This is a genomic window from Barnesiella sp., assembly GCF_022723415.1.
Lineage (GTDB): Bacteria > Bacteroidota > Bacteroidia > Bacteroidales > Barnesiellaceae > Barnesiella > Barnesiella intestinihominis.
In genome coordinates this window covers 1-54031 of record NZ_JAIJHU010000015.1, presented here as the reverse complement: position 1 = coordinate 54031, position 54031 = coordinate 1, and the positions used below count along the sequence as shown (strand labels likewise).

General features: G+C 41.9%; 36 protein-coding genes and 2 pseudogenes. 27 read left to right on the top strand and 11 right to left on the bottom strand.

The genetic code is table 11. The annotated features are described in order from the left end of the window. Nucleotides 1-73: 73 nt before the first annotated feature. The 9 genes from QVD32_RS04920 to QVD32_RS04880 all read left to right on the top strand — a co-directional run bounded on the left by QVD32_RS04920 (nucleotide 74) and on the right by QVD32_RS04880 (nucleotide 16634). Nucleotides 74-3733: a T9SS-dependent choice-of-anchor J family protein gene (locus QVD32_RS04920; protein WP_287710157.1), complete on the top strand. Its 3660-nt coding sequence runs from the start codon at nucleotides 74-76 to the stop codon at nucleotides 3731-3733. Nucleotides 3734-3741: 8 nt separating this feature from the next. Beyond that, entirely contained in the window at nucleotides 3742-6333 is a 2592-nt protein-coding gene (locus QVD32_RS04915) for a T9SS-dependent choice-of-anchor J family protein (RefSeq protein ID WP_195342482.1), read from the top strand. 139 nt (nucleotides 6334-6472) lie between these two features. Next, the gene (locus QVD32_RS04910; RefSeq protein ID WP_021892090.1) at nucleotides 6473-9037 is read left to right on the top strand and encodes a T9SS-dependent choice-of-anchor J family protein; all 2565 of its coding nucleotides are present in this window, start codon (nucleotides 6473-6475) and stop codon (nucleotides 9035-9037) included. A gap of 213 nt (nucleotides 9038-9250) precedes the next feature. After that, nucleotides 9251-10072, top strand: coding sequence for a peptidylprolyl isomerase (locus tag QVD32_RS04905; RefSeq protein ID WP_021892091.1), 822 nt, complete (start codon nucleotides 9251-9253; stop codon nucleotides 10070-10072). A 2-nt stretch (nucleotides 10073-10074) separates the two neighbouring features. Next, the gene (locus QVD32_RS04900) at nucleotides 10075-11343 is read left to right on the top strand and encodes a M16 family metallopeptidase (RefSeq protein WP_118687458.1); all 1269 of its coding nucleotides are present in this window, start codon (nucleotides 10075-10077) and stop codon (nucleotides 11341-11343) included. Nucleotides 11344-11364: 21 nt separating this feature from the next. Further along, the gene (gene cas6, locus QVD32_RS04895; RefSeq protein WP_021892092.1) at nucleotides 11365-12207 is read left to right on the top strand and encodes a CRISPR-associated endoribonuclease Cas6; all 843 of its coding nucleotides are present in this window, start codon (nucleotides 11365-11367) and stop codon (nucleotides 12205-12207) included. Between the two features lie 82 nt (nucleotides 12208-12289). Then, on the top strand, nucleotides 12290-14092 hold the full coding sequence (locus QVD32_RS04890) for a DUF349 domain-containing protein (RefSeq protein ID WP_118687437.1): 1803 nt from the start codon (nucleotides 12290-12292) through the stop codon (nucleotides 14090-14092). Nucleotides 14093-14222: 130 nt separating this feature from the next. After that, a complete protein-coding gene (locus QVD32_RS04885; protein ID WP_008860914.1) occupies nucleotides 14223-15605 on the top strand; it encodes an undecaprenyl-phosphate glucose phosphotransferase in 1383 nt (460 codons plus the stop codon). 90 nt (nucleotides 15606-15695) lie between these two features. Next, entirely contained in the window at nucleotides 15696-16634 is a 939-nt protein-coding gene (locus QVD32_RS04880) for an EamA family transporter (protein WP_118687438.1), read from the top strand. An 8-nt stretch (nucleotides 16635-16642) separates the two neighbouring features. Here QVD32_RS04880 and fmt read toward each other — a convergent pair whose 3' ends face one another. From fmt to QVD32_RS04860, 4 genes are all read right to left on the bottom strand, one after another. Then, complete coding sequence (fmt, locus tag QVD32_RS04875) at nucleotides 16643-17611, bottom strand: methionyl-tRNA formyltransferase (protein WP_008860912.1); 969 nt, start codon at nucleotides 17609-17611, stop codon at nucleotides 16643-16645. 5 nt (nucleotides 17612-17616) lie between these two features. Next, the gene (locus tag QVD32_RS04870; RefSeq protein WP_040295909.1) at nucleotides 17617-19380 is read right to left on the bottom strand and encodes a chloride channel protein; all 1764 of its coding nucleotides are present in this window, start codon (nucleotides 19378-19380) and stop codon (nucleotides 17617-17619) included. A 70-nt stretch (nucleotides 19381-19450) separates the two neighbouring features. Further along, nucleotides 19451-20863, bottom strand: a complete 1413-nt coding sequence (locus tag QVD32_RS04865) for a sugar transferase (RefSeq protein WP_021892095.1) — start codon at nucleotides 20861-20863, stop codon at nucleotides 19451-19453. Next, entirely contained in the window at nucleotides 20860-21423 is a 564-nt protein-coding gene (locus tag QVD32_RS04860; RefSeq protein ID WP_195241998.1) for an L-threonylcarbamoyladenylate synthase, read from the bottom strand. Before QVD32_RS04860 ends, QVD32_RS04865 begins: the two co-directional genes overlap by 4 nt. Nucleotides 21424-21747: 324 nt before the next feature. Here QVD32_RS04860 and QVD32_RS04855 point away from each other — a divergent pair, with 324 nt between their 5' ends. From QVD32_RS04855 to QVD32_RS04845, 3 genes are all read left to right on the top strand, one after another. Continuing rightward, the gene (locus QVD32_RS04855; protein ID WP_021892098.1) at nucleotides 21748-22563 is read left to right on the top strand and encodes a patatin-like phospholipase family protein; all 816 of its coding nucleotides are present in this window, start codon (nucleotides 21748-21750) and stop codon (nucleotides 22561-22563) included. 12 nt (nucleotides 22564-22575) lie between these two features. Continuing rightward, nucleotides 22576-24294, top strand: a complete 1719-nt coding sequence (locus QVD32_RS04850) for an alpha-amylase family glycosyl hydrolase (RefSeq protein WP_021892099.1) — start codon at nucleotides 22576-22578, stop codon at nucleotides 24292-24294. Between the two features lie 78 nt (nucleotides 24295-24372). Then, nucleotides 24373-25311, top strand: a complete 939-nt coding sequence (locus tag QVD32_RS04845) for a ribose-phosphate pyrophosphokinase (RefSeq protein ID WP_008860906.1) — start codon at nucleotides 24373-24375, stop codon at nucleotides 25309-25311. Nucleotides 25312-25669: 358 nt separating this feature from the next. Here QVD32_RS04845 and dnaK read toward each other — a convergent pair whose 3' ends face one another. Continuing rightward, nucleotides 25670-27580, bottom strand: coding sequence for a molecular chaperone DnaK (dnaK, locus tag QVD32_RS04840; RefSeq protein ID WP_008860904.1), 1911 nt, complete (start codon nucleotides 27578-27580; stop codon nucleotides 25670-25672). Between the two features lie 346 nt (nucleotides 27581-27926). On the opposite strand from dnaK, the gene mce reads away from it, so the two are divergent. The 6 genes from mce (at nucleotide 27927) to QVD32_RS04810 (ending at nucleotide 33426) form a co-directional block, all read left to right on the top strand. After that, on the top strand, nucleotides 27927-28340 hold the full coding sequence (gene mce, locus QVD32_RS04835; protein WP_008860903.1) for a methylmalonyl-CoA epimerase: 414 nt from the start codon (nucleotides 27927-27929) through the stop codon (nucleotides 28338-28340). 4 nt (nucleotides 28341-28344) lie between these two features. Then, nucleotides 28345-29898, top strand: coding sequence for an acyl-CoA carboxylase subunit beta (locus QVD32_RS04830; RefSeq protein ID WP_021892100.1), 1554 nt, complete (start codon nucleotides 28345-28347; stop codon nucleotides 29896-29898). Nucleotides 29899-29918: 20 nt separating this feature from the next. Then, the gene (locus tag QVD32_RS04825) at nucleotides 29919-30833 is read left to right on the top strand and encodes an OadG family transporter subunit (RefSeq protein ID WP_118687440.1); all 915 of its coding nucleotides are present in this window, start codon (nucleotides 29919-29921) and stop codon (nucleotides 30831-30833) included. A gap of 25 nt (nucleotides 30834-30858) precedes the next feature. Beyond that, complete coding sequence (locus tag QVD32_RS04820; RefSeq protein ID WP_021892102.1) at nucleotides 30859-31290, top strand: acetyl-CoA carboxylase biotin carboxyl carrier protein; 432 nt, start codon at nucleotides 30859-30861, stop codon at nucleotides 31288-31290. 4 nt (nucleotides 31291-31294) lie between these two features. After that, nucleotides 31295-32452: a sodium ion-translocating decarboxylase subunit beta gene (locus tag QVD32_RS04815; RefSeq protein WP_021892103.1), complete on the top strand. Its 1158-nt coding sequence runs from the start codon at nucleotides 31295-31297 to the stop codon at nucleotides 32450-32452. 248 nt (nucleotides 32453-32700) lie between these two features. Next, entirely contained in the window at nucleotides 32701-33426 is a 726-nt protein-coding gene (locus QVD32_RS04810) for a DUF5131 family protein (protein WP_021892105.1), read from the top strand. 47 nt (nucleotides 33427-33473) lie between these two features. Here the strand turns inward: QVD32_RS04810 and QVD32_RS04805 are convergent, their stop codons facing one another. Then, nucleotides 33474-34370: a helix-turn-helix domain-containing protein gene (locus QVD32_RS04805; protein WP_008860896.1), complete on the bottom strand. Its 897-nt coding sequence runs from the start codon at nucleotides 34368-34370 to the stop codon at nucleotides 33474-33476. 156 nt (nucleotides 34371-34526) lie between these two features. Between QVD32_RS04805 and QVD32_RS04800 the strand changes: the two genes are divergently transcribed. The 3 genes and pseudogenes from QVD32_RS04800 to QVD32_RS04790 all read left to right on the top strand — a co-directional run bounded on the left by QVD32_RS04800 (nucleotide 34527) and on the right by QVD32_RS04790 (nucleotide 39953). Beyond that, a complete protein-coding gene (locus QVD32_RS04800; protein ID WP_021892106.1) occupies nucleotides 34527-35561 on the top strand; it encodes an efflux RND transporter periplasmic adaptor subunit in 1035 nt (344 codons plus the stop codon). Next, nucleotides 35558-38646: pseudogene (locus QVD32_RS04795) on the top strand (efflux RND transporter permease subunit). Before QVD32_RS04800 ends, QVD32_RS04795 begins: the two are co-directional and overlap by 4 nt. Nucleotides 38647-38660: 14 nt before the next feature. Continuing rightward, nucleotides 38661-39953 (top strand): TolC family protein, encoded by a 1293-nt coding sequence (locus QVD32_RS04790; protein WP_118687442.1) that lies wholly within the window; start codon nucleotides 38661-38663, stop codon nucleotides 39951-39953. A 102-nt stretch (nucleotides 39954-40055) separates the two neighbouring features. Here QVD32_RS04790 and QVD32_RS04785 read toward each other — a convergent pair whose 3' ends face one another. Then, nucleotides 40056-41465, bottom strand: coding sequence for a prolyl oligopeptidase family serine peptidase (locus QVD32_RS04785; RefSeq protein ID WP_118687443.1), 1410 nt, complete (start codon nucleotides 41463-41465; stop codon nucleotides 40056-40058). A gap of 352 nt (nucleotides 41466-41817) precedes the next feature. Here QVD32_RS04785 and QVD32_RS04780 point away from each other — a divergent pair, with 352 nt between their 5' ends. The 4 genes from QVD32_RS04780 to QVD32_RS04765 all read left to right on the top strand — a co-directional run bounded on the left by QVD32_RS04780 (nucleotide 41818) and on the right by QVD32_RS04765 (nucleotide 47996). Continuing rightward, on the top strand, nucleotides 41818-43380 hold the full coding sequence (locus QVD32_RS04780) for a M23 family metallopeptidase (RefSeq protein ID WP_195241978.1): 1563 nt from the start codon (nucleotides 41818-41820) through the stop codon (nucleotides 43378-43380). Between the two features lie 16 nt (nucleotides 43381-43396). Further along, the gene (locus QVD32_RS04775; protein WP_118687445.1) at nucleotides 43397-45040 is read left to right on the top strand and encodes a dipeptidase; all 1644 of its coding nucleotides are present in this window, start codon (nucleotides 43397-43399) and stop codon (nucleotides 45038-45040) included. 150 nt (nucleotides 45041-45190) lie between these two features. Continuing rightward, the gene (locus QVD32_RS04770) at nucleotides 45191-46942 is read left to right on the top strand and encodes a phospho-sugar mutase (protein WP_118687446.1); all 1752 of its coding nucleotides are present in this window, start codon (nucleotides 45191-45193) and stop codon (nucleotides 46940-46942) included. Between the two features lie 613 nt (nucleotides 46943-47555). Further along, nucleotides 47556-47996 (top strand): hypothetical protein, encoded by a 441-nt coding sequence (locus QVD32_RS04765; RefSeq protein WP_118687447.1) that lies wholly within the window; start codon nucleotides 47556-47558, stop codon nucleotides 47994-47996. Between the two features lie 212 nt (nucleotides 47997-48208). On the opposite strand, the gene QVD32_RS04760 is transcribed toward QVD32_RS04765, so the two are convergent. The 4 genes from QVD32_RS04760 to QVD32_RS04745 form a co-directional block, all read right to left on the bottom strand. Further along, on the bottom strand, nucleotides 48209-49789 hold the full coding sequence (locus QVD32_RS04760; RefSeq protein ID WP_118687448.1) for a peptide chain release factor 3: 1581 nt from the start codon (nucleotides 49787-49789) through the stop codon (nucleotides 48209-48211). A gap of 4 nt (nucleotides 49790-49793) precedes the next feature. Beyond that, on the bottom strand, nucleotides 49794-50663 hold the full coding sequence (rfbD, locus tag QVD32_RS04755) for a dTDP-4-dehydrorhamnose reductase (RefSeq protein WP_118687449.1): 870 nt from the start codon (nucleotides 50661-50663) through the stop codon (nucleotides 49794-49796). 13 nt (nucleotides 50664-50676) lie between these two features. Beyond that, entirely contained in the window at nucleotides 50677-51222 is a 546-nt protein-coding gene (locus tag QVD32_RS04750; RefSeq protein ID WP_021892116.1) for a DUF4924 family protein, read from the bottom strand. A gap of 270 nt (nucleotides 51223-51492) precedes the next feature. Beyond that, a complete protein-coding gene (locus QVD32_RS04745; RefSeq protein ID WP_046414391.1) occupies nucleotides 51493-51984 on the bottom strand; it encodes a redoxin domain-containing protein in 492 nt (163 codons plus the stop codon). Nucleotides 51985-52555: 571 nt separating this feature from the next. Between QVD32_RS04745 and QVD32_RS04740 the strand changes: the two genes are divergently transcribed. Further along, nucleotides 52556-53410, top strand: a complete 855-nt coding sequence (locus QVD32_RS04740; protein WP_229033591.1) for a DUF3575 domain-containing protein — start codon at nucleotides 52556-52558, stop codon at nucleotides 53408-53410. 4 nt (nucleotides 53411-53414) lie between these two features. After that, a pseudogene (locus QVD32_RS04735) lies at nucleotides 53415-54031 on the top strand (DUF3868 domain-containing protein); the annotation flags it as partial.

The window sequence follows — 54031 nt, the reverse complement described above, 5'->3', positions numbered from 1 at the left end:
AATTAATAGTTATAACATTTCTGTCTGTTGCATGTAATGTAAATTTTATAATGAACCTAATAAATTATTTACAATGACAAAGAAAATTACGCTTGTTTTTGTACTCTTCTTATTTGTGTTTGGATTGCGTGCCGAATCTCTGTTGAATGAGGGATTTGAAGGTTGGTCGACGACAAACTTTCCGACCGGAGGTTGGACTGTAATTAACGACACCCAAGAAGGGGCTATTAATCATTGGACTGTCGATAATAGCAAATCGGTATGTGCCGGTTCAGTGAGTCTTTATTGTAACGGTGGTGAGTGGGATCCTATTGAACCTGTGAAAGAAGAGTGGATAGTATCTCCATCTCTGACTTTGAGTGAGACGAATTATAATTTGAGTTTTCTGTGGAAAGGAGCTTCGGCATCTGCATTTAAAAACGAATATGATTTTCAAGTGCGTATCACGGAAGACGATGGTAAAAGTTGGAAAACTGTTTTCTCTTTCCTTGATCAAAGCATGGTAGAAAATAGCGGGGTTGCCTTTCCCTGGACTGGATGGGTTACAAACACTTCCAAGATAAGTTTAGGCGCTTATTCCGGTAAGACAGTAAAAATAGCTTTTGTACATTGTCTATTGGTCAGCGGCGCTGGTAAAGGTAATAGTATATGGGTTGATAATGTTGTCGTAGAAACGGGCGAAGCGATCGATGCTCCTATTGCAGATGTTAATCCCACTTCTTATATATTCGATGGAACCTACATCGGAGTAGGGAAATGGTCGGAGAAATTTGTATTGCGGAATAAGGGCGTGGGCAATTTGACGGTAAGTGGAATTTCTGGATTAGAAGGTTCCGACTTTTCAACCAATATGATTCCCTCGGAAGTTTCGTTGAGACCGAGTGTAGAGTATGAGTTTTATGTGAAATATACTCCCTCGTCTGAGTTGAGTAGTAAATCTGCTACGATGACTATCCATACGAACGGAGGTGACGTCTCTATCGTATTAGAAGGAACAAAGATAATTTTACCCGATGAATACAATCTGGAAAGTTTTGAGAGTGGAACGTTCCCGCCCGTAGGTTGGACTGCCGATAAAGGTTGGACCACAAGCAGAACTTATGCTACGTCGGGAGACTATTCGGCTTCTTGTAGTTTTGCAGAGAATAACCCGACTTTGGTTTCTCCTCGTCTCGATTGTTCGACGGGTACTCACGAGTTGCAGTTCGACTATGCGAATGTTTGGGAGCCGACGGCAGATGATGCTCCTGCTCCTGAAAGCGAATTTGAAGTCTATTTTTCAAAAAATGGCAAGGAAACGTGGGAGAAAGTTGCTACGTGCGATTCTATCAACCAATGGTGGCACATGAAGCTCGATTTGGGAAGCCCGGCATCCGATAATTGCTATATCATGTTTAAATATGTACTCGATGTCGATTTGTCGGGTGGTTGGGACGATGTGCCCGAGTATGCATCTACTTTCTTGGACGATGTAGTTTTACCTCCGTTCTATGGTAGAACTTCTGTTCCGGGAGCTGCAACTACCCCTTCTCCTGAAAATGGAGCAACCGATGTATTTAACGAAGATATTGTATTGTCATGGAACGGAGTACAGTTTGCTAAGGGCTATAAGGTATATGTTGGAACTTCTACCACAGATTTTTCGGTCGTGCCGGGTACAGAGGTAGAAGGTTGCTCTTATACGATTCCTGTGTTGGACTATGCTACTACTTACTATTGGAAAGTAGTTGCTTATAACGATATGGGAGAGACGCAAAATCCTTCGGTGTGGAGTTTTACGACGCTTGCCGACCAAACCGTGAACACATTCCCGTGGTCTGAGGGATTTGAAGGTGACGTATTTCCTCCGTTAGGTTGGAAGAGCGAGAAAGAGGGATATACAGCATGGGATAGATCTAATTATAATGCATACGATGGTAAAAATGCAGCTTATATTTCTGCTGGGGGCTCCAACGAGCAAGGCATTCTTCAAACACCGATGTTCGTGCTTCCTGCCGATAAAGATATGCAGGTTAGCTTCTACTGGGGAAATGCCGTTCCGTCTGGATTGACGAAATCGGTAAAAGAGACGATGACGATTAACAAAGATACGCTTTACTTCGAAATAAAATCCGATGGAACATGGCAGGAACTCGCCCATATTTCTTCCGCTCAGGCCGAAGGTCAAAAATGGGTTCGTCAGCGAATCGTTTTGTCCGATTATAGAGGTAAGAATGTGAATTTCCGTTGGCGTTATAGTGCAGTAGATTTTACCGGATCAGGAGGTGCTTTGGATAATATTTTGGTTGAAGAAGCTCCCGTTGGAGGAAAAGCTGTTATTAATGTGACTTCTTGGAATGCGGGTGATGTGAATTATAATAAAGCCGTTACCTCAAAGACATTGAATCTTTTGAACGATGGCGAGCAAACAATGAAAATCACCGATGTGTCATTTAAGAATAAGAATTTCTCTACTTCGTTGCACAAGGATTTAGTGTTAGACAGTCGTGAGAGCGTAGATTTCAATATCACGTTCGCTGCCGGTGAAACAGATGCCCTTGTAGAGGACGAGATGACTGTTACATTCGACAATGCTCCTGCTGTGACGTTGCCTGTTTCGGGTAATGCGTTGGGCATGTACACTCGTTATTTTAGTTTTGAAGATGATGAATTTGGTTCTGTGGCTCCCAAAGGCTTTACAACGGTAGATGCCGATCATAAAGCGACAGTTCAACCTCTTATGATAAACTATCCGAATATTGGGAATGCTTATGCCTATATTGTCATTAATCAACAACCGGAACCAGAAGGAGCCGATTGGAGGAATATCTATCCTCGTTCGGGAGACCAACTGTTAGCGACGATGGCGACTGCCGATGGGACAGAAGCCGTAGACTGGATTATCAGCGACCAAATGACGGCTCGAAATGATGCCAAGTTCCGGTTTTATGCTAAGTCGTATGATGGAGATAACACTTATCATCCGTGGGCTTATTTGACAGTATTGGTTAGTACGACAGATAACGCTGTGTCTAGCTTTACTCCATTGTCTGGATTTACATCGGTTCAAGTTCCTCACAAGAATAATAACGATAGTCAGACATCGTGGACAGAGTTTGATGTGGATTTAAGTGCATATGCTGGACAGAAAATCTATATAGCTGTTCGTAATAATACTCCGTCGAATGGTTTTGTGACTTTCTTCGATGATTTCTATTTCGAAAATTTTGAATATGTCAATAGTGACAATAGTGCTCCTTACTTTACTACGGTTCCTGAGACAACAGCAACGGTAGGGAAGAAATGGACTTATAACTATTCTGTGGCCGATCCCGATGGAGATCCGTTGACGGTGACCTTGCAGGGCAAACCCTTCTGGCTGAATCATACTCCGGGTACTAACGGCGGTACGATTACCGGCATTCCGGGGGCAGAACAAGAAGTGATTATGAAACTATCTGTTTCAGATGGTTCAAAGACAACTGTACAAGAAATTATTCTTGTTGTGACTGATGGTTCGGGAATCGAAGGCGTAAATGGTGATCGATTGACGGTTTATCCTAATCCTGTCGTTTCCACGCTCTATTTGAATGAACTGTGTGACAAAGTAGTGGTTACCGATATTTCTGGTAAACAGCTGCTTTTTGCCGAGCAAGTAGAAAGTGTAGACGTTTCGATGTTATCGTCGGGTATTTACTTTGTAACCATGCAATTGGGAGATCAAGTCAATACCACCCAAGTTATTAAAAGATAATTAATTCTATGGAAACTATGAAAAGTATGTTTTTCGCCTGTGCATTGTTGTTAGGCAGTGCAGAAACCTTTTCCGCTGAAAATCTTGTACTCAGCGAAGATTTTGAGAGCCAAACATTCCCTCCTTCGGGGTGGGTTGTAAAAGGTACTGAATTATCGGAAGATCTTGAATCGGGTTATGCGCATTGGAGCCTTAATTGGAATGAAGTGACGGGTTGCAGTATCGCTGGTTCGGGGTGTGCCGAAGTGATGAGTGACTTTAAAGAAGGACAGGCCGGTATTTCGAAGGAGGAGTGGCTTATTACTCCTGCCGTGCAGGTTGCTGATAATGCGTCGCTGTCTTTTACTTTTTGGTGTAACGCTTCATCGTTTATGACCAATAAATACGGAAGTTTTTTGGTGAAAGTTTCTACCGATGATGGAGATACATGGAGCGATTTGTGGAATGCAGCTTCTCAGGAAGATATTGAAAACTCTGGACTGACATGGCCGTGGAATAAAGATGCTATGGGGATAGAAAATGACTGGCAAAAGTTAACCCCTAATGTGAGCCTTGAAGCGTATGTCGGGAAGACGGTAAAGATTGCATTCTATTTTCGATCTATTCTTGTAAATAATTATACACAAGCGACATTGGCCGTTGACAATGTAAAAGTGGGAAATCAAGAGATTGAAAATTTGCCGGTTATAGAGGGCTCGACTTCTTACGAGTTTTCCAATTCTTATATTGGTTATTTGGCTCAATCCGAACCGATGACTATTCGTAATGTGGGTTATGGCACGTTGACGATAACCAGCATTGAGGGTATTGAAGGTACAGATTTTTCTACGACACTCGATCCCGCTTCCGTTTCTTTGAAGAGGGGAGAAGAGCTTTCATACCGCGTCAATTATACTCCTACGATTACGGGAGCCAAAAGCACGGTCATGAAAATAAATACGAATGGCGGAACTTTGTCGGTCGATTTGTCGGGAACCAAAGTTATGTTGGAAGAAGGATATACTTTGGAAAGTTTCGAAGGTGATATTTTCCCACCGGCCGGTTGGTCTCGTAATGAAGGCTGGAAGACGATGGAAGGTATGGCTACATCGGGTGTGAAGTCGGTTACAGTAGGCGGTATGATGACGTGTGATATCGTTTCTCCCCGTTTGGATTTATCGGCTGGAAACGGTAAAGTGAAATTCGATTATATCGAAACTACCGGTGAAGAATACATCGATGATTCGTTCTTACCGTCAACATATTTCATTCTTTATTATAAGAAAAATACCGATACCGATTGGACGGAGTTGTGGTGTTCTCTTGATGATAGTAAGTATAATGAATGGGTACAAAAAGAAATCGAGATTAAAGACGCAAATGGAAATTTCGTAGTGGACGATAATGTATACCTACGTTGGACCTATGAGTTTGAAATGGGCGACGGTGGTCTCGATAATATGGTGGTGACCGATATCTATTTCGATAATGTAGTGTTGCCTAAGCTATATGGAGAAGGAGAGCTCCCGTTGGCAATTACGACACCCAATCCGGTGAATGGCGTTTCTAACGTTGATTATAGCAGGTTGACTCTTTCTTGGGAGCCCGCTTTGTTTGCCGATGGATATGAATTGTCGGTAGGAACGGATAAATCCAACCCCACTTCTTTGTTGGAAAATGAGAAATTAGAAGGAAATACATCGGTGTCTTATACGATTCCCGAGCTTGAACCTGCTACTACCTATTATTGGAAAGTTGTACCTTACAATGCAGTAGGTAAAAATGAAAATGCTTCGGTTTGGTCGTTTACTACGATGGAAGATCAGTCTGTACGTGATTTCCCCTATACTATGGGATTTGAAGGAAATAACGGAGAAATTCCTCCTATGGGCTGGAAAAACGATCATGAAGGCAAAGGTATTCAGATGTGGAAATCTAATGAGATAGAGCCGTTTGCTGGAAAATATTCTGCTTCGGTATGGCATAATAATGCGGGCGAGGTTTCTGTCCTGACTTCTCCTGTGTTCGCAATCCCTGAAACCGGTGATATAGTTGCTTCTTTTGCTTGGGGTGGTGCTCTTTGCAATCGCCTTGAAAAAGGGTATGAAAATGAGGCGATCACCGAAGGGCCTATTTCCGAAGTTAATGATGCCGATGGAACTCTCTATTTCGAGATTCGAGCTGTCGATGCAGCCGATTGGACTCCTTTGGCTTATACTCAGGACCGCACGAAATGGCGTCATAAATATGTTTCACTCGCCGATTATGCTGGTAAGAGTGTGAATATGCGTTGGCGTTTTGTCGCTACTGAAAATGCCGGAGTTTCTTCGGGCGGGGCTTCTCTCGATGAGATATTTGTTGGAGATATAAAAGATATGCCTACCTTAGCCGTTTCGGAAATTAAGAAAGAAAATCTGACTGTATATCCTAATCCTACTTCCGATTATGTCTATTGGGCAGGAGGAAAAGCCGATGTGAAGGTATATGATTTAGCCGGAAATTGTATAAAAGATTTGACCGAAGTCGAGTCTGTGTCTTTGGAAGGTTTGGCTTCTGGTATGTATATCGTATCCGTATCGTGTGGCGATTCGGTTTCTACGGCCCGAGTAATGAAACGATAAAAGAGCCCGTTTAATCGGGAAATGTATACCAAAGAGGACTCCGTACTGAGGAGTCCTCTTTGTGCCTTTCGAGAAAGATTTGTAAGAATTTGTTTCAAAATTGTATTGAAACTATAAACCCAAACTTTTTGTAGAAAAAATGAAGAGAAAAATTTTGTGTTTTGTAACAGCTCTGTTAAGTTTTTTTATTGTTGAGGCTCAGCAACCTTGTACATTGACTTTGGAGGTTTCGGCTGTTACAGGAGAGGATATGGCTGGGACTCCGTTTCATTTGGAACGGGTAGAATCGGGATTGATTTATGACCGAGTACTAGGTGAGAATGGAACTTATACAATAAATAATATATATTCCGGTATACACCATTTGGTGATTGAAAAAGAGGGATTAAAGACTTATGATAATTCTGCTTTGGATATAAAAGGCGATACCGTGTTAAAGATTAAGTTGGAAGAACCGGTACGTACACCTTATAATTTGCAATCGGTTTTAGCCCATGATCCTAAAACGGGAGTTAATGATGCTTCGTTGGTTTGGAATGAGGAGACCGATTATTTCTTCGATGATTTCGAGAATTATACCTCTTTTACGCTCGATTTCGCTCCGTGGACCGGAATCGATAAGGATCAGGCAGAAGCTGCTATGTTAATGCAAGGAGGTTATCCGAATAGTAGCTTGAAACAATATGCGACTATTATTGCTCCCGACGAAGCTTATGTCTCTACTACGGGAGGTGACGTTTCATGGTGGTTTTATGCCCCTCAATTGAGAGCTTATAGTGGAAAGAAATATATGGGATTTATTCGTACGGCAAGCGGAACTACGAATAATGACTGGGCGATAACCCCTCAGGTACATGTCGGTGTAAATAACGTCGTTCGATTTAAAGCCAAAGCAGCGGATGCTCCTATTGAAAAATTCAAGGTATGGATATCGACCACCGGAACAGAGGAAAGTGATTTCAAACCTTTGACACAGGGTAATTATGAGTCAGTTAAATGGGAACAATGGCTTACGATGGAGTATGATCTTTCGAAGTACGAAGGACAAGATGTTTATATTGCCATTCAATATATTACACAAGCTGGTTGGATGTTGATGGTTGATGATTTTTATGTAGGGCCGGCAAAGTTAAATCCTTCGTCTATAAAAGCTCGTCTTCCGAAAACACGTCGTGTTCGCAAAGCAGCGGAGAGTGATGCCCCTCAAAGTTATACGGTTTATTTAGATGAACAAGAGATCGGGTCGGTTAAAACGAACTCGTTTATCTTTGAGAATCTTTCGGCTGGAATACATACGCTGGGTGTTAAGTCGGTTTATAAAGTTTCCGAGTCGGATATAGCGACAACGACGTTAGAAGTTCCGGCGACTTCGGATTATGCCGATGTAAAAGTAAAAGTTTCTACGAACGGAGGTTCTTCCGAGGGAGTGGCTGTGAACTATCTTTCCGGTTCTTATCAGGTGACCGATACAATCAAATCGGGAATATCTCATTTTGCTTCTTTGAAAAAAGGGGAATATATGATTAGTATTAACGATGATCGCTTTTTGGCGGTAGATACGCTCATTGATATAGACAAGGATATGGAGATAAATTTGTCGTTGGTGGAAAAAATTACTGCTCCATATAATCTATCTGTTGATTTTTCTTATCGTGACACGGATAAGAAGACCGATGTCTTGTTTAGGTGGAATCAAGATTTGGGTTGGAGCGATAGTTTCGAAGAGTATGATGATTTTGCGACCCAATTCGGTGGCTGGGCCACTTTCGATAAAGATCGTCTGCGTCCTTACGGTATAACCATAAATAATACGCATATATCTATTCCCGGACTTGAACAAGGCGAATCCCCGGTAATGGTATTCAATCCTGAAAAAACGACCCCCCGGTGTGATAGCGATGCATTTTTAAATACGGTTTTCGGGAAAAAATACATCATGTTTTTTGGAGTCCAAAGCAACCTGTCGGACGACTGGCTCGTTTCTCCGAAACAGAAAATCAACAAGGGGTATGTGGCTCATTTTTACGTGCATGTTTATCCGAGTATGGCTACGGTTTATCCCGAAACCATTAAGGTGTTGGCTTCCACAGGAGTCCAGACCGATCTTTCTTCGTTTGTCGAACTATATAATTATACTTTTACCGAGAGCGGTTGGTATGAAGTAACAGTCGATTTGAAAGATTATGTGGATCAGGAGGTTTATTTAGCGGTTAATTATGTTTCTAATGACGGGTGGATGCTTAAAGTGGACAATTTTTATGTCGGTCCTTCGGACGATGCTCCGGCTCCCGAAGTTGGAAATGCTACCTATGATATATATTTGAATGGAGAGAAAAAAGCATCTGCGATAACTGATAATTCCTATACATTCGAAGCATTAGATGATGGTACATATACAGCTGGTGTAAAAGCAATATATGAATCCGGGGAGTCTGAGGTCGAAGAGTATGTGTTTACAACTCAGTATAGCGGGATTGAAAATGTAGTTGTTCCGACCGTAAAGGTATATAGCCGAGACCATGCTATTTGTCTGGAATCGATAGAAGGCGAAAACGTGTTGGCGGAGGTTTATGGCGTTTCTGGACAGCTTGTGGAATTAGTAGAATTTGAAAACAGTGCCCAGATTTCTGTTTCTGAGGGGCTTTACTTGGTACGGTTGACAACACCACAAGGGACAAGTACAGTTAAGGTATTGGTGAAATAATTACTGTCTATTCATAAAAAACGTCATGAGAATTATTCTCATGACGTTTTTTTATCTACAAGTTTAAATTTCTTTTTCCCTTTGTTAATAATTTATTTAATTTTGTACCTTTGTATATATGATATATCAACGTTAAAAAGTAAATTTATTCGCTTGATTAGGCTTTGAGCCGATATTGATTTTATGAATGGGAATTGCTAAAACTGCAATTGTATGGATAAGACGATTTATTTTATTTTGTTATTAACTATAATAATCAGTATGAGTTGTGAGTCGAGAAGTCATAAGGAAACGGTAGTCCTTATGGAAACGTCTTTGGGGAATATAAAAGTGAAACTTTATGATGATACACCTGCTCACCGTGATAATTTTATAAAGTTGGTCGAGGAAGGATATTATGACGGGACTTTGTTTCATCGAGTGATTAATGAGTTTATGATTCAAGGAGGCGATGGCACGTCCAAAAATGCTCCGGTAGGAAAAATGTTAGGTACGGGTGATCCGGGATATACTATTCCCGCAGAGTTCGTTTATCCGAAATATTTTCATAAACGGGGTGCTTTGGCCGCGGCTCGGCAAGGAGACCAGGTAAATCCAGAGAAGGCCTCTTCGGGTTCCCAGTTTTATATTGTCACGGGTAAAGTTTTTAATCCGGGACAGATTGACCAGCTGGAACGTCAAATGCAGATGCAGCAAGAGCAATCGGTTTTTCAGTCGTTGGCGGCAAATCATAGGGAGGAAATCATGAATATGCGTAGAAATCGTGATATGCAGGGACTGCAAGCGTTGCAAGATACATTGATCGCTCAAACTCATGAACAAATTAAGAAGGAAGGAAAGCGGACGCTCACGCAGGCGCAACGTGAAGCTTATACGACTGTTGGCGGAACGCCTCATTTAGACGGTGAATATACTGTTTTCGGTGAAGTGGTAGACGGAATGGAGGTTGTAGACAAGATACAACAAGTCGAAACAGGCTCTGCCGACAGGCCTAAAACCGATGTCAAAATCTTGAAAATGAAAGTGGTCAAATAGTGATATCGTTTCGTCGTCACATATTGCCTAATGGATTGCGCATCATTCATCATTACGATGGCTCTACGAAAATGACTGCGTTGAATCTGCTTTATGATGTCGGTTCGAAGGACGAATCGCCGGAGCGGACAGGATTTGCACATTTGTTCGAGCATCTCATGTTTGGTGGGTCTGTGAATATTCCCGATTTCGATACCCCTCTACAAAAAGCAGGAGGAGAGAATAATGCGTGGACAAGTAACGATGTGACCAATTACTATACGGTAGTACCTACGCATAATGCCGAGACGGCATTTTGGTTGGAGTCGGATAGAATGTTAAGCCTTGCTTTTTCTTCCGAGTCTTTGTCTGTACAGAAACAAGTCGTTATAGAAGAGTTCAAGCAACGTAATTTGAACCAACCCTATGGAGATTCGTTCTTGCTATTGCGACCGATGGCTTATCGGGTACACCCATATCGGTGGCCTGTTATCGGGAAAAATACTTCGCATATTGGTAATGCATCATTGGAAGAAGTAAAAGAATTCTTTTTTGCCCATTATGCGCCCAACAATGCGATATTGAGTATTTCGGGAAGCCTACCATTCGATGAAGCCATATTGCTTTGTGAGAAATGGTTTGCTCCTATTTCTCGAAGAGAAGTCGCTTGCCGCGATTTACCTCAGGAGCCGGTTCAGACAAAACCTCATAAAAAGATAGTGGAAAGAGAGGTTCCCTTAGATGCGATTTTTAAGGCCTATCATATGGTAGACCGTAAGCATCCCGATTATCAGGGGTATGATGCTCTTTCCGATGTATTGGCTTCCGGTCGATCCTCTCGGTTGTATAGACGGTTGGTGATGGAAAAGAAACTATTTACAGAAATAGATTCTTCTATTACCGGTGATATAGAGCCCGGTTTGTTTTTACTGAAAGGGAAACTATCACCGGGAATTTCGTTGGAGCAGGGAGAAGAAGCCATTGAAATGGAATTGCGACGAATGAGGGAAGAACTGTTGGAGCAAAGGGAATTGGATAAGGTGATAAATCGTTTTGAATCAAACGATTTGTTTTCCAATTTGCACTATCTGAATAAAGCCACCAATTTAGCTTATTATGAATTGTTGGGTGGAGCGGAAAATATTGATACAGAAGTTGAAAAATATAAAAAACTTACCCCTTTCGATTTGCGGCGTATTGCGGAAAAATTGTTTGTCCCGGAAAATAGTTCTACATTATGGTACAAATCGGTACATGCAAAACGAGAAATAATAACAGATGTCTCTGATTGATAAAAGATATAGAATAGTACTATGCGTTTTAAGTTAGTGTTGTCGGTTAAATCGGAAAGTTTTGGTAGTGTTTTGCCTGTAAGCTACCAATACGAATTGTCGGCAGCTGTATATCGTCGTATTCGGGAAAATTTCGAGCTATATTTACACTGGCTTTCGAGCAACGGTTTCGCACCGATCGATGATTGCCGTAATCGCTTGTTTTCGTTTTCAAATTTATATATCCCCCGCATTCGGGTAGAGTATGACAGATTACATATTTTGGTGAAGAGGGTTCAAATGTGGATTTCTTTTTTGCCTGTTCGGGGAACTCACGAGTTTGTAAAGCAACTTTTTTCGGGAGAAACTTTTGTACTTGGGGATAGGCGTAGTCGGGTGGAGTTAGAGGTCGAAGATATCGTTGAATGTCCGGCTCCTGGGTTTGGAGAGGAAGCAGAGTATTTGGCTTTATCTCCAATCGTGTTTATGGTGGCTCGCCCCAATCGGAGCATGGAATATGTCGGGCCCGATTATCCCGGGTATGCCGATTGTTTTTATCGCTCGGTGCTGGGAAAATATGAAAAGATTTTCGGTCGGCCTTTTGATGGTGATACAGGATTTTCATGGAGTTTGCTTTCCGAACCGAAAAGAAAAGGAATTTTTATGATGCGGTTTACTCCCGAAGAGTCGAAAGTTATAGGATATATGTATAAATTCAAATTATCGATGAGTCCTATTCTCCATCAGATAATGTATGAAACGGGAATAGGGGAGAAAGTAAATCTTGGTTTTGGTTGTGTAGAGATTCTTCGTCAAGATACGACTCCTAATGACCAAAATTTCCTTTCTGATGAAAAAGACGATACTTCTGTGAAAATAATATGATTTTTTGTATGAAATGACAAAATATTTTTTTTAATTTGTATAGATAATAGAGAGTTTATTCCTCATAAAAATAGATTATACTATGACAACAGCGCTTGAAAAACCTGACATGAATACAGAAGAACTTCTTGCAGGTCAAACTATTACTCCCGCCGAGGAGGAACAAAATTCGGTACAATCGACTTCACGGCTTTCGAGAGAAGAAATTATAGACTCGTTGAGAAAACTGGTAGAAGGTTCGGTTGAAGAAGTCAAAGATGAAGTTGACGAACTGAAACAGGCTTATTATAAACAGAAAAAAATTGAAATAGAAGAGGCTCGTAACGCCTTTATAGCCGCGGGTAACCCAGAGGCTGAATTTGTGCCAATGCCCGATGAACAGGAGGAAACATTAAAGTCTTTGTTATCTGTTTTTCGAGAGAAAAAAGCCGAATATACGGCCTTGCTCGAAAAGCAAAGAGAAGAAAATTTGGAGTGTAAGCAACAAATTTTGGAAGAGATGAAATCTATTACCGAAGATTCGGATAATATAAACAAACAATATACCCGTTTTCAAGAGTTGCAGCAATCGTTCAAAGAGCCTTGCGAATTACCCTCGGCGGCGGTGTCTGGTCTTTGGAAAAAGTTCCAGTCTTACGTCGAGAATTTTTATGACTTGTTGAAAATAAATAAAGAGTTACGGGATTATGATTTCAAGAAAAATCTGGAACAGAAGACCGCTCTTTGTGATGCAGCAGAAGCATTATTGGCAAATGACGATGTTGTAGCAGCATTTAAGCAATTACAATTATTGCATGACGAATGGCGCGGAATAGGTCCCGTCGCCAAGGAGCTGAGAGAAGATTTGTGGAATAGGTTTAAAGATGCTTCAACAGAAGTAAATAAACGCTATCAAAGTTTTTTTGAGGCGCGTAAAGAAGTGGAACGTAAAAATGAAGAAGCCAAGATTGCTTTATGTGAGGAAATCGAGTCGATGGATTTAAGTTTATTGACTTCTTTTGCTCAATGGGACGATGCTACGAAGCAAGTTCTCGATTTACAGGGTAAATGGAAAACGTTGGGGTTTGCCTCACGGAAGATGAATAATCAGTTATTCGAGAGATTCCGTAAAAGTTGCGATGAATTTTTTGCAAAAAAAGCCGAGTACTTCAAAGCTGTCAAGGAAAGAATGGCAGAGAATCTCGAAAAGAAAAAAGCGTTGTGTGAAAAAGCAGAGGCATTAAAAGACAGTACTGATTGGAAAGCTACTGCCGATATTCTTGTCGCTTTGCAAAAAGAATGGAAAACAATAGGCCCTGTGGCTAAAAAACATTCCGATGCTATTTGGAAACGTTTTGTTACGGCATGTGATTATTTCTTTGCGCAAAAGAATGAACAATTGGTTTCCACTCGACAAGTAGAACAAGAAAACTTGGAAAACAAACGGGGTATTATCGCTAAATTGAAAGAGATAGATGAATCTATGGATAGTACAGAAGCCGTCAAAATAGTTCGTGACTTGATGGCTCAGTGGAATTCGATCGGTCATGTACCTTTTAAAGAGAAAGATAAAATATATAAAGAATATCAGTCTTTGCTCGATACTCTTTTCTCCCGTTTGAATATGAATGAGAATCGCAATCGGTTAAGTAACTTCTCGGCTACGGTACAGCAAATGGCCGATACGAACCACGATAAACTCTATCGGGAGAGAGAAAGACTTTTGCGCATGTATGAACAGAAAAAAGGCGAGTTGAAAACCTATGAGAATAATATAGGATTTTTGAATATATCTTCGAAGAAATCCGGTGGCTTGTTAAAAGAGATGGAACGGAAAATGCAAAAAATTCGAGAGGATATGCAGCTTATCGAACAAAAAGTGCAACTTATAGATAAGAACTTGTAATTAAGAACAACGTATTTTATAAACAGGGCGGCTCAATAAATTGGAGTTGCCCTGTTATTTCCGGGAGAAAAGTAAAGCTCTCTGAAAAATATTTATGTAGTTAGTCGTGTAAAAAAGTAAGAAAGAGAGAATGGCACGTGGGCGGTATGGACATATGATAAAGTCACTGATTGTCATCGGCGACTTCTTTTGCTTGAATATTGCCTATGCCGTAGTTTGTTATTGGGGTGGCGGATTCGACGGCGGATTTGGTGTGAAAATAATATGGCTGTTACTTAATCTTTCTTATTTCCCGGTATTTTCACTTTTTGCAAAAATACATGAATTGCGTATTTTACATGTCGATAGAGTCTTGATAAAAGTTACACAGGCCGTGTTGTGCCACTTAGCGGTTTTTCTATTATTGATATTCTTTTTGCAAATCGATAATATTGGAGCGCGAGTATTGTTGAGGTTCTATTTGCTTCTATCGGTCTTGTTGGCCGTGTGGTGGATCGGATCGAGAAAACTTTTGAAATATTTTCGACGGAAAGGCTATAACTTCAAGAAAGTAGTTATTGTAGGAGCCGGGGCTATGGGTATAAAATTATTAGACGAGTTACGTTCCGATGCCGGATATGGCTATAAATTTATGGGCTTTTTCGATGATAATCTGTCGTTAAAGAAATCTTTGCCGAATTTTCAAGGGGACTGTTCTTCTGTCGAGGATTTCGTGATAGAAAATAAAGTCGATGAGATTTATTGTGCGTTACCGATGAGGCAAGAAGAAAAGATAACTCGGTTATTGAAGTTTTCCGAAGCCAGTAATATCTCGTTTTATATGGTTCCCGATGTCGGTCGATATATTCATCGTCAGCTCGAATTTCAGTTAGTGGGTAATGTCCCGGTTCTTTCGTTGCATCCAGAACCTTTACAAAATATCTTTTCGCGTTTCTTGAAGAGGGTGTTCGATTTATTGTTTTCATCAATTGTACTGGTTTGTTCTCCCATTATTTTCACTCCTATTGCTATTGCCGTTAAATTGTCGTCTCCGGGTCCAGTATTTTTTAAGCAGAAACGGACAGGATTTAAGGGGAAAGAATTTAATTGCTATAAGTTTCGGACGATGAAAGTCAATGCTAATAGCGATCAGTTGCAGGCTTCTCGTCATGATCCTAGAAAAACAAGAGTCGGAGAATTTTTACGGAAGACGAGTTTGGACGAATTACCTCAATTTATCAATGTTTTTGTGGGGGATATGTCGGTCGTTGGTCCGCGTCCTCACATGGTGAAACATACGCAGGATTATTCGAAGATTATAGATAAATACATGCTTCGTCATCTTATTAAACCGGGCATTACCGGTTGGGCACAAGTAAACGGGTATAGAGGGGAGACTCGGGAGTTGTGGCAGATGGAACGTCGGGTAGAATATGACGTTTGGTATATCGAACATTGGAATTTTTGGCTCGACATCAAGATTATATTCCTCACTGTCGTGAATGCTTTTCGTGGAGAAAAAAATGCATTCTAAGAGGGTTTTATAACAAGCAGAAAAAGTCCTACAAAAATAATTCTTTCTTTTGGAGATTTGCTATCTTTGCACCCCGAAAAATAAAGTAAGATGAATCTGAAAGTCAAGGGTACAATATTAGGAATTGTTTCTGCGGTCAGTTATGGAACAAACCCGTTGGGGGCATTATTCTTATATCAAGAAGGATTAAATTCGAATTCGGTTTTGTTTTATCGTTTTTCATTGGCAGCAGTTGTTTTGGCATGTATTCTGTTTATTCAGAAACAGTCATTTAGATTGTCTCGCAAAGAGGTGAAAACATTGTGTTTGTTAGGAATCTTGTTTGCTGTGTCTTCTCTGACTTTTTATACGAGTTTTCACCACATGGATGCCGGTATAGCTTCGACTTTGTTGTTTGTGTATCCTATAATGGTAGCTGTCATTATGTCTCTATTCTTTAAGGAGCGTATATCGCCGGTGACTATGTTTTCTATTATTCTCGCTCTATCGGGGATAGCCTTGCTTTACCGGGGAGGAACAGGAGCCGGATTAAATGGTTTGGGCGTATCGTTGGTTATGATTGCATCGTTAACTTATGCCCTTTATATTGTCGTAATCAATCAGTCATCGATAAAACTTTCATCTATAAAGCTGACTTTTTATGTCTTGCTGTTTTGTATGGTAGCCATAGTCTTTCATTCGTTTTTCGACGGAGGTAATTATTTGCAACCGCTTACTACTCCACGTATGTGGCTGTTTGCTATCATGTTAGCTTTGGTCCCTACGGTTATTTCTTTGGTGACGATGACTATGGCCGTTCATGCTATCGGTTCTACACCTACGGCTGTTATGGGTGCATTGGAGCCTCTCACTGCCGTGATTATCGGTGTGACTGTGTTTGGTGAGATTTTTACGTTGCGGTTGGGAATCGGTATATTTATGATCCTTGTTGCCGTAATTCTCATTGTTGCGGCGAAATCATTTTCTCCCCGTAAAATTGTTTCTTTTATCGGACATGTTGTGCATACCGTTCCGGTACGTAGGAAGTAGTCGGCTTTTTATTCGCAACGAAATTCGTCGTTGAGATGAAAACCCCGTAATAAATCGGGTGCAGCCATTCTCTTTTTTCCGGCGAGTTGTAACTCTTCTATCCGTATAAATCCGTCGGTACAAGCTATGTCAATATGATTTTTTCCATCTGTGTGTATAGACCCCGGTGCATAGTTATGTTTGGAGGGTAGGGGGGTTGTACGGTATATTTTTACTCCGAAACGATTATTATCCGGCGATATCCATTCGCACCATGCGGCCGGATAGGGAGACAGTCCCCTCACGAGGTTATGGATTTGCTCGCTTGTCTTTTTCCAGTCGATATGGCATGTTTCCTTAAATATTTTGGGCGCAGGCCGTAAGGGTTCGTTAGTTTGGATAGAGGCTTGATCGATAGGGGTGATATTCCCGGAGATAATGGCGTCGACAGTTTCGACTACCATATCGGCGCCCAATGTCATTAGTTTGTCGTGTATTGTCCCTACATTATCTTCGGGAAGTATAGGGATTCTTCGTTGCTGTATGATTTCGCCCGTATCGATTTCGTGTTTGAGGAAGAATGTCGTGATTCCTGTTTCTGTGTCGCCGTTGATAATAGCCCAGTTGAGAGGAGCGGCTCCTCTGTATTGAGGTAAAAGCGAAGCATGTAAATTGAAAGTACCCAGACGGGGCATGTTCCATACGATTTCGGGAAGCATGCGAAAAGCTACGACAATTTGCAGGTCGGCGTGTAACTCTCTCAACTGTTCGATAAAGCACTCGTCTTTCAGTTTCTCCGGTTGTAGAATCGGTAAACCTCGGCTCAGAGCGTATTCTTTGACCGGAGAGTATTGTATTTTGTGGCCTCTGCCGGCCGGTTTGTCAGGCATGGTAATAACAGCCACGACATTGTATCCTCCTTCGACAAGGCGTTTCAGACTCTCGACAGCGAAGTCGGGAGTACCCATATAGATGATGCGTAAATCTTGTTTTTCCATTGTTTTTAATCTTGAGAAAAGTGAACGAGTACCCGCCGGTACGAATTGAAAATTTTTGATTTGGAAACAAACCCGATATATTTCCCGTTTTCTACGACAGGTAGATTCCATGCGTTGGTTTGGTCAAATAATTTCATGACATTATCCATGTTGCTCCCTATTTCTATTTTGGCTGGGGGCATGGTCATGAATTTTCTGACATAGAAACGGTTATACAGTTCTGGCCTAAACATGATATTGCGTATGTCGTCGAGTATGACGATGCCTAATAATGTATTGTCATTGTCGGTTACCGGGAATATGTTACGATGGGATTGCGAAATAACCTTTACCATGTCTCCGAGACTCATATTCGGGTGTACTTCGATAAAATCTTTTTCGATGACACTGTCCATCTTCAAAAGAGTAAGTACGGCTTTATCCTTGTGATGGGTGAGTAGTTCTCCTTTTTTTGCCAGACGCATGGTATATATGCTATGTGGTTCGAACACTTTTATCGTTGCATAAGCTACGGTCGAGGTAATCATTAACGGTAGGAATAAATCATACCCACCGGTAAGTTCTGTTGTCAAGAAAATAGCCATGAGCGGGGCGTGCATAACGGCGGCCATGACTCCTGCCATACCCATCAATGCGAAATTTTTGTCAGAAAGCTCCATGGGTAATAGTCCTGTATGATTAAGAACATAGGCAAAGAAGAAACCTGCGAAACACCCTACGTACAAACTGGGTGCGAAGGTTCCTCCTACACCACCTCCGCCATTGGTCGCACTGGTCGCTAATACCTTTACGAGTATGATGAGTCCCAAGAAGAGCATCATGACCCACATATTTCCATTCTCAGTATAAAATAAACTCCCTTCGGCCAGTTGTTTGAGATTGTCGTTCAGCAAGCTGGTAATGGCTCCATAACCTTCGCCGTACAGTGGCGGTAATAGAAAAATAGAACAACTTAGAATGAGCGAACCGAGAATGAATTTTTTCCATGGAGTCCCTATCCGGCGGAATATATCTTCCATACGGTTCATAATGCGGGTAAAATAAAGAGAAACAAATCCGCAAAAGAAACCGAGAAAAATAACGTATGGTATGCGGGCGGCGACGAACGGTTCGGTTTGGACGAAACTAAATTCGGCATTGTATCCGGTAAAGATATAAGAAACAGTGACTGCGGTAATCGACGAGATGAGTAAAGGTAAAACCGAAGTTGCAGTCATATCGATCATCAGTACTTCGAGTGTAAACAAGATTCCGGCGATGGGGGCCTTGAATATTCCCGCAATGGCGGCGGCAGCTCCGCAACCCACCAAAAGCATTAGTAATCGTTGGTCGAGGCGAAACAACCTTCCTATATTCGAACCGATCGCAGCCCCGGTATAAACGATGGGAGCTTCCGCTCCGACCGATCCTCCGAATCCGATTGTGATAGAACTCGCGATGACCGATGTGTACATATTATGTGGTTTAAGCCGGCTTTTCTTTTGCGATATGGCATAAAGTATGCGGGTGACACCATGACTGATATCGTCTTTTACAATGTAACGTACGTACAAGCCGGCCAATAAAATACCTATTATCGGGTATATGAGATAAAGATAGTTGGCGCTGTCGGCATTGAAATGCGATGTTAGCAACTGTTGTATAAAATGTATGAGAAATTTAAGAATGAGAGCAGCGGCGGCAGTACAAATTCCGATAATAAAACTGAGAATTAAAACGAAATTGTGTTCATTGATGTGTTTTTCCCTCCACATCAACAGCCGCATCATCAAATCGTGCCTATCTTCCCTTTGGGTATCTTCTATTTCTATATCTTCGTCTTCAATCATATATGTTTATTTATACTCCTTTTCCTGTAATAACAGTTCTGATGGTGTAGATGATAATTTTGAGGTCTACCAGCAAAGACATATTTTCCAAGTAAAGAATATCGTATTTCAACCGAGCTATCATTTCATCGACGTTTCGAGCATATCCGTATTTTACCATTCCCCAAGATGTGATTCCGGGGCGTATCTGATGCAATAATACGTAATAAGGAGCTCGTTCGACGATTTGACGGATAAAGTATTCCCGTTCAGGTCTCGGCCCTACGAGAGACATGTCTCCTTTCAATACATTCCAAAACTGTGGTAATTCGTCCAATCTGTATTTCCGTAATACTTTCCCTATTTTAGTAACCCGCTTGTCGTTTTCTTCCGATAACAAAGGGATTCCGGTTTCTGCATGGGCTTTCATCGTTCGGAATTTGTAAATTTTGAACGGTCTGTGCCTGTAACCTATGCGCTCTTGTTTGTAAAATATGGGACCGTTCGAGTCTTTTTTAATTAGTATGGCTAAGAGTAGAAACAAAGGAGAAAGTAAGATCAATGCGATAAAAGAAACAAATATATCGATTACTCGTTTCATATTCTTTTCTCCCTCGGAGATAGCGCAATTACTCATGTCGATGAGCGGAGCCCCATAGATGTTGGTTAGTCTTACTCTCGAAGAGATAATGTTAAACTCGTCTGTCCCCAATTTTATGGGTAAGTTGAGTGGATATAGTGTATTGATAAGTTTATGAAGCTCTGCTAAATCGTTTTCTTCCGGGGCAACGACAAGCTCTTGAATGTTCATTTGTTTACACAGCGAGGATAATTGTTTTATCGGGTATGTCCTTCCTTCGGCTTCCGGGGCAGGCGTTTCGTGGTTGACTCGAATGAATCCGACGATATGATAACCGAGCGATTGTCTGGGTTCTTCGAGTTCTCTCATTTGCTTGATTGCTTTGGGGCCACAACCGATGATAAGCGTGTTGAATTGCCATTTTCGGCGGTGAATCATAGATGTGGCATTTCCTGTGACAATGGCCCGCCCTGTATATACACAGACAAATTGTAAAGCGTATAAAGCAAGTAGCAATTCGTAATTGTCTATTCTTATTCGTAGAACATCGTTGATGAGGGCAATAAAAAATATAAACAGTGTATTGACCAATACAGATCCTAATGTCTGTATTAATTCTTGAATGCGAGATTTGAAAAAAGGCTGATTGTAATATCCCGACAAATAATAGACGCACATCATTAACAGCGGGAAAAGTATTTGTCCTTCTATGACACGAGGCGAAAGCAAATACATTTTCAATGATTCGCCCGCTGCAATTCCCGGAAAATGGAAACGGACAATATTGAAAAGGAACCACGATACATTCGATGTAAGGTAATCCACCAGTACGTATCTCCGTATTTGTCGTTTACTGTTGATCACTCTCGTATAATCTTGATAGTTCCGTCGGCTTCGAGTTTGATGATACTCGACGGGAGGGACTCTTTTATTTCGTCTCTGCGTGCCGTTACGATATAATCGACGGCATTTTTTATTTCGTCCGATATTTCGGAAAAGTTATGGGGAGCCGCATTCCCGCTGATATTGGCCGAGGTTGATACGATAGCTTTTCTGAACTGTCGGCACAATTGTTGTGAGAACGGTTCTTTTGTGATGCGTATGGCTATGCTTCCGTCATCGGCGAGCAAATTCGTTGCAAGGTTGCGTGCTCCGGGATAGATGAGGGTAAGAGGCTTTACGGCCACATCGAGTAGTTGCCACGCCGTTTCGGGTACTTCCGAAACATAATATTCCACTTTCGCTTCACTGTCCGTAAGTACAATAAGGGCTTTGCTGTCGGCTCTCTGTTTGATTTTATAAACTCGTTGTACCGCTTCTGCATTGGTAGCATCGCAACCGATACCCCATATTGTGTCGGTGGGATATAAAATGATTCCCCCCCGCTGCATGACCTCGCAAGCCTGTTTTATATCGTCGTTGATTGTCATGGGCATATCCTCTTATTTCTGTTCAAAAAACAAAGATAATACAAACGAAAGCATAATGGTGAACAAATCTTCGTTTTTTAGAAGCTGTTTTGAAAAAAACTCCCGGGTAGTATTTCTTTTTTTTATTTGCCGGTATGCGCGCTTTGGGGGAACTTTTCATTAATGAGACGATAGGCGGTGTATTGGTGATAGTTCGTCGTACACTTTGATTTAAGTTCCCCGACATATTTTTAAAGCATTATTTATAAATGGTTTGCTACATAATATATTGTGGCTTTATTGAAAAATGCTATCTTCGCACAGTAAACGAAAATGAAAATGGCAAGAGAAAGAGAGAATCTGCCGGTAGAAGTTCGCCCCTATCGTGTAGGCTTGACGTTGAGCGGGGGAGGAGCCAAAGGTTTTGCCCATGTAGGGGCATTGAAAGCAATGGAAGAATTGGGGATTCGGCCGGATATAATATCCGGTACGAGCGCAGGAGCTGTTATCGCGGTACTTTATGCCGACGGCTATTCACCCGATGAAATCTTAGACCTTTTTTCAGGTTTGTCTTTCAATGATTTGGCCGAAATAACTTTGCCCCGTTCCTGCTTTTTTAAAATAGATCGGTTTAAACATTTCTTGCAAAAGTCGTTGCGAGCAGTCAATATCGAGGATTTGTCTATCCCGGTTGTCGTTACGGCTACCGACCTTGATCATGGAAAGTATGTAGCATGGCGATCGGGAGAGATTGCCGAGCGGGTAACGGCTTCGTGTAGTATTCCCATTATATTTCCTCCGGTTCTTATCGATGGTACGCATTATGTCGATGGAGGTGTCTTGCGTAATTTGCCGGTTTACCCCATTCGTCCCGAGTGCGATGTCGTTATAGGTATCAATGTGAGCCCGTTAGTTAATAAGCAATATAAGCAATCGATATTGGATATAGCGGTTCGTTCATATAGCTTCATGTCTAAAAGCAATGTGATCGAAGATATGAAATTGTGCGATCTTTTTATTCCTATGAAAGAGGCTGCACGATATGCCGTATTTGATATTCATGCTTTGCGTGATATCGCTAATGTCGGCTATCAGCAGACATTGAAACTTTTTACAGGAAAACATGCTTCCAAAATAAATGAATTGAATAAATAAAAAACGTGCGATATGTCCGATGAGAAAATAGTCATCTATCAGGTTCTCCCCCGATTGTTCTCTAATATGTGCGATACATGTGTCCCTAATGGTGCTTATGTGCAGAATGGAGCCGGTAAGTTAAACCATTTTACCTCGAAAGTCTTACGAGAGATAAAAAAGTTGGGTGCGAACTATATTTGGTATACGGGGGTTATAGAGCACGCTACCAAGACAGACTATTCGAAATATGGGATTCGAAAGGATAATAGATATGTGGTTAAGGGTGAAGCCGGGTCGCCTTATGCTATCAAAGACTATTATGATATAGATCCCGATTTGGCCGAAGAACCATCGACACGTATGCAAGAATTCGAGGCGTTGGTAACCCGTACACATGAAGTCGGATTGAAAGTAGTACTTGATTTCGTGCCGAATCATGTGGCTCGTCAATACCATTCTGATACTGCGCCAGAAGGTGTCGATGATTTGGGTGCTCATGACAACAAGGAGATGCATTTTTCTCCTTCCAATAATTTTTATTACATACCTCGGCAGGCATTTACACCGCAATTTTACATAGGTGAAGGAGAGGAGCGCTATTTCGAATATCCTGCGAAGGCAACCGGAAACGATTGTTTCGGGGCTTTCCCGGGAGAATATGACTGGTATGAAACGGTGAAGCTGAATTATGGAGTGGATTATACAGGAGGTGGCCGTTGTCACTTCGACCCTATACCCGATACATGGTACAAAATGCTCGATATTCTCCTATTCTGGTGTGGGAAAGGTGCTGATGCTTTTCGTTGCGATATGGCCCACATGGTTCCTGTCGAATTTTGGAATTGGGCTATTTCGAAAGTGAAAGAAAATTACCCCTCGGTTATATTCATTGCAGAGATTTATGATCAGGCGTTGTATCGGGTTTATATCGAGAAAGGTAAATTCGATTACCTATATGATAAAGTAGGATTGTACGATAAATTGAGAGGGGTATTGTGTCATCAGGTATCGGCTGCCCAGCTCACTTATTGTTGGCAGTCTGTCGATGGAATAGGAGGAAAAATGTTGAATTTTCTCGAAAATCATGACGAACAGCGCTTCGCTTCCGACCAGTTTGCCGGTGATGCCGATAAAGTCCTCCCTGCATTGGTCGTTTCGTCGATGATGAATACGGGGCCTATGATGATATACTTCGGACAGGAATTGGGTGAGCGTGCAGAGGATGCCGAGGGATTCAGTGGAAAAGATGGTCGTACGACGATATTCGACTATTGGAGCGTGACCACGGTTAGACAGTGGTACGATAGCGGGCGTTGCTCGGTATCTAAATTGTCGGCAAAGCAGAAAAAATTGCGAAATCTGTATAAAACGGTTCTTAATATCAGTCGTTTGGAATCGGCTATTGTTCGTGGCGATTTCTTTGATTTGATGTATGTCAATGGGGAAAATCCAAGCTTTAATCCGCATCGACAATATGCATTCCTTCGTAAATATGGAAATGAGTTATTAGTTATTGTTGTTAATTTCGATGACCGGCAGGCGAATGTGAAGATCAATATCCCCGATCATGCATTCGAAACGATGAAAATAGTTTCGGGTAAATACGAGGCATTAGAACTGATTGGAGGAGATAAAGAGATGAAGGAGTTGAGTCCCGAAATACCGTTTGCTTGCGCCCTTTCGGGGTATGGAGCTGCGGTTTGGAAAATAGAGTTAAAAAATTTTTCCAAAGAGATACAGAAAAAATAAAAAAGTACAGGAAAATTTTGAAATAGAAATTGTACCTTTGCCGTACAATTAATAATCTCTGTTTTACACACAAAAATCATGAGTCAAACACCTCCTTTCAAGGTATTTTCGGGAACCAATTCAAGGTATCTCGCTGAGAAAATTTGTAATAGTCTGGGTTGTGAGTTAGGTCAAATGAACATTCAGCATTTTGCCGATGGAGAATTTGCCGTTTCTTTCGAAGAGTCGATCCGTGGTTGTCAAGTCTATTTAGTGCAATCGACATTTCCCAATTCCGACAATCTGATGGAATTGTTATTAATGATCGATGCTGCCAAACGAGCTTCTGCCAAGTCGATTGTAGCTGTTGTTCCTTATTTCGGGTGGGCTCGCCAAGATCGCAAGGATAAGCCACGTGTTTCCATTGCTGCGAAATTGTTGGCCGATATATTGAGCGTTGCAGGTATCAATCGCCTTATAACGATGGATTTGCATGCCGATCAAATACAAGGTTTCTTCGATGTTCCGGTAGACCACTTGTATGCTTCGTCTGTATTTATTCCCTATATTCAGTCTTTGAAATTGAAAGATATGGTGGTTGCTACCCCCGATGTGGGTGGTTCCAAACGAGCCAGTACTTATGCCAAATACTTGGGTGTACCTTTGGTTTTATGCCATAAACAACGGGCTAAGGCCAATGTGGTAGAAAGCATGACAGTGATAGGAGATGTAGAAGGAAAGAATGTCATTTTGGTAGACGATATGGTCGATACGGCCGGGACGATAACCAAAGCAGCCGATTTAATGATGAGCAGAGGAGCTCTTTCGGTACGTGCTATAGCTTCTCATGCCGTGATGAGCGACCCTGCCAGCGAACGGGTTCAAAACTCTTCTATGACCGAATTGATTTTCACGGATAGTATTCCTTACACCAAAAAATGCGATAAGGTACATATCCTCAGTATCGCTGACTTGTTTGCCGATACTATTCGTCGGGTCTACGAGAATAAGTCTATCAGTTCGCAGTACCTTCTGTAATTGGGAAGTATAGAATCTAATATAATGTTACCGGGTCTATTGCAAAAAGCAAATAGGCCCGGTAATTTTTTAGGAGCGAGGGTAAATTCATTTTGAACGTTTTCCCTGTATTTTTTCGAATTGAAAAATATTGATAAGAAAACGAGGAATATAACAATGGATAGGGAGGCTGAACCTATGTCTTAAAGGTTCGAGAATTAACCACCCTTTATTATCCTTAGCTTTCGTGTGAGAGTAGAATTTAGAGTCTGAATTTTGGATTATTGGGGATAATGGAATGAAGGAAGAGGACGTTAAAAAAAATAATCTGTGTAACTACTACACAGATTATTTTTTCATTATCGTTGTTTGTTGCAACTTACTTCACTTCCTCGAAATCGACATCGGTAACATCTTTACCATTATTTCCGCTTTGTGAAGCATCTGCACCCGGTTGAGCTTGTTGTGCTCCGGCAGCTTGTTGTTGAGCCTGAGCATTGTACAAGTCTTGGGCGGCAGCTTGCAATACATTGTTCAATTCGGTCGAAGCGGCATCGATACCGGCAATATCCTGAGCTTTGTGGGCTTCTTTTAATTTAGCCAGAGCCGACTCGATAGCGCTTTTTTTGTCTGCCGGAATCTTGTCTCCCATTTCATTAAGCTGTTTTTCGGTTTGGAAGATGAGAGCATCGGCATGATTCAGTTTGTCGATACGTTCTTTTTCCTTTGCATCGTTTTCAGCATTGGCAGCAGCCTCGTCCTTCATTCGTTTGATTTCGGCGTCGGTCAAACCGCTCGATGCTTCGATACGTATGCTTTGTTCTTTACCTGTACCTTTGTCTTTGGCCGATACATTCAAGATTCCGTTGGCATCTATATCGAACGTGACTTCGATTTGAGGCACACCCCGCATGGCTGCCGGGATCCCGTCCAAATGGAATTTACCGATAGTTTTGTTGTCTTTTGCCATAGGGCGCTCACCCTGTAATACATGGATTTCAACTGAGGGCTGGTTGTCGACAGCCGTCGAGAAGACTTCCGATTTACGGGTAGGAATAGTCGTGTTGGCGTCAATCAATTTGGTCATTACGCCACCCAGTGTTTCGATACCCAATGAAAGGGGAGTTACATCGAGTAATAATACATCTTTCACATCGCCAGTCAATACCGCACCTTGAATGGCAGCACCTACTGCAACTACTTCATCGGGGTTAACACCCTTTGAAGGAGTTTTTCCGAAGAATTTTTCTACAATCGCTTGTATAGCAGGGATACGAGTAGAACCACCCACGAGAATTACTTCGTCTATGTCAGAGGCACTTAGACCAGCATCTTGCAAAGCCTTGCGACACGGTTCGATAGTAGCCTGAATCAATCGGTCGCTCAATTGCTCGAATTTGGCACGAGTCAATGTTTTAACCAAGTGTTTGGGTACACCGTTCACCGGCATAATGTAAGGTAAATTAATCTCGGTCGATGTCGAGCTCGACAATTCTATTTTAGCTTTTTCGGCTGCTTCTTTCAAACGTTGCAAAGCCATCGGGTCTTCTCTCAAATCGACACCTTCGTCTTTTTTGAATTCATCGGCAAGCCAGTCGATGATAACGTGGTCGAAGTCATCACCGCCGAGGTGAGTATCACCGTTGGTCGATTTTACTTCGAATACACCGTCTCCCAATTCAAGAATAGAAATATCGAACGTACCACCACCCAAGTCAAATACGGCGATTTTCATGTCTTTATTTGACTTGTCAAGGCCGTAGGCCAATGCGGCAGCAGTAGGCTCATTGACAATACGACGTACATTCAAGCCTGCGATTTCACCGGCTTCTTTCGTGGCTTGACGTTGAGAATCGTTAAAATAGGCCGGTACGGTAATAACGGCATCGGTTACTTCTTGCCCTAAGAAATCTTCGGCTGTTTTTTTCATTTTTTGAAGAATCATTGCCGAAATTTCTTGTGGAGAATAGAGACGACCGTCGATGTCTACACGCGGTGTATTATTATCGCTTCTTACTACTTTGTAAGGTACGCGAGAAATTTCGTTAGCTACCTGATCGAATGTTTCACCCATGAAACGTTTAATCGAGAAAATAGTCCTCGTAGGGTTGGTGATGGCCTGACGTTTGGCAGGTTCTCCCACCTTGCGTTCACCACCATCTACGAAAGCCACGATCGAAGGAGTCGTACGACGGCCTTCACTGTTGGCAATTACTACCGGCTCGGTTCCTTCCATAACGGCGACACACGAGTTGGTTGTTCCTAAGTCAATACCAATAATCTTTCCCATAATTTTATATCTTTTATTGTTAATTCGTTATTTTGTTTACTGTCTGTTTTTTTATAGACACTGCATCTTGTTCAAATGTTATGCCAAAAAACGAAAGCAAGGAAAATGTTTTTTTTGTCAGACTTTTCCAAAGCGCTTTGTTGTCCTGTGTCAGTAATGCTGTCGATTTGTCATATTGACTTTGCTCTTTTGTTTATCTAAAAAACGCAAACGAGCGGGTATGGGTTGGTTCTGTTTGTACTTATTTCCCCGATTTATTTCGTTATTAAACCGAAATGATGTAAATTTGCCAATCTTATAAACAGGAATTTTTATCGAAAGTATAGTTAACTAAATACTAATTATTATGAACATTTCTCACATTGAACATTTGGGAATCGCTGTAAAGAGTCTCGAAGAAGCCATTCCTTATTATGAAAACATTTTAGGTCTTAAATGCTATTCTATTGAAGAGGTTGCCGACCAGAAAGTGAAGACGGCCTTTTTCAAAGTGGGGCAGACCAAAATCGAATTATTGGAGCCGACAAGCGAGGACAGCACTATTGCCAAATTTATAGAAAAACGCGGCGAGGGAATTCATCACATGGCGTTCGCTATCGAAGACGGTGTCGCCAATGCTTTGGCCGAAGTAGAAGCCAAAGGGGTACGCCTTATCGATAAAGCTCCCCGCAAAGGAGCCGAAGGGTTGAACATCGCATTCCTTCACCCCAAATCCACTTGTAGCGTATTAACCGAACTTTGTGAAAATCCTAATAAATAAGAATATGAGCAATCAACTTGAAAAGGTACAAGAGCTGATAGAACTACGCGCTCAGGCTCGCTTGGGCGGTGGACAGAAAGCTATCGATAAGCAACACGAGAAAGGCAAGTATACGGCTCGTGAACGTATTGCGCAACTCCTTGATGAAGGCAGTTTTGAAGAATTGGATATGTTTGTGAAACACAGATGTACCAATTTCGGACAAGAGAAAAAATCATTTTTAGGCGACGGTGTCGTTACAGGTTATGGTACGATAGATGGTCGCCTTGTTTATGTTTTCGCTCAGGATTTTACTGTGTTCGGTGGTTCTTTGTCCGAGACAATGGCTTTGAAAATTTGCAAAGTCATGGATATGGCCATGAAAATGGGCGCGCCTTGTATCGGTTTGAACGACTCGGGTGGAGCTCGTATTCAAGAAGGTATCAATGCTTTGGCTGGTTATGCCGAGATTTTCCAACGTAATATCATGGCATCTGGAGTTATACCCCAGATTTCAGCTATATTGGGCCCGTGCGCCGGTGGTGCGGTATATTCTCCTGCTTTGACCGATTTCACGATCATGGCGAAGGGTATTTCATATATGTTTTTGACCGGGCCGAAAGTGGTAAAGACCGTTACAGGCGAAGATGTTACACAAGAGGCTTTGGGTGGAGCCGAAGTCCATTCTGCCAAATCGGGTGTAGCCCATTTCGCTGCCGAGAATGGAGAAGAAGCTCTGTCTATTATTCGTAAACTCATCAGCTATATACCGCAGAACAACTTGGAGGAAGCTCCTTTGGTTCCTTGTAATGATCCTATCGATCGTTTAGAGGATTCTCTCAACGAAATTATTCCCGATAGCCCTAATCGTCCGTACGACATGTACGAAGTAATCGGTGCTATTATCGATAATGGTGAATTTTTGGAAATACAGCGAGATTATGCTAAAAATATCATCATCGGTTTTGCCCGCTTCAATGGACAATCTGTCGGTATTGTCGCTAACCAGCCTAAATATTTGGCCGGTGTTCTCGACAGTAATGCTTCCCGCAAGGCTGCTCGTTTCGTGCGTTTCTGCGATGCATTCAATATTCCTATTGTAAGTTTGGTCGATGTACCGGGTTTCTTGCCGGGAACCGGACAAGAATACAATGGTGTGATCCTGCATGGAGCCAAATTGCTTTATGCTTATGGTGAAGCTACTGTGCCTAAGGTGACTATCACGTTGCGTAAATCGTATGGCGGTTCGCACATCGTGATGAGCTGTAAGCAATTACGGGGTGATATGAACTACGCATGGCCTACTGCCGAAATCGCCGTTATGGGTGGGGCCGGAGCCGTGGAAGTTCTTTATGCCAAAGAAGCCAAAGAAGCTGAGGATCCAGCTAAATTTATGGCCGAGAAAGAAGCCGAGTATACCAAGTTGTTCGCTAATCCTTATAATGCGGCCAAGTATGGATATATCGACGACGTTATCGAGCCTCGTAATACCCGTTTCCGTATTATACGTGCATTACAGCAATTACAGACTAAGAAGTTAACAAATCCGGCTAAAAAGCACGGAAATATTCCTTTGTAATACATTAAAGTATATAAGCGATGAATAAAAAAATCTTAGGGGTATTCCTGTTCGCCGTTTTTACGATGTCTTCGGTGTGGGCACAGGGCCGCAAAGGATTGCGTATTAATGAAGTCTTGGTTACGAATGAGACGAATTATCAGGACGATTACGGTTGTCAATCGGCTTGGATAGAGATATTTAATACGACCTTCGGTACTGTCGATATACGCAGTTGCTATTTGACAAACGATAGGAATAATCCCAAAAAGTATCCTATTCCCAAAGGCGATGTACTTACAGAAATGCCTCCTCGTCAGCATTTGCTGTTTTGGGCAGATGATATGCCCAATAGAGGGACTTTTCATGTGAATTTTAAATTGGATCCCAATAAGGATAATTGGATTGGGCTTTATGATGCTAATGGAAAAGATCTGATAGACTCGGTGACAGTTCCTGCCGGTATTCCTGCCGACCACTCTTATGCTCGTATCGAAGATGGTGTAGGGCAGTGGATCATCAAAGGCGGTGATGAGACATCGGGGTATGTGACTCCAAGTACGAATAACGTTACGCTCGACTCGAATGAAAAGATCGAAATGTTTTCGGAATATGATCCTTTTGGTGTAGGCATGGCTATTATGGCGATGGCTGTTGTATTTTCCGGATTGCTGATGTTGTATCTGATGTTCCGCTTGATTGGTCAAATAACGGTGTTTGTTAAAAAGCGTAATGCTATGCGAGTTCACGGAATATCCGATAAGGAAGAGGCTAAGGAAAAAGGTCTTGGTCGTGAATCGGGCGAAGTGTATGCCGCTATTGCTATGGCTTTATATCAACATCTCGAAGTACACGATGTGGAAGATACTATACTAACCATAAACAAAGTGAAGAAAGCGTATTCGCCGTGGAACTCTAAAATTTATTCTTTGAGGGAAGTTCCCAATAAAAAGTAATTCTCAAAATAACGATTAAAATCTTATGAAAGAATATAAGTATAAAATCAATGGAAATCTTTACAAAGTTTCCGTTGGAGAGATAGAAAAAAACATAGCCCATGTCGAGGTTAACGGTACTGTTTATAATGTCGAGATGGAAGAAGCTGCACCTGTAAAAGTGAGTGCACCTAAACCCTCTTCGGCTCCTCGTACGGCTACGGGAGAACCTGTTATTTCCAAACCCACGTCTGTAAGTTCTGGTGCAGATGCTGTAAAATCGCCGCTGCCCGGTGTTGTCAATGATATTTTAGTAAAAATTGGCGATACGGTGAATGTGGGACAGACTGTGCTTATTCTTGAAGCTATGAAGATGGAAAATAATATCAATGCTATCAAGAGTGGTAAAGTTACAGCCATCAAAGTAAATAAAGGTGATTCGGTACTCGAAGGAACCGAACTTATTATAATAGAATAAGGCTATGGGATTTATAGATTTCTTAGGAGATAATTTGGTTCAATTTTGGGAATATACAGGTTTTGCCAATTGTACACTCCCTCATTTGGCCATGATATTGGTCGGATTGTTCTTTATCTATTTGGCAATAAAGAAAAATTTCGAACCAATGTTGCTTGTGCCCATCGGTTTCGGTATTCTCATCGGGAACATTCCTTTCAAAATCGATGCCGGTCTCGAAGTTGGTATTTATGAAGAAGGCTCGGTACTTAATATCCTTTATCAGGGAGTGAGTGCCGGTTGGTATCCGCCGTTGGTCTTTTTAGGTATTGGAGCAATGACCGATTTCTCGTCGCTTATCGCTAATCCCAAATTGATGTTAGTAGGTGCGGCTGCTCAGTTTGGTATTTTCGGAGCTTATATGGTTGCTTTGGCTATTGGTTTTGCTCCCGATCAGGCTGGTGCAATCGCCATTATCGGTGGAGCCGATGGTCCTACGGCTATATTCCTTTCATCGAAACTGGCGCCGAATCTTATGGGAGCCATTGCGGTTTCGGCATATTCTTATATGGCCTTAGTTCCGGTTATACAGCCTCCTATCATGAGGTTACTTACGACGAAGAAAGAACGGGTTATTCGTATGAAACCGGCGCGTGCGGTTTCTCAGAATGAGAAAATTATGTTTCCCATTATCGGGTTACTACTTACCTGCTTCTTAGTGCCTTCGGGTCTACCGTTGTTGGGTATGTTGTTCTTCGGTAATTTACTCCGTGAAAGCGGTGTTACCTCTCGTTTGGCTAAGACGGCGAGTGGTCCTTTGTGCGACATTGTGACTATTCTGTTGGGTATGACCGTGGGAGCATCTACGCAAGCATCCGAGTTTTTAACACCCAGTACACTCGGTATTTTCGCCTTAGGTTTCATGGCATTTATCATAGCTTCTGCTTCGGGTGTGTTGTTTGTCAAGATATTTAATCTTGTATTGCCCAAGAGCAAGAAGATTAATCCGCTTATTGGTAATGCAGGTGTATCGGCTGTACCTATGTCGGCGCGTATTTCCAACAATATTGGACTTGAATACGATTCGACAAACTATCTGTTGATGCACGCTATGGGACCCAATGTAGCCGGTGTTATAGGCTCGGCCGTGGCTGCCGGTGTTCTACTTGGATTCTTATCGTAATTACATGATTGAATAAAAAGTGGAGGAGGTATGTCTGTTATCATGACATACCTCCTTCGTTTTTTGTGTCTTTGTAACTACAAAATAGGATATGGTTCGGCATGGTCGAATTGGAAACAGGAATTCTATTTGCCTCTGCGCTCACCTTTCGCTATCTTTGCATAAAATGCAGGGCTGTGTCTTGGTATATTTGTGGTAATTTTCTGTATGACAGAGACTGCCTTTGCAAAAAAATAGGGAGTGTGAGTATGTCGGTTTCGTGGAATTTGTGGCATGGTTGTCATAAAATAAGTGAAGGGTGTAGGCATTGTTATGTATATAGGCAAGATAGTCGATATGATAAGGATAGTAGCGTCGTGACACGTACGGCAGCTTTCGATTTACCTTTGCGTCGTAAACGTAACGGTGATTTTCGTGTACCCTCGGGTGAAATGGTATATACGTGTTTTACTTCTGATTTTTTTCTTGAAGAAGCCGATGAATGGAGAGCCGAAGCATGGGCTATAATTAGGGAACGCTGTGATCTATCGTTTCTAATTCCGACGAAACGTATAGACCGTTTCAGAGTATCTTTGCCCAGTGATTGGGGCGATGGTTATGACCATGTCGCTATTGCTTGTACCGTAGAAAATCAAGACAGGGTGAATTATCGGTTACCTCTTTTTCGTTCGTTGCCTATACGGCATAAACTATTGTTTTGTGCTCCCTTGTTAGGAGCGTTGGATTTGTCTGGCTATCTCGATGACGATATAGAGGAAGTATCGGTCGGAGGAGAGTCGGGTATGGATTCGAGGGTTTGCGATTATGATTGGGTGTTGGATATACGCCGACAATGTATAGCAGCCGATATCCCGTTTAGCTTTCACCAAACCGGAGCCCGATTGCGTAAAGGAGGGAAGGTATATCGTATTCGTCGGGAATTCCAGCATTCACAGGCGCGACGTGCGGGGATAAATTATAAAATCGATAGGTAATTCTTTCCAAAAAGCAAAGTAATTTCTCGGTGGGTGTATGAAAAAATTTATTCGCTTGATCTATATTCGCTAGGGGAGAGTCCGGTTTGGTGCTTAAAATATTTCCCAAAAAACGATTGAGTCGAAAAATTCAAATGATAGGCGATTTCCTGTATACTCATACCCGAAAATTTCAGAAGATTTTTGGCTTCGAGTATTACATAATCATCGATCCATTGAGCCGCTGATTTTCCTGTTTGTTTCTTTATCAGAGTCGAAAAATATTTGGGTGTGATACACAATTTTTCTGCATAAAAAGTAACGCTTCGTTCTTGTGTGTGATATTGGGTGAGTAGGGCGATGAATTTTCCGAAAAAGATTTCCTGCCGACTCATTTTAATTTCATTTTTGGAGGGTGAATCATGGGCAAGTATCGTGTCATGAATTTTATACATAAGAGCAGAACCGAGTCTTAGGAGCGTTGCAGTCTTCTTGGGTGTATCTTGTGTGTGGCAAATGAGCTGCATGAGAGAGATAAACTGACAAAAAATATCAGTATCTTCGTTAGATAAATGAAAGCAAGGTTCTTTTTGTATTTGCATGTATAGAGGAATCATGTCTCGTGCGTCGAGGAAAGATTGTTCGAAGAAAGCACTTGAAACGGCTATTCCATAAAATTTACGATTACCTATATCTTTTACCTGTATAATATTTTCAGGAGTGTTTATAATCATCATGTTGGTAGTGATGCGATATTCCTTTAAATTAATATTGCATATTAGTTCTCCTTCTAAACATATTACAGCTACCAGAGCATCAACTCGACAAGGATATTTGAACAATTCGGTGTTCGGTAAATTTTCTCCGATAATGATGAAGTCATCATCTAATCCCGTGGGATTATTTCTTTTTATCAATTTCGAAAGTTGGGCAAGAGTGAAACTTTCGATGCCTTTTTTATCCATAAATACGATATTTTGCCCAAATGTAACTAAATAACTTAGAATTTTAGCTGTGAATATTATTTAAATACGACTTTTAGAACATCAACTGTGAAAAAGAGGACTTTGTCGATGGAGGGCTTTGCGTCATCTTTGTATCAAAATTTAATGGAGAAAAGTATGAAAAGGAATGGTAAAGCATTTGCTTATTTGTTTTTGGCGGTATGGTCAATGACGAGTATAGGATGTACGTCTTCGAGTAAGGAAGAACGAGCTGTCAGGGAGATTCCGGTGAAGACATGGACGGTGTCTCTTCGAGAAGGAGTCTATACTCGCAGTTATATAGGAGAAATTGAGGGCGAATCTTCTTCCTCGTTGAGTTTTCAAGTCCCGGGGTATGTAGAGTGTATATATGTAAAAGAAGGTCAACGGGTAGAGCGAGGCGAGCTGTTGGCTCGATTGGACGAGACTACGTTACAAAGCACTTATGATGCGGCATTGTCTACTTTGAAACAAGCCGAGGATGCTTATGCTCGTATGGAGCAACTGCATAAGAGCGGAAGTTTACCCGAAATTAAGTGGGTAGAGGTTCAAAGTTCTTTGCAACAGGCTCGTAGTATGGAGCAAATAGCCAAGAAAAATTTGAAAGATGTCGAGTTGCGAGCTCCATATTCGGGGATAATAGCTCAGAAAAGTATAGATACGGGGAGTACTGTGCTTCCGGGAGTACCGGCATTTAAACTGATGAAGATCGATTGGGTGAATGTGAATATTTCTGTTCCTGAGAATGAAGTTGCCGATGTGAAGATGGGAGCCGATGTAACAGTTACAGTAGCTGCTTTGGGTGGTAAATCTTTCTCTGGAAAGATTACGGAAAAAGGAATTGCGGCCGATCCTCTGGCACACACTTATAAGGCGCTTGCAAGGATAGAAAACCGGCAGGGAGAGTTGTTGCCGGGTATGGTGTGCGTGGTTAACATGGGAAGTCGGAACAATTCGCAGATAGTGATTCCCAATTCTGTTGTACAGGTAGATTATAATGGCGATCACTTCGTTTGGCTTTGCAACGACGGGGTAGCGGTGAAACAGACTGTATCGGTTGGCGCTTTGTCGGGGAATGGTGTCATTATTTCTTCTGGTTTGGCAGTCGGTGATAAGGTGATTGTCGAGGGTGCATCGAAAGTGAGTGAAAATATGAAAGTATCGGAACAATGAAAACAAAAGGAGGTATTATAGAAGCTGCGATGAAATATCGTCAGATTGTCATTCTGATTGTTTCATTGATGTTTTTCTTGGGTATATATGCTTTGATAAAGATGCCCAAACAGGAATTCCCTGTTTTTACGGTGCGTCAGGGAGTAGTGATAGCCGTTTATCCGGGAGCCACTTCCGATGAGGTGGAAGAGCAGGTGACTAAACCGCTTGAAGATTTTATTTTTGAGTTTAAAGAAGTAAAAAAGTCTAAGACCCATTCACTCAGTCGAGATGGCATGGCGATCGTTTTTGTCGAGTTGAACGACGATATAACCGATAAAGATGAATTTTGGGCTAAATTCAAACATCGGGCTGCGGTTTTTAAATCCGAGTTGCCGACCGGGGTATTGGCATTGGTTACTAACGATGACTTCGGCGATACGTCAGCCATGTTGATAACGATCGAATCGAAAGATAAGACCTATCGGGAACTGGAAAATTATCTCGACGAACTTAAAGACCGATTAAGGAGTATCGATGCGGTAAGTAATTTACGAACATTCGGTGTGCAGAAAGAACAGATAAGTGTTTATCTCGACCCTGCGAAACTTGCCCGATATGCTATCGGTAACACGACATTAGCAACAAAGTTGTTAGCGCAAGGTTTTACGACGATGAGCGGGGCGGTTGATAATAGCAAGTTTGTGGCTCCCATTCACATATCCGAGGCATATGATTGTGTGAATGATGTGGCTGATCAAATAATTTTTAGCGATCCGCAGGGGCATGTTATACGTCTAAAAGATGTGGCGCGTGTCGTGCGGGAATATTCCGAGCCGGATTCTTACATTACGAACAACGGAACGAAATGTTTGGTCCTCTCTATGGAGATGCGCGAGGGGAACAACATCGTTCAAATGGGTGAGGACGTCAATAAGGTATTGGAAGAATATGAGAAGGAATTACCCGATGATGTTTCTATATTTCGTATTACCGACCAATCACAGGTGGTGGGAGATTCAGTGACGACTTTCCTCAGAGAGTTGTTGATCGCTATTATTGCGGTTATTATTGTAGTTATGCTGTTAATGCCTTTGAGGGTCGCTTCGGTGGCTGCATCGACGATTCCTATTACTATTTTTCTGTCCCTGTTGGTATTTTATGCTTGTGGATTGGAATTGAATACGGTGACTTTGGCGGCGTTGATTGCTACATTGGGTATGATTGTCGATAACTCCATAGTGATTATCGATTGTTATATGGAAAAATTGGATAGCGGAATAGACCGTTGGACTGCTGCGATAGAAAGTGCAAAAGAGTTCTTTAAATCGATCCTCTCGGCTACATTGGCGATTAGTATCACGTTTTTCCCGTTTTTGATAACCTCGCAGGGAATGATCAACGATTTTTTGCAATCCTTCCCGTGGGCGATAACTATTATTTTGTTTTTATCCTTGCTGGTAGCTGTTTTGCTAGTTCCTTACATACAATATCATTTTATTCATACGGGGTTTAGAAAACAGCCCAAAGAGGAGAAAAAGCAACGTCGTTCGTTCTTGACGATTCTTCAATCTTCTTACGACAAATTGATTGTTAAGTGCTTTGCTCATCCGATTCGGACGATGGGGGTGGGACTTCTTTCTATTGTTGCTGGTGTTGTTATATTTTTATCATTACCGATGAAGTTAATGCCGTTTGCCGAGCGTAATCAATTTGCGGTGGAAATATATATGCCTTTTGGTACGGCACTCGAACAGACAGCCGCTGTGGCGGATAGTTTGGAGTCCATACTTCGGCAAGATAGTCGAGTTGTTTCGGTAGCTTCGTTTAAAGGTGGCGGTTCTCCTCGTTTCCATACTAGTTATGCTCCTCAAATGCCGGGTTCTAATTATGCCCAATTTATTGTCAATACCATTGGTAATAAAGCTACGGAAGAGATGATTGCAGAATACAAGGATAAATATCTCAATTACTTCCCGAATGTCAGAGTCCGGTTTAAACAACTCGAATATTCCGAAGCAGCCTATCCGATTGAAATGAGAGTGAAAGGGAATAATCGGGATAGTTTGCGATTGGCGGCCGATAAGGTAAAGTCGGTAATGTCCGAATTTGATGGACTTTCGCTGGTTCATGATAATTGGGAAGGGCAACTTCCCGGAGTATCGTTGCGATTGAAAGACGACGAAATGAGCCGATTGGGTATTAACAAGGCATTGTTATCGACCGGTTTGTCCATGCATTTGGGGAATGGGTTGCCGGTAACTACCGTATGGGACGGCGATTATCCTATCGATGTGGTCCTGAAAGATGGTGGCAATATAGAACCTTCATATGAAGATGTGGGCAATCAATATGTATCGGCATGGGGGGTACGGTTTCTGTCCCGGTAAGGCAGATTGCCGACATTGAGCCTGACTGGCACGATGCCCAAATCGCGCATCGTAACGGTATACCGTCTATTTCGATACAATCCGATGTAAAGGAGGGTTCCAATGCGGCTGCGTTGACTAAGGAGATCGTAAAGGCGATTGAAAAAATCGATTTGCCCGATGGGGTTGATTTTGAAGTCGGTGGTAGTGAGGAGACAGACAATGAGATGTTGGATATGATATTGAGAGGTCTGTTTATTTCCATTGTTGTTATATTCTTTATTTTGCTGTTTCATTTCCGCCGAATCAATATGGCGTTGCTTGTTTTGGGCTCCATTTCATTGTGTCTATTGGGTGCGGCTCTCGGCATTTGGGTAATGGGACTCGATGTGAGTGTGACAGCCGTATTGGGTATTGTGAGCTTGATGGGTATCCTTGTACGTAACGGCATTATTATGCTCGACTATGCCGATGAGCTAAGGGAAAAAGAAGGTTTGACGGTTAGGGAAGCCGCTTTGCACTCAGCGAAGCGTAGAATGCGCCCTATTTTTCTTACTTCTGCTGCTGCATCGATGGGAGTTATTCCTATGATTCTTGGCGGTAGTCCGCTGTGGTCCCCTATGGGTTCGGTGGTGTTTTTCGGGACTATTGTTTCTATGGTACTGACTGTAACGATATTACCCGTAGCCTATTGGTTAATATTCAGCAGAGCTGATCGCAAAAGTATAAATCATTGAAAGAAAGAACAATTATGAGAAATCGAATTATATATCCTGCGTTATGTTTGATGTTAAGCGTGGTATCTTCAAATGCGCAGAAACTTTATACACTCGAAGAATGTAGAACATTGGCATTGGAAAATAGTGCAAAAATGAAAAACAGCCGGTTTGAAGTCGAGGCTGCCAAACAAACTTCCAAAGAGGCTTTTACCAATTATTTCCCGAATGTGTCGGCGGTAGGTGCGATTTTCAAGGCCAGTGAAGGAATGGCTCAGATGGATATGGCACTGCCGGTTCCGGGAATACCGCCTTTATCTATGGAGATGTTGAAGAAAGGGAAGACGGCAGGGGTGACTTTGGTTCAACCTGTATTTATGGGTGGTCGCATTGTCAATGGGAATAAGTTGGCAAATATAGGAAAACAAGTGAGTGAATATCAGCTTTCTCTTACAGAAGATCAGGTAGAAGCCTCTGTTAATCAATATTATTGGCAGATTGTCGCACTAAAAGAGAAGTTGCGTACGTTGGAGACGTTGGAAACTCAACTCAATGGAATATATAAAGATGTAAAAGCAGCGGTTGATGCGGGGCTTACTACACGAAACGATTTGTTAAGAGTGGAGTTGCAACAGCAAGACATTATGGCGAATCGATTAAAAGTAGAGAATGGTTTGTCAGTGACAAAGATGCTATTGTGCCAACTTATAGGTGTCGATAAGAGTGAATTCGATATTGCTTTCGATGATTTTCCTTCGGCTGTATCTCCGTTGGACTATTATGTTGCCCCCGAGACGGGACTTGAAAATCGTGCCGAAAGTAAACTGCTCGATAAGAGTGTGGAGGCTGCTAAATTGCAACTGCGCATGAAGCGAGGAGAAAATCTTCCTTCTGTGGGGGTAGGAGCCGGGTATATTTATCATGATTTGATGGAAAAAGATACCGATTTCGGAATGATTTTTGCCAGTGTGTCGGTTCCTATTTCTTCATGGTGGGGAGGTTCGCACGCCATTAAACGGGAAAAAATAAAAAAGCAGCAAGCCGAAAATACCCGGCAGGATTCCCGGGAAATGATGTTGGTTGAGATAGAAGTCAAATGGAACGATTTACAGGAAGCCTATCAGCAAGTGCTTCTTTCCGAGAAATCCATAGAATCTTCTACCGAAAATCTTCGTCTCAATAACGATTATTATAAGGCGGGGACTGTCTCTCTGTCCGATTTGCTCGATGCTCAGTCGCTTATGCAGCAAAGCCATGATCAGTATGCCGAGGCATGTACGGCTTACCAACAGAAACTTACAGCCTATTTGCAGGCTACCGGGCGATAATTAGTTGCGTTAGATTCGTGTAAAACAGTCCGGCCGATAATGAATCTATATCGGTCGGACTTGTTTATTGTATGTAAGAAGAAGTTTTTTTTGCAGGGACGTTTATAACGAAATTTTCGAATGGTATCGCTTCTCTCCTTGAAGAATCTCTATAATATAAATCCCCGGTTTCAATGAGGTGAGAGGTGAAACGATAGAAGACCTGTTGTAGCAAGATGAATGAACTAGCGCACCTGATGTCGTATATACATTGGCTTTTAGTGGCGTTTGATCGTTCGTGTCGATATACAACATTTGGTTATAACAATAACATCGTAAAGATGTATCGGTTTTACCCGTTTCAATATCGCTTCCTCCTGTCGATTGACGTTTTTGTGCGAATATCCAAGATAAAAAGTCTTCTCTTTTAAAAACCTCGTCCCATACGAAATGGCTTGCACCGGGAACTTCTATATATTCTGCGTCAGCTTTGATATTTGTAAGTTTCTGGTAGGCTTGGCGGGAATTGTTTACGGGAACGACTCCGTCTGCGTCGCCGTGGAAAAGTCGCCAATATATGTTTTTTACCTTGTTGTCTAGTCTTTCTACATTCACTCCGCCGCAAATGGGTATAGCTGCGGCGAAAGTCTCGGGATACCGGCAGGCTATATCGAATGTACCCATGCCACCCATCGAAATGCCGAGGATATATATACGGTCTTTATCGATTTCTTCCATTTGAAGGTAAGAATCGATGAGTTCTTTTACCAGTTTGATCGGTGTGGAGGTTGGATAATCGATTGGGAAAGTTGTAGCATCATAGGAGGCCGGTTGTGACTCGAATGGCCAAAAATTGGACAGAGGACATTGTGGGAATAGTACGAATGCAGGATAATCTTTTCGGTTTTGGGGATTTGTGAACATTTCAGAACCGTATCTCAGCTGACTTTCATTGTCTGAGCCTCTCTCTCCCGCACCATGCAGGAAAATAACTAAGGGATACTGTTTACCCTTTTCTATGGTTGGTGGTTCCAATTTCCTGTAATTTAGCGACCCTTCCGAGGTTGAATGGAATGTTTCTTTGGTAAATACAAGATTGGGATCTTCATAATCGGCGATTTTGGTGCATTTCATCTTCATGGACGATGTATTCACTTCTATCGTATATATTCCGGTTTCCGCTACTTGGAAAGCGTTATCCGGTTTACCGTCGGTTTCTAATTTTATGTATAAATCATACTCTCCGCCCGAAGTAATTATTTGATGGCCTGCTTTTTCCAAGTTACAGGTCAGTGAGGTTGTCCAAGACCGTGCTGTGAGTAATTTAAATCGTTCTTGATTCCCGTTGTCTTTTTTTAATGGGCCGCTCCACGTAAAAATATTTTCACTTTCTTGAACCATGACGAGTGCTCCGTCTGGATTCCAACCGGCCGAACAAGCATTGCCTACCACATATAAATTATCATAAGTAACGGCAAATATAGAATTTAGAACAAGAAAGATGAAAATAGATAAAAGTGAGATTTTTTTCATGGTTTTGAGCTTTTTGAATTTTGTTTATTATTATGACACAAAAAGAATGTATAACCCTTATAGTTACATTCAAATTTTTCGAACTGTAAAAAATAGAAAATTGTATGGATAAGAACATGTTTAAATTTTCATATTGTCCCCGCTTGCGTTATCTTTGCATTATGCGAAGATGGGGATACAGATAAGTTGCGTTCCGGCAATTTCAAGCCTGATCTTTTATATTATTTGCATGTTATAGAAAAGAATGAGGGATATTATGTATTTACGTCCTATATTTTTAGGGATATTTTCTTTTTTAATTTTAACGGTGGGTAGAGGTGAGATGATATCGCCTTTGAAAATTCCGTTATTGATGAGTGCTAATTTCGGAGAATTACGACCGAATCATTTCCATTCGGGGATTGATTTGAAGACACAAGGACGTATCGGATTGCCAGTATATGCTATGGACGACGGTTATGTTTCTCGGGTCGTTGTTTCTCCGTGGGGATTTGGCAGAGCTGTGTATATCAATCACTCGTCGGGTTTGACTACGGTTTACGGACATTTGGACCGGTTTGCGCCTTTTATCGATGAAATTGTTCGCCGTCAGCAGTATGAGCAAGAGGATTTTTCTATCGATTGTGAATTTGCCGAAGGTGAAATCCCTGTCGCACAAGGCGATATAATCGGATATAGCGGAAATTCGGGATCGTCTGGTGGTCCTCATTTGCATTTGGATATACGGGATACCGATACGCAAGACCCGATGGATCCTCAGGAATGGTTGTCTCCTTTAATCACAGACGATGTAGCTCCCGAAGTTCGTAACCTCGTTTTTTATACGCATGAAGGGGTGATGGGAAATACGACTCGTCGCATGGAAAGAAAAGCGGTGCGCGCTTCGGCCGGTTCTTACTCGATAGGGGAGTCGGTTCCGGTATGGGGCGATGTATCGTTTGGTATCGAGGCGTATGATCGAATGACGGGTACGACGAATAAATATGGAGTCCATCAAGTCGATTTGTATATCGATGACAGCCTGTTTTTTTCGACCTATATCTATCGTTATTCGTTTGACGAGACTCGTTATATTAATAGCTTTGCCGAAGAAGGAGTGATTATGCGCACTTATATTGCACCGGGTAATCGGTTGAAGTCTATTTATAAACAAGTAGAAAATAGAGGCATTCTTCATGTCGATGAGGAGCGAGCCTATCGTTGTCGGTATGTTTTGACCGATTATGACGGGAATAGTTCCTCTGTCGAATTTTCATTGATTGGAAAATTGCAGGAACCTCCACTCCCTAAAAAAGAGGGGATATATTTCTCTTATGCAGTAGATAATCTCTATAAAAAAGACGATTTTGGCATTTTTGTGCCGGCCGGAGCTTTGTATGAAAATCTCGATTTTACGAGAAGAAAGATTCCTTCGAGAAAATATTGTTCCGATATTCACATTATTGCATCTTCTGTACCCCCTTTGCATAAAGCTGCCGAAATTTCTGTACGGTTGACCGAGGATAAATTGTCAGATAAAAGGCAATATTATTTGGTTCGTTTGGACGATGATAGATCCTATCCGGTTTGCGGGGAGTATGCAAATGGTTGGTATAAGGCTAAAATTACGGAGTTCGGGTCTTATGCCGTTTCGGTAGATACATTGCCTCCGACGATACTTCCGATCGCACCAGACAAATGGTCGACTCGGGAAAAAGTTATTTTGAAAATAAGCGATGACCAAAGTGGTTTGAAAAGTTATCGGGGAGAGATCGACGGGAAATTTGTTTTGTTCGAATTAGACGGGAAGACAGGTAGAATTTCATATCGTCTCGAAAGTAACAGGGTAAAAAAAGGTAGCGAGCATACGTTGCACGTTGTGGTTTACGATATGTGTGGCAACGAGCAGTCTTATACGAACTCTTTTGTGTGGTAAATAAAAATTATTTGATATGAAGAAAATTGCGATTTTAGTTTTTTTTACGGTAGGATTTTTTGTCCACGTGTGGGCTTGTACGGGATTGATTGCCGGGAAGCAGGCTACTGTCGATGGTAGTGTATTGGTTACTTATTCGGCAGACTCTCATACTTTGTACGGAGCTTTGACTTCTTCTCCTGCTGCCGATTGGCCAAAAGGCTCTATGCGTTCGATTGTAGAGTGGGATACGAATAAACCATTGGGAGAAATAGAACAGGTAGAACATACCTACGCCGTGATGGGCAATATGAACGAACATCAGCTTACTGTTGTGGAATCGACATGGGGTGGTCGTCCCGAATTGGTCGATACGACAGGCATTATCGATTATGGCTCGTTGATGCAACTTGCACTTGAACGGGCGAAAACCGCACGCGAAGCTATAAAGGTAATGACCGGACTTGTAAAAAAATATGGATATTATAGTAGTGGAGAATCGTTTACGATTGCCGATCCCAATGAAGCATGGATTTTGGACTTGATCGGCAAGGGCCCCGGACGCCGGGGAGCCGTTTGGGTGGCGGTTCGTATTCCTGACGATTGTATCGCCGGTCATGCCAATTATCCTCGTATTCACAAGATTCCTATGGACGATAAAGAGAATTGCCTGTACTCTCCCGATGTGATTTCTTTTGCTCGGGAGATGGGGTATTTTGATGGGCTGAATAAAGATTTCAGTTTTGCGCGAGCCTATTCACCCGCCGATTTCGGAGCTTTGAGAGCTTGCGATGCTCGGGTGTGGTCTTTCTTCCGTAAGTATGATAGTACGATGGACAATTATTTGCCCTATGTCAATGGAGAATCGGCTGAACCGTTTCCGCTTTATGTTAAACCCTCGCGAAAGTTATCTGTACAAGATATGAAAGAGGCTATGCGTGACCATTTCGAAGATACGCCTTTCGATATGACGCAAGATGTAGGGGCTGGGCCATTCAAAGTCCCTTATCGTTTCCGCCCCATGTCATTCGAGGTAGATGGCAAATCCTACTGCATGGAACGAGCCATTGCCACGCAGCAGACCGGATTTACGTTAGTCGGACAAATGCGGAATTGGTTGCCCGATCCTGTCGGTGGTGTACTTTGGTTCGGAGTCGATGATGCCAATACATGTGTTTATATCCCGATGTATTGTGGTATTACACAGGTTCCCGAATGTTTTAGTCCGGAGAATGGATCGATGTATGATTTCTCATGGACCTCGGCTTTTTGGATTCATAATTGGGTGGCGAATATGGCTTATGCTCGTTATGAGCCTATGATAGGAGATATTCGCAAAGTCCAGTCGGCTGTCGAAACCTCGTTGAATCTCCGTCAGCCGGCGGTCGATAAGGCGGCTGTCGAGTTGTATGCGACCTCTCCCCAAGAGGCTATTGCCTACCTCACGCAATATAGTTGCGATGCCGCCGAAGCCTCGACCGCTCGTTGGAAGAAGCTAGGTGAGTATCTTATGGTGAAATTCCTCGATGGAAATGTAAAGCAAGAAGAAAATGGAAAATTCAAGGATAATGGTTATGGATTGCCAGATTCTCCACTTTTCCCCGGATATTCCCAAGAGTACTATGAAGAAATCGTGCGGCAGACGGGCGATCGCTTTCTCGAAACGCCTCCGAAGTATTGAGCCTTGTCGGGAATTGTTTGGGAGAGTGAGGTAGCTCTTGGATTACTGAATGTTAAATTAATGAGAAACTTTTGCTTAAATAGTGTGGTGGTCTCGTTGAAATAACTAAATTTGTGACAGAAGATAATTAACTATTGAATTCTTTACGATATGGGAAATGAAGATTTATTGAAACAGGTGACCGCCAAAGCTCAAATATGGTTGGGCGATGGCTATGACGAAGAAACAAAGGCCGCTGTGCGTGCCATGCTCGATAACGAAGATAAGACCGATTTGATAGAGGCGTTTTATAAGGATCTCGAATTTGGTACGGGTGGTCTGCGTGGAATTATGGGAGCCGGAACGAATCGTATGAATATCTATACGGTGGGAGCTGCTACTCAGGGATTGTCCAATTATTTGAAAAAGGCCTTTGCCGACCTGCCCCAGATAAAGGTTGCTATCGGTCACGATTGCCGGAACAACAGCCGCAAATTTGCCGAGGTCGCTGCCGATGTTTTTTCGGCGAATGGTATTAAAGTATATTTGTTCGATGCTTTGCGTCCTACTCCCGAAGTTTCTTTTGCCATTCGAGAGTTGGGGTGTCAGAGTGGAGTGATACTTACAGCATCGCATAATCCCAAAGAATACAATGGATATAAGGCTTATTGGAACGACGGGGCACAGATGATAGCACCTCACGATAAGAATACCATAGACGAAGTAAATAAAATCACTTCGGTGAAAGATGTGAAGTTCCGGGGAAATGCAGAGCTGATCGAGATTATCGGAGAGGAAATAGATCGTCGGTATCTCGACCGTATTAAGACTCTATCGCTTAGTCCCGAGGCCATTGCTCATCATCACGATATGAAAATCGTATACACGCCTATACATGGTACGGGTGTGAAGTTGATTCCTGCTTCGTTGAAAAACTTCGGATTCACCAACATCATTCACGTTCCCGAACAAGATGTTGTGAGTGGAGATTTTCCGACTGTCGTTTCTCCCAATCCCGAAGAACCTGCGGCTCTCGATATGGCTATTAAGAAAGCCATTGAAACCGATGCCGAGTTGGTCATGGCTTCTGATCCCGATGCCGATCGTATCGGTATCGCTGTGCGTAACGATAAAGGAGAATTCGTTTTGGTGAATGGCAATCAGATTGTGATGATATTCCTCAATTACCTGATGACCCGTAATAAAGAATTAGGGCTGCTGAAAGGTAACGAATATATCGTTAAGACTATTGTGACGACCGAGACTATCAAGACGATCGCCGAGCGGAACGGATTCAAAATGTACGATTGCTATACAGGCTTCAAATGGATTGCTTCTGTTATTCGTGAGAACGAAGGCAAAGCCCGCTATATAGGTGGCGGAGAAGAAAGCTACGGATTTTTGCCCGAAGATTTCGTTCGCGACAAAGACTCTGTATCGTCTATTTCTTTAATGGCTGAAATCGCCGCTTGGGCGAAAGACAAAGGTATGACTATGTACCAAATGTTGCAGGATATCTATATTAAATATGGATATTCCAAAGAAAAGGGTATCTCGGTCGTTCGTAAAGGAAAATCGGGAGCCGAGGAGATAGTCGCCATGATGAAGAATTTCCGTGAGAATCCTATGAAAGAACTCGGTGGTTCTCCTGTGATTCTTATAAAAGATTATGCATCGCTTGAAGCTACCGATGTGGTGAATGGTACGAAATCGAAACTCGATATGCCTGTAACTTCCAATGTCTTGCAATATTTTTCGGCAGATGGTTCCAAAGTCTCTATTCGTCCTTCTGGTACAGAACCTAAAATCAAATTTTATATCGAAGTGCGTGGTATCAAGATGGATAACTATGCCGATTATGATGCAGCCAATGCAGCGGCCGATGCCAAAATCGAAGCGATTAAAAAAGAGTTGGGTATTTAATCGTTTTTGATTGAAATAGAGCCTTCTTGGCAGTAGAGAGAAATTAAATTTTGAAACACTCTCCAAGTATATATCCCCGGAAAGAATTTCTTTCCGGGGATTTTTTTATTAAATGACTTTATTAACTTTTTCTTACTGTTCTTGTAATCGAGTTCAATAGTCAGCATTCAAGTATGGTTAGTTCCGTGGGATTTTCTCTGTATCGTATACATATAGGCTTTATGTAATTAGGAGATAAAAACACAATATAAAACTTGTTTTTAATTTCCCTTTACACTATCTTCGCCAAGTCGTTCGGCTGTTTGGTCTGTTCGACAGACATATTTTTTTGAAGCGTTTTGTTTTATCCTTTACAAGAAAACGACCAATTTTTAGCAGAAGGATAAACAGTGCAAACGCTCATGCTTGCCATATATGCGCACGGGAGTGCAGGTATATATCGGTCGGCGTGGGGGAGCTGTTTATTTCTGCGTGGTTACTTGGTCGTACCTCTTGTAAGGTAAACAGGTAAGTTCCCTACGCTTTTTTAGTTTTAAACGTCTGCCGGAGGGGAATAGGGAGGCAAAAATCGATTGTATTTTATATGATTAACCTATCGAAAAACAACGTTGAAATGAAAAAGCCTTTTATTTATTCGGCTATTGCTTTTGTTCTTTTCTTGTTCGGTTGTGAGGAAGAATATGACAAATCGGGTATTTATTCTGTCGATATTGTGACGATGAATAAAACGGATGCTTATGCGGTTGTCGATTATAGGACTTTGTGTGGCTCCGGGAGGCTTGATACAGTTCCTCCTCATTCAAAAACGGTCAATAAGATATTGATTTGGGATACACATTTGGTCACAGATTCTATGTGGTTGGAGTCGGAGCAACGTTTTGAATATGTTCCCGATAAAGATTCGAGAGTATATACTCCTGCCGAATTTACATTAAATTATTATCGAGGGACGAATATGGACGGTCGGTTGGTCTTGTCGTCTATGAATAAAAAGAAGGTTGTCTATTTCAAGAGAATAGAACCTAATCAAATATGGGGTATTGAAATTCCCTGATGGTATAAGGTTGCAATTGTTCTTTTTGGTTGGCGACCGAGGGTAGGGTCTCAATATTTCATGTCTTACGAAAGAGGGCATTATCAACCCCTCTCTTCGGGACTATTGTTTTTCAGCTTCTCCCCTATGGCACGACGTGCCATAGGGGAGAAGTAGATTACTTTTAAACCCTTCCTTTGTGGGGCGTTAGCCATATAGAGGAAGAGGCTCGGTTAGAATTCACTTGTGAAATGGAATTTTATCTTGGGAAAATCTGTTTGAGCCATTTGTAGAACATAGTTCGAATCGGCCATGAAGACATCGCGACCATCGCGGTCTACACTCATGAACTGGTGTTTCCGTTTTTTGAATGCTTCGAGAGCCTGTGGGTCGTCGCTTTCTATCCAACAAGCCTTGTAAAGGCTAATGGGCTCCCAACGGCACTGCGCTCCATATTCGTGTAGCAATCGGTATTGGATAACTTCGAATTGTAGTTGTCCTACTGTCCCGATGATTTTACGGCCGTTGAATTGACTGACGAATAATTGGGCTACACCTTCGTCCATTAGTTGATCTATACCCTTGTTCAATTGTTTCGACTTCATCGGATCATCGTTTTCGATGTATTTAAACATTTCGGGCGAGAAACTCGGTAGCCCCTTGAAGTGCAATTCTTCGCCACAGGTGAGCGTATCGCCTATTTTGAAGTTGCCTGTATCGGGCAACCCGACGATGTCGCCGGGATAAGCTTCGTCGACCACCGATTTCTTCTGTGCCATGAATGCCGTGGGACTCGAAAAGCGCATCATCTTGTTACTGCGCACATGCTTGTAATTGGCATTTCGTTCGAATTTTCCCGAACATACTTTTACGAAGGCAATACAACTGCGATGATTGGGATCCATGTTGGCGTGTATCTTGAATACGAACCCTGTGAAGTTTTCCTCTTCGGGTCGGACGATTCTTTCTACCGCTTGAATGGGTTTGGGCGCAGGTGCTATTTTCACAAAGCAATCGAGCAATTCTTTTACTCCGAACATATTTAGCGCCGAGCCGAAAAATACGGGAGCCATTTTGGCTGCTAAATAATCCTCCGTGTTAAATTCGGGATAGACGCCTTCGACCAATTCGAGGTCGGCACGTAACTTTTCGGCATCTTGTTCTCCTATGTAGGTCTCCAATTCGGGACTGTTCACATCGGTTAATTCGATGCGTTCGGTGACGACTTGTTTATTCGGTGTAAATAGGTTTAGGTTCTGTTCGTAGATATTGTAAACTCCTTTGAACTTTTGTCCGATGTTGATAGGCCAACTGAGGGGCCGTACGTTTATTTTCAACTCTGCTTCCAATTCGTCCAGAATGTCGAACGGGTCGCGACCCTCACGATCGAGTTTGTTGACAAACACAATTACCGGTGTGTTGCGCATACGGCACACCTCCATGAGTTTGCGAGTTTGTGTTTCAACACCTTTTGCAACGTCGACTACGATAATTACGCTATCTACTGCTGTCAGTGTGCGGTATGTATCTTCGGCGAAGTCTTGGTGACCCGGGGTGTCGAGAATATTTATCTTGTAATCGCCGTAATTGAATCCCATGACCGACGTGGCGACCGAGATACCGCGTTGTTTCTCTATCTCCATCCAGTCCGAAGTGGCGGTCTTTTTGATTTTATTCGATTTTACAGCACCGGCAATATGAATAGCTCCTCCGAAAAGAAGCAGTTTCTCGGTTAGTGTCGTTTTTCCTGCATCCGGGTGGCTGATAATAGCGAATGTTCTACGTTTACTGATTTCTTCTGTAAGTGTACTCACGTTATTAATGGGTTTCTTGTAATAATTTTATGCAATTCGACAGGCTTTCGTACCAGTGAGGAATAGTCAGCCCGTATGTTTTTTTAATTTTACTTTTATCGAGGACACTGTAAAAAGGTCTGTGTGCCTTACTGGGATATTCGTCGCTTCGTATCGGTGTCACCCGACAGGTCGTGATCCCGGCCAGCCTGTGAATAGTTACTGTGAAGTCATACCAACTGCATGCCCCTTCGTCGGAGAAATGGTATGTTCCCGGCACGAATGTATCCGCTTGCAGTATGACAAGGATTGCCTGTGCGAGGTCGGCGGCACAAGTGGGCGTGCCTATCTGGTCGGCGACTACCGATAACTCCTCCCGTTCTTCTCCTAAATGCAGCATGGTTTTGACAAAATTGTTGCCGTAAGGAGAGTATAACCATGCTGTGCGAATGATAATGCTTTCGGGACAGATGTCGGTCAATATTTTTTCGCCTTCCAGTTTGGTCGAACCGTAAACCGATTGCGGGTCAGGGACCACATCTTCGGTATAAGGACGGTAACCTCTTCCGTTGAAAACATAGTCGGTGGAGATATGAATCATGCGGGCTCCGTAAGTGGCAGCCGCGCGAGCAAGGTTTTCGACGGCATCGGTATTGATTTTTTTGCAAAGTTCGGCATTGTCTTCCGCTTTGTCTACCTGGGTATAGGCGGCACAGTTGACGATATAGTCGATATGGTTGTCGGCTATGATTTGTTTTACGGCTTCGGCATTGCAGATGTCCAATTCGGCGACATCGGTAAAGATACATTCGAAACGGTTGTTACCTTTCAATGCGTTCCGCATTTCATGTCCCAACTGTCCGTTAGCGCCCGTAATAAGAATTTTCTTAGTCATCGCATTTTATGTTTTATTCCAGTTCCAATTCTCCGGCTTTTTCCTGTTTGTATTTCTCGGCGAGAATCGAAAGGAAAGTCGATATCTGTTGAATTGCTTTCAGTGTGTCGGATTGGATTTCTTTTTTCTGCAATCGCAGTAACAATACTCCGTACAACGCATTGAAACAAGTTTCCAATTCACCGGTCTTTCCCTCTCCCGATTTGGCTCTCAGCTCCACTATATAGGGCAGAGTCTTGAAAAATGCTGCTCCGTAAAACGGTTCTCGGGTAGATTTCAGCAAACGCAGGTGCAAATCTGTCAAGTCGATAAGTACGTTTTTGTTCAGTTGTAGATGGCCTTTCTTTTCTACACCCTCCGAGTGCATCATATCGATGAGTGATTCGTACCAATCCCGCATGCTCTTTTTTTGTTCCTCGGGTAAGTCATAAGAATCGATGATATGCTTTTGTATTTGGTCTATATCCAGCCCGTAAGCTCGGATAATATCCTCGATTTGCCACATATACAGCAAGTATTCGGCAATATTTTCCTTTTTTTTCTGACTGGCTATGATCATTTGTAACGAAATTTTAAGTAAACAGTCTGTGTTGCGACCTTTGGGTTATAGGGATTCCTTTCCCGAAATTGTTTGCAAAGATAATGTAAATCGTTTGCTGTCGCAATGTTATGTAATGAAAAATATAAAAGTTCAAAGTCTCCTGTTAAGGTGATTGAATGGGAAGAAATAATTTGTAGAGTCGGAATGCGTTGTTCCGAAATTCGAGAAGTGTTTAGGGGAGAAAGAGAAAACCTCCGTTATGTAAATGAAGCATAACGGAGGTTTTGATTATTGACGAATAAGTTTTGTCAATTGTTCTGGATTCGGGTCTTTGGCGATGATGACACCCTCGGGCGAAATCAGATAACTGGCGAATCCTTTGTTCAGACGGTAGTTGTCGAATATATCCGATTGAGAACCGTCTTTGTCATAGAATTGGGTAGCGGTGTTTAGTCCGTCTCGTTTGATCGTCTCTTCGAAGACTTTTCGACTGGTATCGAACGATACCGATACGAGACTGATGTTTTCGATTTCACTTTTGTCTATTTCTCGGGCAAACCGTATATTTTCCATACGAGACGGAGCATCATATCCGGCCCAGAAATTCAGCAAAACATATCGGCCTTTTAATTCCCTGAGAGTAACTGCTCCCTCTGAATTTTTTAATTTCAACATTGGGGCCTGTTTCCCTTCTTTTAATCCAGTTTCTACTGGATTGAAAGCCGATGAAAACAATAAAACCAACGCCAGCATACCAATAACTGACTTTGTTTTCTTCATAATGAAGTATTATGGTTCATACTAAATCTGACGTCAGGGTATCGCACCGAAACGGCAGACCCCACTGATTTTCAGCGGTTAGTTCCTCTTGCTTAGGACGCTTCCTTCACTACCGGGAACCCATAAAATCGGGACAAAGTTGGAGGTTTTTCGGGAATTAACCAAATTATTTGTTCACTTTTTAACTTTTTGGATTCGTAAATGATTGATTTTTAGTATAAAATAAAACTTTTTGGAGTAGATGTCGAACTTGGTGATGAGTCGCTATTTATAATTGAGCTAAAAGGATAAGTTCTGGGTAGCGGTTTGCGGTAAAAATGTTTTTTCGAGAACAAATTAATGTTTATGAATGTTAGATAATTAGAGCCATTAGAATAGGCTATAAGGGATTATAAAACAATTATAGTAGGGTTGAATAGGTGTGAATACGAAGATATTAATTTCTATATGAGACTCTTTTGGGATTAATGGCTAATAATATTTAGATGAATCTGTCCATGTTTGTTTTTCAAAATTTTTAATGTTTTTGGTGAGACATGGACAATGATTAATTGATGATTAAAATTCTGCAATGATAATGCAATATACAATTACAGAGAAGCTAAAACGATTGATGTATAAAATTTTAGTCGCTTTTTTAGGTGTGATGTTTACTTGTTTCTCGGGAGTGGCGCAAGAGGAGCTCTCGGTTTTGGCAGATATAGGATATAAAGAGAAGATAACATCAGCACTTTCTTCTAAACTGGTTGAATATAAAAATACATCGGTATCGAAAGATACTTTTTTATTAAAACAATCGGGAGAACGAGCTATTGATATGATTGCCGGTAATGATGATATGTTGGTGGATAGTGTAATAATTAATATCGATGTAGAGTCTTCTTGGAAAAATAGGACGCATAAAAGTTTACGTTGGAGTCTCAAAACAAATCTTTTATACGCTGCGACATCAACTCCGAATCTTGGATTGGAGGTCGATTGGGGAACACAAATGAGTGTGAATGTAATCGGCGGCTATAATCCGTGGAATAGGAAAGGAAAGAAAGGTGATAACGATAAGATTGTGCATTGGCTGATTCAGCCTGAATTGAGATATTGGTTTTGTGAACCGGCAGGTGGACATTTTATTGGGATTCATGCTATTGCAACTCAATATAATATTGGCGGACATAAGTTTTTCCATATTTTCGATAAAGGATATAGGTATGAAGGTTGGGGAGCAGGTGCAGGATTTACGTATGGGTATAGTTGGATGCTTTCGAGAAGATGGGCGATCGAAGCCTATTTGGGTTTAGGTATAGTACATCTTGATTTTGATAAATCGAATAACAAAAATTGGTGTTGTACGAGGTCGGAACATTTTACTAAAACCTATTTAGGACCGACAAAGGTTGGCCTTTCATTAATCTATAATATTAATAAATAAACGAATGATGAAATATATAATTCATACTTTGACTATACTGTTCTTTTTTTCGCTGCTGGTACTTGTTTGTTTTGATTCGATGGCTAGTGAAACAACTCATCGAGGGAAACTATCTATCACCGAAATACGAATACAGGTTGTAGGAGATAGTATAGAACTTAGTTTTAACTGTGTTCCTGAACGGTTTGTTTTGAAGGGAAAAGAACGAATAGTAGTGATTCCAATGATATCCGATGGTATTAATCAGTCCCAATTCCTTCCGTTTGTCATAGTTGGTAAGAAGGGGAAAATGTCTTTTTTGTGGAGTTCCGATTACAGAAACGGCATGAAAATCGTCAAACATAAACAAGAATTCGTGTATAGGGAAAAGATGAAATATGAAAAATGGATGAAAGGCGGTTTGTTATCTTTTCAAGGTTTAGTCAAGTCGTGTACGAAACAAGCTAAACTGATAACTGTTCCTGTTTGCGGTAGGATTTTGCAGAACCCGGACCCCGAAGAGTCGGAGTCTATCATAAAAAAGAATCAACCTTTGGGCTTTATCAAAAAATTGGGTCTACGTACAATTTTTATGGAAGCAGACGAGAGATTGAAAAAAGACTTTTATAATCATTATAAAAC

Excerpts from the sequence above, each read along its gene's own strand:
- QVD32_RS04890 (WP_118687437.1), top strand. The coding sequence starts at position 12,290 with ATGACAACAGCGCTTGAAAAACCTGACATGAATACAGAAGAACTTCTT.
- mce (WP_008860903.1), top strand. The coding sequence starts at position 27,927 with ATGAACATTTCTCACATTGAACATTTGGGAATCGCTGTAAAGAGTCTC.
- QVD32_RS04815 (WP_021892103.1), top strand. The coding sequence starts at position 31,295 with ATGGGATTTATAGATTTCTTAGGAGATAATTTGGTTCAATTTTGGGAA.
- dnaK (WP_008860904.1), bottom strand. The coding sequence starts at position 27,580 with ATGGGAAAGATTATTGGTATTGACTTAGGAACAACCAACTCGTGTGTC.
- QVD32_RS04775 (WP_118687445.1), top strand. The coding sequence starts at position 43,397 with ATGAAGAAAATTGCGATTTTAGTTTTTTTTACGGTAGGATTTTTTGTC.
- QVD32_RS04810 (WP_021892105.1), top strand. The coding sequence starts at position 32,701 with ATGTCGGTTTCGTGGAATTTGTGGCATGGTTGTCATAAAATAAGTGAA.
- QVD32_RS04910 (WP_021892090.1), top strand. The coding sequence starts at position 6,473 with ATGAAGAGAAAAATTTTGTGTTTTGTAACAGCTCTGTTAAGTTTTTTT.
- QVD32_RS04855 (WP_021892098.1), top strand. The coding sequence starts at position 21,748 with ATGGCAAGAGAAAGAGAGAATCTGCCGGTAGAAGTTCGCCCCTATCGT.
- QVD32_RS04765 (WP_118687447.1), top strand. The coding sequence starts at position 47,556 with ATGAAAAAGCCTTTTATTTATTCGGCTATTGCTTTTGTTCTTTTCTTG.
- QVD32_RS04850 (WP_021892099.1), top strand. The coding sequence starts at position 22,576 with ATGTCCGATGAGAAAATAGTCATCTATCAGGTTCTCCCCCGATTGTTC.
- QVD32_RS04780 (WP_195241978.1), top strand. The coding sequence starts at position 41,818 with ATGAGTGCTAATTTCGGAGAATTACGACCGAATCATTTCCATTCGGGG.
- QVD32_RS04790 (WP_118687442.1), top strand. The coding sequence starts at position 38,661 with ATGAGAAATCGAATTATATATCCTGCGTTATGTTTGATGTTAAGCGTG.
- QVD32_RS04750 (WP_021892116.1), bottom strand. The coding sequence starts at position 51,222 with ATGATCATAGCCAGTCAGAAAAAAAAGGAAAATATTGCCGAATACTTG.
- QVD32_RS04845 (WP_008860906.1), top strand. The coding sequence starts at position 24,373 with ATGAGTCAAACACCTCCTTTCAAGGTATTTTCGGGAACCAATTCAAGG.
- QVD32_RS04740 (WP_229033591.1), top strand. The coding sequence starts at position 52,556 with ATGATAATGCAATATACAATTACAGAGAAGCTAAAACGATTGATGTAT.
- QVD32_RS04825 (WP_118687440.1), top strand. The coding sequence starts at position 29,919 with ATGAATAAAAAAATCTTAGGGGTATTCCTGTTCGCCGTTTTTACGATG.
- QVD32_RS04785 (WP_118687443.1), bottom strand. The coding sequence starts at position 41,465 with ATGAAAAAAATCTCACTTTTATCTATTTTCATCTTTCTTGTTCTAAAT.
- QVD32_RS04915 (WP_195342482.1), top strand. The coding sequence starts at position 3,742 with ATGGAAACTATGAAAAGTATGTTTTTCGCCTGTGCATTGTTGTTAGGC.
- QVD32_RS04905 (WP_021892091.1), top strand. The coding sequence starts at position 9,251 with ATGGATAAGACGATTTATTTTATTTTGTTATTAACTATAATAATCAGT.
- QVD32_RS04920 (WP_287710157.1), top strand. The coding sequence starts at position 74 with ATGACAAAGAAAATTACGCTTGTTTTTGTACTCTTCTTATTTGTGTTT.
- QVD32_RS04770 (WP_118687446.1), top strand. The coding sequence starts at position 45,191 with ATGGGAAATGAAGATTTATTGAAACAGGTGACCGCCAAAGCTCAAATA.
- QVD32_RS04830 (WP_021892100.1), top strand. The coding sequence starts at position 28,345 with ATGAGCAATCAACTTGAAAAGGTACAAGAGCTGATAGAACTACGCGCT.
- rfbD (WP_118687449.1), bottom strand. The coding sequence starts at position 50,663 with ATGACTAAGAAAATTCTTATTACGGGCGCTAACGGACAGTTGGGACAT.
- fmt (WP_008860912.1), bottom strand. The coding sequence starts at position 17,611 with ATGGAAAAACAAGATTTACGCATCATCTATATGGGTACTCCCGACTTC.
- QVD32_RS04885 (WP_008860914.1), top strand. The coding sequence starts at position 14,223 with ATGGCACGTGGGCGGTATGGACATATGATAAAGTCACTGATTGTCATC.
- cas6 (WP_021892092.1), top strand. The coding sequence starts at position 11,365 with ATGCGTTTTAAGTTAGTGTTGTCGGTTAAATCGGAAAGTTTTGGTAGT.
- QVD32_RS04880 (WP_118687438.1), top strand. The coding sequence starts at position 15,696 with ATGAATCTGAAAGTCAAGGGTACAATATTAGGAATTGTTTCTGCGGTC.
- QVD32_RS04800 (WP_021892106.1), top strand. The coding sequence starts at position 34,527 with ATGAAAAGGAATGGTAAAGCATTTGCTTATTTGTTTTTGGCGGTATGG.
- QVD32_RS04745 (WP_046414391.1), bottom strand. The coding sequence starts at position 51,984 with ATGAAGAAAACAAAGTCAGTTATTGGTATGCTGGCGTTGGTTTTATTG.
- QVD32_RS04805 (WP_008860896.1), bottom strand. The coding sequence starts at position 34,370 with ATGGATAAAAAAGGCATCGAAAGTTTCACTCTTGCCCAACTTTCGAAA.
- QVD32_RS04870 (WP_040295909.1), bottom strand. The coding sequence starts at position 19,380 with ATGATGCGGCTGTTGATGTGGAGGGAAAAACACATCAATGAACACAAT.
- QVD32_RS04820 (WP_021892102.1), top strand. The coding sequence starts at position 30,859 with ATGAAAGAATATAAGTATAAAATCAATGGAAATCTTTACAAAGTTTCC.